This is a genomic window from Micromonospora andamanensis (assembly GCF_016863495.1).
Taxonomy (GTDB): Bacteria; Actinomycetota; Actinomycetes; order Mycobacteriales; family Micromonosporaceae; genus Micromonospora; species Micromonospora andamanensis.
This window is the reverse complement of the sequence record NZ_BOOZ01000029.1, coordinates 1-57,063: the sequence shown is the minus strand read 5'-3', so window position 1 is coordinate 57,063 and position 57,063 is coordinate 1. Positions and strand designations below refer to the sequence as shown.

Here is a 57,063-nt window from a genome sequence, read left to right as displayed (position 1 = left end):
GTAGCAGATGGCGTAGGTCGCGCCAAGGTAGCCGGTGCCCAGGAAGGTCACCCGCGGCCGGGACGCGCCCGAGGGGGGCGTGACCGCCGCGATGGCGGGCACCGGCTGGGTGTTCGGGTACGGGATGGTCACGCCTGTCTTCTCCGCTCGCACTGGCGCCGCGTGGTTGCGTCGCGTTCCGCTGCGGCGCCAGGGCAGGGCGCCGGAGAGGTGGTTCGTCTGCTGGGTCCCATCATCGCCGAGCGGCATCGGGGCTTCGTCATAGCCCAGCCTACGCGCCGGTAACATCACCTGAACTGTGGTCGTTATCCTTCAGTCTGCGCGGTGGGCGTCCAGGTGACGCTACAGACTGCGCATGATAGCGGTGAAGGGGAGGGGCCGACATGGCCGCAGAGCAGTCGTTTGACGCGTACCGCCTGCCCGAGGAGCACGAGGCGATCCGGGAAGCGGTCCGCGAGGTCTGTGCGGCCAAGGTGGCTCCGCACGCCGCCGAGGCGGATGAGACAGGTGAGTTCCCGAAGGCGTCGTACGACGCACTTCGGGCTGCCGACTTCCACGCCCCGCACATCCCGGTCGAGTACGGCGGTGCCGGCGCGGACGCGCTGGCCACGGCGATCGTGATCGAGGAGGTTGCCCGGGCCTGCGCCTCGTCCTCGCTTATCCCGGCGGTGAACAAGCTGGGCACCATGCCGCTGCTGCTGGCCGGCTCCGACGAGCTCAAGAGCCGCTACCTGACACCTGTCGCCAGCGGCGAGGCGATGTTCTCGTACTGCCTGTCCGAGCCGGAGGCCGGCAGCGACGCGGCGGCGATGACCACCCGGGCGGTACGTGACGGCGATCACTGGGTGCTCAACGGCGTGAAGCGGTGGATCACCAACGCCGGTGTCTCGGAGTTCTACACCGTCTTCGCGACGACCGACCCCACCGCCCGCTCCCGGGGCATCTCCGCCTTCGTGGTCGAGAAGTCCGATCCGGGGGTCAGCTTCGGTGCCCCCGAGAAGAAGCTGGGCATCAAGGGTTCACCGACCCGCGAGGTCTACCTGGACAACGTGCGGATCCCGGCGGAGCGGATGATCGGTGCCGAGGGCACCGGCTTCGCCACCGCGATGAAGACCCTGGATCACACTCGGGTCACCATCGCCGCACAGGCCGTCGGCATCGCGCAGGGCGCGCTCGACTACGCCAAGGGGTACGTCGCCGAGCGCAAGCAGTTCGGCAAGGCGGTCGCTGAGTTCCAGGGCGTGCAGTTCATGCTCGCCGACATGGGGATGAAGCTCGAGGCGGCCCGGCAGTTGACGTACGCGGCGGCCGGTCGGTCCGAGCGCGGCGACGCCGACCTGACCTACTTCGGCGCGGCGGCCAAGTGCTTCGCCTCGGACGCCGCGATGGAGATCACCACCGACGCGGTGCAGCTGCTCGGTGGGTACGGCTACACCCGCGACTACCCGGTCGAGCGGATGATGCGCGACGCCAAGATCACTCAGATCTACGAGGGCACCAACCAGGTGCAGCGCATCGTGATGGCCCGCCAACTGCTCAAGGGCTGACCGCCCGCACGGACGCCCACCGTCACCTCCGCCTGACGGCCGTCGGGCGGAGGTGACGATCGGTGGTACCGGGGTCAGTTGGTGGCGTCGTCGCGTCGGGGCAGGTTGCCCGGTGGCGCCGACCAGGGCGACCCCCCGCCGGTACGCCGGGGCAGCGGCTCGGTGGGCGTCGGATCCGGATCCGGATAGCCCAGGCTCAGCGGTGCGGTGTCACCTTCCGACGACGGGGCCGGTGACCAGTCGGTCAAAGTCGGGTCCGACGTCGACGCGTCAGGCATCCCCGCCGGCTGCGGCACCGGGGCCGGCCAGCGTCGCCAGCGTTGCCCGCTGAACGTCGCGATCAGCAGCAGCACGCCGATCAGGAAGAGCGTTCCGTTCTCCACCGGCAGCCCCAGCGGCAGCGGGTCACCGAGGAAGCCCCAGTCGGACGGGATCCGTTCGCGTACCCGGAACGGCGCGATGAACAGCCCGACGTACGGGGTGACCAGCAGCAGCCCGGCCACCAGCGGACCGAGCGGCGAGATGCGCAGCGTGCCGAGCAGACCCAGCACGATGCCACCGACAGCGAGGTATACGGCCGGCTCGATGAGGTTGGCCGTGTTGGACGTGCCGATCTCCACCCACCGGTTGACGGTGTCGGCCGACCCGTCCTGACCGAGGGTGACCAGCACCCACGTGACCGGCACCACCACCAGCCCTGCGAGGAAGCTCCACAGATGTCGCATCCGCGCACCGTACCGTTTCCGACATGACCGAGCACCCCGCCACTACCCTGCCGGGCAAACCGACCTCGTACTCCCGGGTAACCCTCAGTCGGATCATGACCGCCGTCGACGTGAACCTGTACGGGACAGTGCACGGTGGGGTGCTCATGAAGTTCGTCGACGACGTGGCTGGAGCGGCGGCGGCGCGGCACAGCGGCGGTACCGCGGTGACCGCCGCGATCGACGAGATCGTCTTCTCCGAGGCGGTCCGGGTGGGCGACCTGGTGCACGCGTACGCCCAGGTGAACTGGACCGGGCAGACCTCGATGGAGGTCGGCGTACGGGTGATGGCCGAGCGCTGGGACTCGGCCGACGAGTTGCCGGTGCGGGTGGCCACCGCGTACCTCGTCTTCGTCGGGGTCGAGGTGGGCGGCGCACCCCGGCCGGTGCGTCCGGTCCTGCCGGAGACGCCGGAGGACGAGCGACGCTGGCGTGAGGCCGAGATCCGCCGCGCGCACCGACTGGCCCGCCGTCGCGCGATCCAGGCGGCCCGCAGCGAAGCCTGAGGGGCACATCCGGTGTCGGTCGCGCGCCTCCATGCGTCACGCCCACACCCCCCGGCTGCGGGGGATGTGGAGTGGGCACATGCGTCTGCCGGGCTCGGGTGCGGAGAATGGCGCTTCGAGGTAGGGCAAGATGGCGCCACGGCCCACCGCACAGCGTCGTGCCGGGCCAGGGGAGGAGTGGACCAGTGACGGACGTGCTGTGGACGCCACCGGCGGACGTGCTCCAGCGGTCGCGGATCGGCGCTTACCTGCGTTGGCTCGCCGAGCACCGGGGGTTGACGTTCGCCGACTACGACGCCCTGTGGCAATGGTCGGTCACCGACCTGGACGCCTTCTGGCGGTCGATCTGGGACCACTTCGGCGTCGTCGCGCACACCCCGCCGACCGCCACCCTGGCCGATCGGGGCATGCCGGGCGCCAGGTGGTTCCCCGGCGCCACCCTCAACTACGCCGAGAACGTGCTGCGGATGCCGGGCCGGGCCGACGATGAGCCGGTGGTCGTGGCACACGGGCAGACCCGCGAGCCGGTCACCCTCACCGCCGGTCAGTTGCGCGAGCAGGTCCGGCGGGTCGCCGCCGGGCTGCGCCGGCTCGGCGTCACCACCGGCGACCGGGTGGCCGCGTACGCGCCCAACATCCCCGAGACGTACGTGCTGATGCTCGCCACCGCCAGCCTCGGTGCCGTCTTCTCCTCCTGCGCGCCGGAGTTCGGCACCCGCAGTGTCACCGACCGCTGGCAGCAGATCGAGCCGAAGATCCTGGTCGCCGTCGACGGCTACCGCTACGGCGACAAGCCGGTGGACCGGCGCGCCGAGGTGGCCGCGATCCGGGCCGCGCTGCCCTCGCTGCGGCACACCGTGTCGATCCCCTACCTCGACCCCGGGGACTCGCCGGCGGACGGGGCACTGGCCTGGGCGGAGCTGGCCGCCGAGACCGACGAACCGCTGGCCTTCACTCCGGTGCCGTTCGACCACCCGCTGTACGTGCTCTACTCCTCCGGCACCACCGGGCTGCCCAAACCCATAGTGCACGGGCACGGCGGCATCCTGCTGGAACACCTGAAGATGCTCGCCCTGCACCACGACCTCGGTCCGGCCGACCGGTTCTTCTGGTTCACCACCACCGGCTGGATGATGTGGAACTTCCTGGTCTCCGGACCGGCGGTGGGCGCGACGATCGTGCTGTTCGACGGCAACCCCGGCCACCCCGACCTGAGCGCGATGTGGCGGCTCGCCGAGCAGACCGGCACCACGTACTTCGGCACCTCAGCGCCGTTCCTGCTGGCCTGCCGCAAGGCCGGCCTGGTCCCGCGCGAGATCGCCGACCTCGCCGCGCTGCGCGGCCTCGGTTCCACCGGCGCGCCACTGCCCGCCGAGGGCTTCACCTGGGTGTACGACACGGTCGGCAGCGACCTTCAGCTCCAGTCGCTGTCCGGCGGCACCGACGTCTGCACCGGCTTCGTCGGCGGTGTCCCGCTGCTGCCGGTGCACGCCGGTGAGATCACCTGCCGGGCGCTGGGCGCCAAGGTGGAGGCCCGCTCACCGGACGGCACCCCGGTGATCGGCGAGCTGGGCGAGCTGGTGATCACCGAGCCGATGCCGAGCATGCCCGTGGGTTTCTGGAACGACCCGGACGGGGCCCGGTACCGGGAGGCGTACTTCGACGTCTATCCCGGGGTGTGGCGGCACGGGGACTGGATCACCATCAACTCGCGGGGCGGATGCGTCATCACCGGCCGCTCCGACGCCACCCTCAACCGGGGCGGGGTCAGGCTCGGCACCGCCGAGTTCTACTCCGTCGTGGAAGGGCTTGACGAGGTCGTCGACTCGGTGGTGGTACATCTGGAGGACGACGAGGGCGGCGCCGGCGAGCTGCTGCTGTTCGTGGTGCTCGCCGACGGGCTCTCCCTCGACGACGAACTGCGGAAGAAGATCTGCCGCGAGCTGCGTACCGCGTTGTCCCCCCGGCACGTCCCCGACGAGATCCACCAGGTCCGCGCGGTTCCACGCACCCTGTCGGCGAAGAAGCTGGAGGTGCCGGTAAAAAAGATCCTCACCGGCACCCCCGTCGACCAGGCCGCCGCCAAGGGCGCCCTCGCCAACCCCGATTCCCTTGCCGCCTTCGCGACCCTGGCCCAACACCGCGCCCCGAGCCACCCCGCCCCTTGACTCAGGGGCTTGTGACGTATCTGTTGGGTGGTTCGGTGCGTCGTTGATGGCGAACGCCGTGGTCCTGGGTGGGCGGTCTCCAGGGGCCCTGCGTCACTGAGCGTGTCTCGCCGCCCACCGACCCCACACCCCCTCGCATCCTTTGCTCTGCTTCAACCCACGCAACAGTCACTCTCCGCAGTACCGCGCGCCCGCCGGCCTCGCGCGCCCGCCACGTTGGCCCAGCTCAGCCGGTTGTGCGTCGGTTGAAGCAGAGCAAAGCGTCGAGGTGGGTTGGTCTGCCCGCGCCAGCGTGGCGACTGTGGGTGATTATTGCTGAGGGTGATGGTTCGGCCCGTAGCTCGGTGGTGCCCGGGCCGGCCGCCGGCTCCTCCTCGATCAGATCGGCCGCGGGGCGGTTCAGCCGAGGGTGCGGGTGACCCGTTCCGTCGATTGCCGGTCGGCCAGGCGGTCCGGGTCCGGGTGGGCGCAGAGCACCATTGTGGCGCCCGCGCTGAGCGGGGCCAGTAGCCAGTCGAGCGGGTCCGGGTGCCTGTCGACGTCCACCAGGAGCCGGTCGGCCGGGGAGATACCGAGTTCGAGGGCGCGGGCGGCGGCCCGAGTACGTAGCGCGCTGTGGTCGGGCCCGCCCGGCGGGTACGCCGTGAAGTGGTCGCCGTGCGCGCGTACCTCGGTGACGTAGTCCGCGAAGCCTGCCGGCACCTCCCGCAGCGGGAGCGCGAACGGGTGCAGCGCCAGTGCGTAGCGGTCATTCGCCGGCCAGGCGTCGGCCTCGACGAGGCGGTCGGCGGCGGCGAAGAGCACGTCCACCTCGCCCGGCTGCTCGGCGTACCGGACCGTCAACCCGGCCGACCAGCAGCCGAGCAGCACGGCAGCGCTCTGCCAGTGCGGCGGCAGGAGCACCGCGGCGGTGTCGCCCGACCCGAGGGCCAGTTCGTCGACGAGCAGGTTGGCCGTCTTGGCCACCCAGTTCGCCAACGTCGCGCCGGAAAGTTCGGTGCGTTCGCCGGTCGCGTCGTCATACCAGGTCAGCAGCGGGCGGTTCGGGTCGCTCGCGATCGCGTCGGCGAAGACCCGGGCAATGTTGTCGGCCATCGGCGCGAACGATACGCGCCCGGTGGCCGTACTCGATGGCAGCGACAAGTCGGCGTACCGTCGGGTCGCAGTCAGCGTCCGTGCCCGGCTCCGGCGTAGGCTTGCCGGAGTGTTGTTCCCCACAGTCCCGCCACCACAAGGAGTCGCCCCGTGACCGCCGGTCGCCCGCCCCGCGTGCTCATCGACGCCACGAGTGTTCCCGCCGATCGCGGCGGCGTCGGTAGATACGTCGACGGCCTGCTCGGCGCCCTCGGCAAGGTGTGCGGATCGGCGGTGGACCTGGTGGTGGTCAGCCTCCGCACGGATCTGGAGCGCTACCGCCGGATGCTGCCCGGCGCGGAGATCATTCCAGCGCCGGCCGCTGTCGCGCACCGGCCGGCCCGGCTCGCCTGGGAGCAGACCGGCCTGCCCCTGCTCGCCCAGCAGGTCGGCGCCGAGGTGCTGCACTCACCCTTCTACACCTGCCCACTGCGTGCCGGCTGCCCGGTCACCGTCACGGTGCACGACGCGACGTTCTTCACCGAGCCGGAGCACTACGACAAGTCCCGCCGCACGTTCTTCCGCAGCGCCATCAAGACCTCGCTGCGGCGCGCGGACCGGGTGATCGTGCCCAGCAAGGCCACCCGCGACGAGCTGATCCGGCTGCTGGACGCCGATCCGACCCGGATCGACGTGGCCTACCACGGCGTGGACCACGACGCCTTCCACGCACCGGGCGACGAGGAGAAGGCCCGGGTGCGTGCCCGGCTGGGGCTCGGCGGCAGCCGTTACGTCGCGTTCCTCGGGGCCAAGGAGCCACGCAAGAACGTGCCGAACCTGATCCGTGGCTGGGCCCGGGCGGTCACCGACCGGCAGGATCCGCCCGCGCTGGTGGTGGCCGGTGGGCAGGGGCACGACGAGGACATCGACCGTGCGGTGGCCGAGGTTCCCTCACACCTGCGGTTGCTGCGCCCCGGCTACCTGCGCTACGGCGACCTGCCCGGCTTCCTCGGCGGCGCACTGGTGGCGGCGTACCCCTCCTACGGCGAGGGGTTCGGGTTGCCCATCCTGGAGGCGATGGCGTGCGCCGCCCCGGTGCTCACCACTCCCCGGCTTTCGCTGCCCGAGGTCGGTGGCGACGCGGTGGCGTACACCAGCGAGGATCCGGACCAGATCGCCGCCGACCTGGCCGCGTTGCTCGACGACGAGCCGCGCCGGCTGTCACTGGCCAAGGCCGGGTTCGACCGGGCGAAGGAATTCACCTGGGGGTCCAGCGCCGAGGTGCACATCGCGGCGTGGACCAGGGCGCGGGCCTGAGGCTGGCAACCGAGGCGCCCGGTCCAGGTGGTTCGGGCATGATGTCCTGGTGATCTATGTCGTCATTCCGGCCGGTGGCAGCGGCACAAGGCTGTGGCCGCTGTCCCGCGCCGGCCACCCCAAGTTCCTCCACCCGTTCACCGGTACGTCCGCGTCGCTGCTCCAGGCGACGGTCGAGCGGCTGGGCCCGCTGACCACCCCCGAACGCACGATGGTCGTCACCGGCGCCGCGCACGCCGCGGCCGTGGCCCGCCAGCTGACCGGCCTGCCGGAGGAGAACATCCTGGTCGAACCGTCGCCACGGGACTCCTGCGCCGCCATCGCGCTGGCCGCGGCGGTGATCGCCGTACGCGACCCGGACGCCGTGATGGGTTCGTTCGCCGCCGACCACCTGATCGGTGACCCGCAACGGTGGGTGGACACCGTCCGGGAGGCGGTCCGGGGCGCGGAGCAGGGGCTGCTGATGACGGTCGGGATCACCCCGACCCGGCCGGAGACCGGCTACGGGTACCTGCGCACCGGCGAACCCGTCGCTGGTGGTCCGATGCGCCCGGTGGTCGAGTTCAAGGAGAAGCCGAGTGCCGAGGTGGCCGAGACGTATGTGCGGTCGGGCCACTACCTGTGGAACGCCGGCATGTTCGTCTGGCGGGTGTCGGCATTCCTCGCCGAGCTGGCCCGCCAACAGCCCGACCTGCACGCCGGGGTCACCGCCATCGCGAGGGCGTGGGGCTCGGACGAACAGGACGACGTGCTCGGTTCGGTCTGGCCGACACTGACGAAGATCTCTGTGGACTACGCGGTGATGGAGGGCGCGGCCGCGGCCGGCCGGGTGGCGACCGTACCCGGTGACTTCCGGTGGAACGACGTGGGCGACTTCCACACCCTCGGCGAGGTGCTGCCGGCGGATGCCGACGGCAACGTGGTGCTCGCGGGTGACGTCAAGACCGAGGTACTGCTGCACGACAGCAGCGGCATGGTGGTGGCACCGCAGGCCGGTCGGCTGGTGGCCGCCGTCGGCGTACGTGACCTGATCGTGGTCGACACCGTGGACGCGTTGCTGGTCTGCCCGCGCGACCGCGCCCAGGACGTCAAGTCGATCGTGGACGAGCTCAAGAGGCGGGGTGAGGACAAGCTCGTCTGAAGGCTGCCAGGCCCGGCGTGACGAGCCGGGCCGTGCCGCCGGCCAGCGGCTGCGGCAGGTGCTGCGGAGGGAACCAGCCGAGCGCCTCGGACTCGGCGCTCACCCGTTCGGTCGCTCCGGCCGGGGCGAAGACGGCGAAACGTACGTCGTGGTGCAGTGACCCGCCCTGGCAGGCCACCGGGTGCACGTCCACGTCGATAGGCGTCGGATCGATCCGCAGGTCGCTGATGCCGGACTCCTCGGTGGCCTCCCGCAACGCCGCGCCGGCAAGCGTCCGGTCGCCGGGCTCGCAGTGCCCGCCCAACTGCACCCACTTGCGGAACTTTCCGTGCAGGCAGAGCAGCACCTGGGTGCCGGTCGCGTCGAATACCAACGCGCTGGCGGTGACGTGACCGGCCCGGTGTTCCCGGCTCATCGCGATCGGCCCGGCGCCGAGCAGTCTGAGGGTGCTGTCGCTGGCCTCCGCCGCGTCCGGACCTGTCGGCGTCCAGTCGGTGAGCACCGCCACCGCGTCGGCGTGCAGCGCCGTCCAGTCGTCCGCGTCGCCGCGCGGGGATTCGTTCACCAGTTCGGGCGTCGACAACTGCCGCTCCTTCCGTCCGGGCCAGCGTACGGGTGCTGGTGGGACGCTGGTGCGGTGTGGCGGAGCCGGGCGGACGGGCCGGAACCGGCCCAGCGAGATCGGGCGGCACCACCTGCGGAATGTGAGCCGCAGACCCTCGTATGGCACCGCCCGCTCGCGGGCACCCAGCGGGGCGGACACGTTCGACGTGGGTCGCCCCCTGTGGCACGGGAAGCATGGCGGATTCACCTGACGGGCGTCGAGGTCTTTCAGCTGAGGCTTAACTGCCTGAGGCTGACGTGGCCGGGTAGAGTTCGAAGGTCGCCGGGTGACCCCCCAGCCGGGCGACGGGAGTCTGCCCATGCTGAAGATTCATTTCTCCGGCGAGGACATCCTCCGGACCCGGGTGGCTCCGGCGGCTGATCCGGTCTGGGAAGTGGTGCTGAGCCTGCATCTGCTGCCCGGGCGCAGCCGTGACCCGCTGCTGGCCGGTTGGCGCCGCGAGGTTTCCCGCGGGCTGCGCCGCGAGGTGGACGCCGAAGCGCTGCGGCTGCTCTCCACGTTGAGCCCGCCCCGCGGCTACTTTCCGGACTTCCTCACCCCGTACGAGAGCGTGCACGGTTTCGAGGCGGGGATGGAGGCGGTACGGCGTACCCCGGTGCCGTTGCTGCACCGCGATCTGACGCTGCTCGCCAACAGCAACCGGGGCCTGCCCGCCGGTGTCGCCGCCATCGCCCGCGGCGAGCCGGAAGCCCTGACCCATCTGACGCAGACGATGGGCCGCTACCGGGAGCTCGCTCTCGGTCCCTACTGGTCCCGGGTGCAGGGCGCGGTGGAGGCGGATCGTGCCCGGCGCGCCCGAGCCATGCTCGACGGCGGCATCGAGGGGCTGCTGACCACGCTGCGGCCGGGCCTGCGCTGGGAGTCGGGCGTACTGGAGATCCCCACCTACCCACGGAGCCGGGAACTGCACCTGGGCGGACGAGGGCTGCTGCTGGTGCCCTCGTTCTTCTGCGCGAACACGCCCGTCGCGCTGCTCGACCCGGAACTACCGCCGGTGCTCGTCTACCCGGTCGACAAGCTGGGTGGGTTGACCGGGGACGTGCCCGGTGCGGGCGACACCGGCCGCGAGGCGCTGGCCGCGCTGCTCGGCCGCACCCGCGCGGCGGTCCTCGCCGCCAGCGACGACGGCTGCACCACTGGCGAGCTGGCGCGCCGGTTGCGCATCTCGGCGGCGGCGGCCAGCCAGCACACCACAGTGCTGCGGAACGCTGGCCTGTTGGTCAGCCACCGTGACCGCAACACGGTCCTGCACACCCTCACCCCCCTCGGCCGCGCCGTGCTGAACCCCTGAGGTTCCAGCCGCGAGGGGCGAGTCAGAAGGCGAGGGTGGCGGCGGCGGTGGTGCCACCGGGCGGAGGGAGGAGCTGGGTGGGGACGCCCTCTGCCGCGAGGGCGGTGCGCAGACGTTGCACGTCGGTGCCGAAGCGGACCAGCTGGAACGGGCCCACCGGCGTGGGTGGCGAGCAGAGCACCAGGCCTGTCGCGTGGGCCGGCCAACCCGGCACGATGGCGACAAGTGCCGTGCGTACGCCATCGTCGGTGACCTGGGTGAAGACCGTGCCGGGCGCGATCACGTCGGCGATCGAGGCGATTGCCCGGTCGACGGCGGCCGGGTCGGATGCGGCGTCGCCCGGGTGGTCCGGCAGGGTGGCGGCGGTGGCCAGGCCGGCCGCGGTCGCCTCGGCGGTGCCGAGCGAGAACAGGTCCATCGAGGCGTCCCGGACCAGGACCCGCGCACCCTCGCCGTCGCCCGACAGCGGTGCCGTCAGGTAGCCACGGATCACCGCGACCGGCATCTGGTCACACTTGCCCTTGATCAGCTCGCCTGCCGCGGCCAGCTCGTCGATCACCGCCATCTGGGTCAGCACCAGCTCGTTGCCGTACGGGTCGACCTCGCCCCGGTGGTCCCGGATGGCGTCCATCCCGGCGACGCCGAGGGCCACGTCGGTCAACCCGTTCCGCCATGGGCGACCCATCGTGTCGCTGACCACGACAGCCACGTCCACGTCGTACCGATCGCGCAGACCGGCGCGGAGCGCGCGGGCCGACGCGTCCGGGTCCTCCGGCAGCAACACCAGCCGGGTCTTGTCGACATTCGAGGCGTCGATGCCGGCGGCGGCCATCACGAAGCCGTGGCGGGTCTGCACGATCCGGGTCGCGCCACGCGAGGCCACCACCCGTACCGTCTCCGCCGCCAGCACCTCGTCCCGGACGGCCTGCCGATCCGGGCCGTCGGCGGGCACGTCGACAAGTCGCCCCTCGGCCTTCGAGATGATCTTGCTGGTGACCACCAGCACGTCCCCGTCACGCAGCCAGGGTGCCGCGCTCCCGATCAGGACCGCCAGGTCGTCGCCCTCGGTCACGTGCCCGATGCCGGGTACCGGCAGGATCTCCAGTCTCACGTCAACTCCACCGCGGCGCGGACCATGGCCGCCGTCGCCGCCTCGTCGGTCATCAGCAACGGCACCGCGCGGACCGTCACGTCCGGCACCACTGTCGCGGCGTCCTCCTCGGCCACCAGCCAGCCGTCGAGCAGACCACCTGTGGCCCGGCTGCCGTACATCCCGCCGACCCCGCCGGCGGTGCACGCCACGCCGACGACCGCCAGGCAACTGTCGGCCATGCCGCGAACCGGCGCGCCGCCGATGATCGGCGACACGCCCACCACCGGGGCGGGACCGCCGGTCACCGCCTCGCGCAGACCCGGTACGGCCAGGATCGGTGCGATGCTGACCACCGGGTTGCTCGGTGCCACGAGCACCACGTCGGCCCCGGCGATCGCCTCCGTCACGCCGGGCGCCGGCTTCGCCGACTCCGCCCCGACGAAGACGAACCTGTGGGTCCGGATCCGCGCCCGGTACCGCACCCACCACTCCTGGAAGTGGATCGCCCGCTGGCCACCGTCCGGGGGAGCGGAACCGCCTGGTCCGCCGGTCGCGTCGCTGCCCACCGGGGAGCCCGCAGGCTCGCCGTCCCCGCTGACGACCACGTGCGTCTCCAGGCGGTCGTCGGTCGCCGGCAGCAGGCGTACGCCGGGCTGCCAGCGGGTCGCCAGCGCCTCGGTGACCTGGTGCAGCGGATAGCCGGCGTCGAGCATCGTGGTGCGGACCAGGTGGGTGGCGATGTCCCGGTCACCCAGCCCGAACCAGCTCGGCTCGGCGCCGTACGCGGCCAGCTCGTCCTTGACCGTCCAGCTCTCGTCGACGCGCCCCCAGCCCCGCTGCGGGTCGGCGCCGCCGCCGAGGGTGTACAGAACGCTGTCCAGGTCCGGGCAGACCCGGAGCCCGTGCAGCCGTAGGTCATCGCCGACGTTGACCACAGCGGTCACCTCGGCGCCCACCTCACGGGCGTACGCCCGCACCCCCAGCAGGAACCGGGCACCGCCGATTCCGCCGGTCAGAACCACGATGCGCATCAGCCCATCCTCGCCTACGTGACGCCTGCGGCAGCCAGGTGCCCCGGGAGACTAGGCTCACGTCGGCATCTGTCCGCTTTCGCCCCAGGGAGAGTTCGTGACCAGCCCCGCCGAGCCCCCGCCCACCGACCCGACCCCGGCCCGACAGGTGACCGGGCCGCTGCGTGAACTCGTCGCCCTGGTGCTCCTGGGCGCGAACGCCGTCTTCCTCTTCGTGGGGTTGATCCGGCTGTTGACGCCGCAGGGTGCCTACAGCACGGTGACCGGCCGCGCCGCCAACTCGTTCTTCGCCTTCATCGGCATCGAGGCGGTCGTGCTGCCGGTGCTGGCGGTACTGCTGGCCACGCATCTGGCCCCGACCGTCGGGCGGGCGAAACTGATCACGCAGGTGGCGCTCGTCGAGTACGCGGTGAGCGCCGTGCTCGGTGGTCTGACCCTGTTGATCTGGGTGGTCGGCCGGCTGGCCGAGGCGCAGCTCTTCGACGCGATGACCGGCCTGCTCACCCGGGTCGCCTGGGTGGCGTTGTTCGCGGCGGCCGGGTACGTGGTGTGGAGCGTGTGGCAGCGGCTCTACCACGTTCCCCGGCCCAAGCCGGAGCCCGGTCTGTACGGTACGCCGCAGCAGGGCTGGCCGCAGCAGGGCGGCCCGGGTCAGTTCGGTGGCCAGCCCGGCCATCAGGGTGGCGGCTGGGTGCCGCCGGGCCAGTCACCCGGCCAGTCGGGCGGCTGGTCGGGGGCCGACCGGTCCGCCGGCTACCCGGCCGGCTATCCCGGCACCGGTCACCCTGGGCCGGGGCAGCCGTACCAGTCCGGTGCCGGCCAGCCCGGCGGCTACCCGGCGGGCGGCGCGACTCAGGGCGGTCAGGGTTACCAGGGCGGTCAGGGCCAGCAGGGTCACCAGGGCGGTCAGGGCCAGTCGGGCTGGCCGGTCGCCGGGCAGACGCCCTCCGCCGGCGGGCCGCCCGAGTCCCCGCACACCTGGCCGCCGCACGGTCAGCCGGCGGTGCCACCACAGGCGGCGGCACCGTCCTCGCCGGCCGCGCCGCCGTTCGGACAGCCGGCCTCGGCCGATCCGACCCAGAGCATCCCACGCCAGGGCGACCCGGTCGGTGCCGCCGAGCCGACTCAGGCGATCCCCCGGTCCGGCGACGGTGACGCCGACCCGTCGGACTCCCGGTCGGGTGACGCGGAGGCCGACCGCACCCAGCGGATCGACCCGGGGGACCAGCCACGCTGAGCGGGCGTCGCCAGGACACGTGCGGTTGCCCACGGGCGGGGGCCGGACCGGACCGCAGCGCATAGGCTGAGCGGATGGTTGATCAGAGCGAGCGTGGGCCGGGTGACGGCGGCGTACGGCGGGCACTGCGCCGCGCCGCCACCGGGCGGGCGCTCGACGTCGACGAGGCGTCGACCCTGCTGACCGCCCGGGGCGCGGCCCTGGACGAACTGCTCGGCATCGCCGCTGCGATCCGCGACGCGGGTCTGCGGGACGCCGGCCGGCCCGGCGTGGTGACGTACTCGAAGAAGGTCTTCATTCCGCTCACCCGGCTCTGTCGGGACCGCTGCCACTACTGCACGTTCGCCACCGTGCCGCACCGGCTGCCGGCGGCCTTCCTCGACCGCGACGAGGTGCTGGCCATCGCCCGGGCCGGTGCGGCACAGGGCTGCAAGGAAGCCCTGTTCACCCTCGGCGACCGGCCGGAGGAGCGTTGGCCGGCGGCCCGCCAGTGGCTTGACGAACGCGGCTACGGCTCCACCCTGGACTACCTGCGGGCCTGCGCGGTGGCGGTGCTGGAGGAGACCGGCCTGCTGCCGCACCTGAACCCGGGCGTGCTCTCCTGGGCGGAGCTGCAACGGCTCAAGCCGGTGGCACCGAGCATGGGCATGATGCTGGAGACCACGGCCACCCGGTTGTGGTCCGAGCCCGGCGGTCCGCACTACGGCTCACCGGACAAGGAACCGGCGGTGCGGCTGCGGGTGCTCGACGACGCCGGACGGGTAGGCGTTCCGTTCACCACGGGCATCCTGATCGGTATCGGCGAGACGCTCGCCGAGCGGGTCGACGCGATCTTCGCGATCCGGCGTACCCAGCGCGAGTACGGCCACCTCCAGGAGGTGATCGTGCAGAACTTCCGGGCCAAGCCGGACACGGCGATGCGGGGGATGCCCGACGCCGAGCTGCATGACCTCGCGGCAACCGTGGCGGTGGCCCGGGTGCTGCTGGGCCCGAAGGCCCGCATCCAGGCCCCACCGAACCTGATCGCCGGCGAGTACGACCTGCTGCTGCGGGCCGGCATCGACGACTGGGGTGGTGTCTCACCGGTGACCCCGGACCACGTCAACCCGGAGCGTCCCTGGCCGCAGCTCGACGAACTGGCGGCCCGCACCGCGGCGGCCGGCTTCACCCTGCGGGAGCGGTTGACCGTCTACCCGGAGTACGTCCAGGCCGGCGACCCGTGGCTGGACGCTCGGCTGCTGCCGCACGTGACAGCGCTCGCCGACCCGGCGACCGGGCTTGCGGTCGAGGCGGCCCGCCCGGTGGGCCGGCCGTGGCAGGAGCCCGACGAGACCTTCGGCGGGCGGACCGACCTGCACGCCACGATCGACACGGCGGGGCGTACGGACGACCGGCGGGGCGACTTCGACAGCGTCTACGGCGACTGGGCGGAGGTCGCCGCGAAGGCGGCTGTGCCTCCGGCGCGGGCGGGCGTCGAGGACGGTCCGGCACCGGAGGCGGGGTCCGCTGCCAGGGCCGGCCGGCAGGTCACCGCCGGCTCCGGCGACGCCGACCTGCGGGCCGGGTTGCGGTTGGCCGCCGAGAATCCGGCGGCGCTGCTGGAGCCCCGGCACACCGAGGTCGCGCTGGCGCTCTTCGGCGCGGACGGACCGGCCCTCGACGAGTTGTGCCGCACCGCCGACGAGCTGCGCCGCACCGCCGTTGGTGACGACGTGACCTACGTGGTCAATCGCAACATCAACTTTTCCAACGTCTGTTACGTGGGCTGCCGGTTCTGCGCCTTCGCCCAGCGGGAACGGGACGCCGACGCGTACCGGCTCTCGGTGGAGCAGGTCGCGGACCGGGCGCAGGAGGCGTGGGACGCCGGTGCCGGCGAGGTCTGCCTCCAGGGTGGCATCGACCCGAAGCTGCCGGTGACGATCTACGCCGACCTGGTCCGGGCGATCAAGGCCCGGGTGCCGGAGATGCACGTGCACGCCTTCTCGCCGATGGAGATCGTCACCGCCGCCGCAAAGGCCGGCGTGTCGGTGCGGGAGTGGCTGGCCGGACTGCGCGAGGCGGGACTGGACACCATCCCGGGCACCGCGGCGGAGATCCTCGACGATGAGGTGCGCTGGGTGCTCACCAAGGGCAAGTTGCCGACCGCCGCCTGGGTCGAGGTGGTCAGCACGGCCCACGAGCTGGGCATCCGGTCCAGCTCGACGATGATGTACGGCCACGTCGACCATCCCGCGCACTGGCTGGCGCACTTCCGGGTGCTGGCCGGGGTGCAGGACCGCACCGGCGGGTTCACCGAGTTCGTGGCGCTGCCGTTCGTGCACACGAACGCCCCGATCTACCTGGCCGGCATCGCCAGGCCCGGGCCGACGTGGCGGGAGAACCGGGTGGTGCACGCGATGGCGCGGGTGCTGTTGCACGGTCGGATCGACAACATCCAGTGCTCCTGGGTCAAGCTCGGCGACGCCGGCACCGCGGAGCTGCTGCGCAGCGGCTGCAACGATCTGGGCGGCACGCTGATGGAGGAGACGATCTCGCGGATGGCCGGTTCCGGCAACGGGTCGGCGCGTACCGAGGAGCAGTTGCGGGCGATCGCGGCGGCGGCGGGCCGGCCGGCGCGTAGGCGGACGACTGCGTACGGTCACATCACGGCCTAGCGTCGAACCTTCGCCCGCCGCCGGACGTACCTGTCGATGCCGGCGGCGGCACGGCGAGGACCGCCGCCGGCACCCCTCAACGGGGGGCCGGCGTGGTCTGTCGTGACCCCCGTCCGCCATCGCGGGCGCGTGCGCGCCGCCGCCGGAAAGGTTCGCCATGATCACTGAGAAGCGTAAGCGGCGTTTGCCGAAACTGACCCGCCGGCAGACGATCACCGCCGCGGCCAGCGCCACCCTCGGCGCCGCCGCGCTCGCGGTGCCGGGGCTGTCCCTGGCCGGTGACGGCGACAAGGGAGCGGCGGCCGGTCCCGACGAGACGATCGTCGTGCACCTGCGGGACGCACGGTCCGGCACCATGGACGTGTTCGTCGGTCAGTCCCGCATCGAGGTACGCGACCGTGGCCTGGCGGACCGGCTGCGTCGCGCCGCCGCCCGGCGCTGAGCCGTGCCGACCCGCCCCTGCGCCGTGCCGGCCGTTCGGCTCGCCATCGAACCGCCCGCCGCCCCCGTGCGTGCCGCCCGGCGCGTCGTGCCTCGCCGCCAACTCTGAGCGCTTCCGCCGCCCGCCGCAGTGCGCGGGTTCGGCGTTCCCGGCGGGCCCCGGTGCCCGGCCGGTCATCCCGATTGATTCTTTCGCCCAGTGAGGTGGGTCCGTCATGTCTTCACACCGCGAGGCACCGGAGATCGCCAAGGATCCGGTCGCCGATTCCTCCGACCTGTACGCGTTCGTCACTCCGGACCGCCCGGAAACGGTGACGCTCATCGCCAACTACGTGCCGCTGCAGTTGCCGTCCGGCGGCCCGAACTTCTTCGAGTTCGGCGACGACGTGCGGTACGAGATCCACATCGACAACGACGGCGACGGGCGGCCGGATGTCACCTACCGCTTCGAATTCACTACCGAGATCACGAACCCGAACAGTTTTCTCTACAACACCGGGCCTATCGACTCGCTCGACAGCGAGAACTGGAACCGCAGGCAGTTCTACAGCCTGACCCGGATCGTGCGGGGCAAGGAGGAGCGGCTGGCGCGAAAGCTGCCCTGTCCGCCGTGCAACGTCGGTCCACTGTCCACTCCCACGTACAACGAGCTGGTGCGCCAGGCCACCTTCAAGCTCTCCACAGGCGAGCGGGTCTTCGCCGGTCAGCGCGCGGACGGGTTCTTCGTGGACCTCGGCGCGATCTTCGACCTGGGTACGCTGCGACCGTTCCAGCAACTGCACGTGGCCGGGAAGAAGATCTTCCAGGAGGCGGGTGAGCCGGTGAACGCCACGGACCGGTTGAACGTGCACAGCCTGGCGTTGCAGGTGCCGCTGGAGCGGGTGCGCCGCCGCGCCGACCGCTACCACTGGCAGGAGCCCGCCTCGGTCATCGGGGTGTGGACCTCGGCGTCCCGCCGGCAGGTGCGGGTGCTCGGCGACCGGGTGGCGGCCGACACCAACGCCGGACCGTTCACGCAGGTGTCCAGGCTGGGCAACCCGTTGTTCAACGAGGTCATCGTGCCGATGGCACAGAAGGACCTGTGGAACACCCTGCCGCCGTCGGAGGACAAGCGGTTCGCCCAGTTCGTCGAGCGGCCCGAACTGGCGGCCCTGCTTCCGGTGCTGTACCCGGACGTCTTCCCGAACCTGGACAAGCTGAACAGGTCGAAGAAGGCCCGCACGGACCTGGTCGCCATTCTGCTGACCGGCATCCCGGAGGGGCTGATCGACGGCTTCACCAACAGCACCGGCGACCTCCAGGCCGACATGCTGCGGCTGAACACCGCGATCCCGCCGGCCCGCCGGCCGAACCGGTTCGGCGTGCTCGGCGGCGACCTCGCCGGCTTCCCGAACGGCAGGCGGGTGACCGACGACGTGGTGACCATCGCGCTGCGCGCCATCGCGGGCCTGACCGTGCCGCTCGTGGACCGGAAGTTCCAGCCGGACGAGGCGGCGGGGGCGGTGACGCCGGGACTCAGCGCGGCCGACGTGACAGCGCCGTTCCTGCGTAACTTCCCGTTCCTCGGTACGCCCTACGACGGGTTCAACAATCCATCGGCGCAGTCCTGACGCTGGAGGTGGGAGAGAGATGACCGGACACGAGCACTCGCACACGTACGGCCCCTCGGGAACCGGGACCGTCGTCCTCGACCTGGGCGGCGACACCGGTGCCCTGATCATCTACACCGGACGACAACTGCTCGGGCGGGAGATCGAGGTGAGCCGGGCCGACCGGGACGGCGAGCCGCGTACGCACTCCGCCGTGCGCGAGCGTCGGGTCCAGGACGGCACGTTCCACAGTGCGGTCTATCCGGACCTTCCGGCAGGCGTCTATACCGTTTGGTGGGACAGCGACACGCCCGTCGGATCGGTCACCGTGGCGGGTGGCGTGGTCGCCGAGTTCGCGTTGCCGACCAGCGTATCCACAACAACCGACTGACCGCCGCACCCTCCTGCCGACCGCGTCCCGTCCACAATGTGGACGGGACGCGGTCGTCGTTCACCCGCTCGGCGGGCGGCGTTGGCGAAGTCGGGATAACCTTGCGGATCAAGATCAACGGATCTTGGTGAACGGCTTCTCCGGCGTCGGCGCGAAGCTCGATCACTCCCGTGGCGCCTGGCGCGCCACAGGAGAAAACTCGGGCAACTCGCCGGGGAGGGCGTTACTCGGCCGGGGTCTGAATCGATAGGGCAGGGCGAGACCGGGTGGTACGGACGGCCGTCCGGGCGCGTGTCGGGAGGGCGACTCCATTATCAAGTTTGGCTTGACGGCGCACGCATTACACGCGTGTAATTTGAATGGGGTTGTTCGCACGGAACGCACGATAACGGGACCGGACGGACAAAAGCACGCCTTTCGCGTGGGGGGTTGCAGCGGCGACGACGCCGGTGCGCGACAAGGAGGCAACTGAATGGACGGCCAGCTCGAGGCGGCCGACCTGCTCGGAAACGCGCCGGAGTGGCAGGAGCGGGCCCTGTGCTCGCAGACCGACCCGGAGGCGTTCTTTCCCGAGAAGGGCGGCTCGACCCGCGAGGCGAAGCGCATCTGCTCGCGGTGCGAGGTCAAGACGGAATGCCTCGAATACGCTCTCGGCCACGACGAGCGGTTCGGGATCTGGGGTGGGCTCTCCGAACGGGAGCGGCGCAAGCTCAAGCGCCGGGTGGCCTGATCCGACGCGGGAGGGGACGGTTGGGGGCCGTCCCACCCGGATCGGCCGGGCCCTGCCCGGTGAGGGCTGAGCCTGCCGCGATCAGGCCAGCTCGTCCGGGTCGACGCCGAGCAGGTTCGCCACCTGCTCGATGATGACGTCGTGGACCAGGTCGGCGAGATCCTCCCGGTCCATGGCCCGGAACTCCAGCGGTCGCCGGTACAGCACGATCCGGGGCGGCACCTCCTGGCGACCGGGTCGCCCGGGCAGCAGCCGGGCCAGCGGCACCTCGCCGTCCTCCAGCACGTCGGAGTCGTAGACGTTCAGGTCGGGTGGGACGTCCTCGACGGCGAACTCGACCCCGGCCAGCTCCTTGGCGAACCGGCGCTCCAGCGTCTCGACGGTGTCCAGTACCAGGTCGTCGAAGATCTCCGCCTTGGTTCGCGCCAACGGCACGGTAGCCGGCACCAGCCGCCCACGCAGGCCGCGCCCGTGTCGGTCGCGGTGCGTCCGCCGGCCGGTGCCGGGGCGGCGGTTCTCCGGGCTCGTCATGAGCCACAGACTAGCTCCCGGCCCGTCCCGAGCCGGGTCAGCGCCGACCACCTGGCGCGTTGTGGCGCCGGACGAGAAATGTGATCACCAAGACGGGCGTGTCGTAACGCGAACCGGTGCGCCGGAGCCGGTAATGGAGATACCCTGCGCCGGTGAGGTCACCACGGCGCTGCTCCCGCAACGGCTGCCCCCGGCAAGCGGTCGCCACGCTGACCTATGTCTACAACGAGTCGACAGCCGTTGTGGGTCCGCTGGCCGCCTTCGCCGAGCCGCACACGTACGACCTCTGTGAACCGCACGCCCGTAGCCTGACCGCCCCGCGCGGCTGGGAGGTGGTCCGGCACGAGGGCGAGTTCGAGCCGCCGCCGCCCACCACGGACGACCTGGTTGCCCTGGCCGAGGCGGTCCGCGAGGCCGCCCGCCCCGCCCCCCGCCCACCCCAGGACGACCAGAACCACCCCACCGCACCCCCCGCCGGCTCTCCCACCTCCCGCCGCGGCCACCTCCGCGTAATCCCCCCCACCCACTAACCCCCCGGCGCCCTCCTCGCGCGCCCTCCTGCCGTGCGTTGATCATGAGGTTAGCGGCGTTCTCGATCTCTGAACTGCCGCTAACCTCATGATCAACGCGGTTGGTGAGTGGGTGGGGGTTAGAGGCGGGACCAGGCTTCGGTGAGGACGGACCGTAGGATCTGCTCCATCTCGTTGAACTGGTGCTGTCCGGCGATCAGTGGTGGGGCGAGCTGCACGACCGGGTCGCCCCGGTCGTCGGCGCGGCAGTAGAGGCCGGCGTCGAAGAGGGCGCCGGAGAGGAAGCCCCGTAGCAGTCGCTCCGACTCCGCCTCGTTGAACGTTTCCCGAGTGGTCTTGTCCTTGACCAGCTCGATGCCGTAGAAGTAGCCGTCGCCTCGTACGTCGCCGACGATCGGCAGGTCGTGCAGCTTCTCCAGGGTGGCGCGGAACGCCGCCTCGTTGGCGCGTACGTGCCCGACCAGATCCTCGCGGGCGAAGACCTCCAGGTTGGCCAGGGCCACCGCACAGGAGACCGGGTGCCCGCCGAAGGTCACCCCGTGGGCGAACATGCCGGTCTCGGTCAGGAACGGCTCCATCAACCGGTCACTGGCGATCATCGCGCCGAGCGGGGCGTAGCCGGAGGTGATGCCCTTGGCGGTGGTGATGATGTCGGGCTGGTAGCCGTATCGCAGGGCACCGAAGTATTCACCGAGCCGACCCCACGAGCAGATCACCTCGTCGCTGACCAGCAGCACGTCGTACGCGTCGCAGATTTCCCGGACCCGCTCGAAGTAGCCGGGCGGGGGCGGGAAGCAGCCGCCCGAGTTCTGCACCGGTTCGAGGAAGACCGCCGCCACGGTGTCCGGCCCCTCCCGCTCGATGGCCCGCCCGATCTCCTCGGCGGCCCACCTGCCGAACGCCACCGGGTCCTCGCCGTGCTCCGGCGCACGGTAGAAGTTCGTGTTCGGCACCTTGATGCCCCCTGGCACCAGCGGCTCGAAGTCGGTCTTGATGCCGGGCAGCCCGGTGATCGACAGCGCGCCCATGGAGGTCCCGTGGTACGCGATGTACCGGCTGACCACCTTGTGTTTGGTCGGCTTACCGACTCGCTTGAAGTACGCGCGGGCCAGCTTCCAGGCTGTCTCGACCGCCTCGGAGCCGCCGGTGGTGAAGAAGACCCGGTTCAGGTCGCCGGGGGTGAGTGCGGCGATCTTCTCGGCCAGTTCCACCGCCTTCGGGTGGGCGTACGACCAGAGCGGGAAGTAGGCAAGCTCGCCGGCCTGCTTCGCGGCGGCCTCGGCGAGCTCGGTGCGCCCGTGGCCGGCGTTGACCACGAACAGCCCGGCCAGCCCGTCCAGGTAGCGGCGGCCCTGAGCATCCCAGACGTACGTGCCCTCGCCGCGCACGATCATCGGCACCTCTGTCGTGGAGTAGCTCGCCATCCGGGTGAAGTGCATCCAGAGGTGGTCGGTGGCGTTGGCCATGTCAGCCCCATCGGGTCTCGGGCCGGTCAGGGGTCACCGGCCGCTCGTGCCACGGTTATCCCACAGCCTCACGCCTAAAGGCAAGTGCTATCGGTTGGAGATCGGCACTTGCGCAACGGATTTGATGTTCCTGGACGGCTTTAGGCAACGGAATCCGCACTATCTCCCGGCCGGCCCGCTGCGCCCGACCGAACCCAGGCGGCCGTCGCTGGCCCAGCCGGGAGGGTGCCGGCGCGCTCGGGTGCGGCGCTCGGGTCGGGTAGCTCCTGCGCGCCCTTTGCTCTGCTTCACCGGACGCACAGGATTCCGGCGGGAATCGTTGCGTGGGTTGAAGCAGAGCAAAGGGCGCGAGGTGAAGTTGGGTGGGGCGGGGTGAGGTGGCGGGGGAGAAGGCGGACCCGTGTCAGTTGGATGGCGTCGACCGCGATCGGTGCCGTTTCCAGGGCGTCTCGGGGGCATCTGGAGCGCGTCTCGGATGCGCGAAACAGTCCTGACCGCAACACGCCGGCGGCGAGCGGACACAGCCACCCCTGGTGACTAGCGTGCGCCGAAGTGTGACGTGAGCCGGGAGGGCGCGATGGGCAACGGGACAGCGGGCAACGAGGCGCTGCGGGTGGCGATGGCGGACAAGGGTGAGACTGTCGAGTCCCTGGCCGGGAAGGTGGGCGTCGACCCGAAGACGACAGCGCGCTGGCTGGCGGACGGGCGGATTCCGCACCCGAGGACCAGGATCGCGGTGGCCAACCTGCTCGGGCGCAAGGCCGCCGAACTCTGGCCGGAGCCGTTCCGCCGCCGGGATCTGCCCTGGTTCCGGGAGTGGGCGGAACTGGAGCAGGACGCCCGGTCCATCCGGTCGTACCAACCGCTGCTCGTGCCGGGCCTGCTCCAGACCGAGGCGTACGCCCGGGCGGTGCTGGCCACCGGCGGCCTGCTGTCGCCGACGGAGGTCGACGAGATCGTGGCGGCGCGGCTGACCCGGCAGCGGGTGCTGGAGCGGGAGGTTCCGCTCCAGTTCATCGCGGTGCTCGACGAGATGGTGCTGCGCCGGCCGGTCGGCCACGATCCGGGCGTGATGGCCGGGCAGTTGGCCCACCTGGCCGCGCTCGGCGAGCGGGAGTGCGTGCAGGTCCGGGTGATTCCGGCGGAGAACCCGTGGCACACCGGCCTGGCCGGGCCGTTCGTACTGGCTCGGATGCCGGACGGCGCGGAGGTGGCCTATCTGGACAATCAACTGCGCGGTCAGGTGGTGACCGACAGTGCTGATCTTGCTATCCTGGGCGCGAGGTGGGAGAGCGTCACAGGTGAGGCGCTACCCCGTCGACGGTCCATCGACCTGATCAGGGAAGTGGCGACGACATGGAGTTGACCCGCGCCCGCTGGCGCACCGCCACCCGCAGCAGCAACAACGGCGGCGACTGTGTCGAGGTGGCCGACAATCTGCCCGGCCGGGTGCTGGTCCGCGACAGCAAGGACCGCACCGGCGGCACCCTGGCCTTCACCCCGACCGCTTGGCGTGCCTTCGTCGCCGCCGCACGCGGTACGGACTGAGCCTCTCTCTTCCTCGGGGTGTGTGGGCTGATCGAGGCACGACTGGCGGTACGCCTGCTCGCCCTCGGGCCGCCGCTACTGGTGGCCTCGCCCGGCTATGCCGCCGCGGGATGCGGCATGTCGCGGCCTCACGCCCCCCGGATGGAGCGGGATGCGGCATGTCGAGTGGATCAAGCGGCTCGGGTGGGTCAAGCGGCGTGAGCGGATCAAGCAGCCGGCGAGCCGGGTGGGTCAGGCGGTGCCCCAGCTGTAGGTCTGCTTGCGTAGCTTGAGGTAGACGAACGCCTCGGTCGACAGCACCCCGTCGACCGCGCGCAGTCGTTGCAGGATCTCCAGCAGGTGTTCGTCGTTGCGGCAGACCACCTCGGCCAGCAGGTCGAACGAGCCGGCGGTGATCACGACGTAGTCGACCTCGTCCAACTCGGCGAGGCGGTCGGCGACGCTCTCCAGGTCGCCGTCGGTGCGTAGCCCGATCATCGCCTGCCGGGGGAAGCCCAGTTGGAGCGGGTCGGTCACCGCGACGATCTGCATCACTCCGGCGTCGAGCAGGCGCTGCACGCGTTGGCGTACCGCCGCTTCGGAGAGTCCCACCGCCTTGCCGATTGTGGCGTACGGGCGGCGGCCGTCCTCCTGCAACTGCTCGATGATCTGCTTCGCCACGTCGTCGAGCAGGGCGTGGCTGGCGCCCTCGCGCACGCTGACCCGGCGTCCACCGTTGCCGCCGTCCTGCTGCCGGTTCGTCATCGACCGCTCCCCATGTCGCTCACCGGGGTGAGCCTAGCGTCATCGGTCACTCTGGCGTAATTCGTCGTGAGGGGCTATCCCGGCAACGGAATCCCTTGTGAGTGAGGTTCTCTCATGTCAGGATCAGTCGTCTATCGCCACTGACCCTCCAGCCCTCAGCCGGCGCGCCCGCCCCCGTTCCGCCGCCGACGATCACCCATAGGAGTCGTCACATGCGTAGTGCCTACCGACCCCTCACCCGGCGTGGTCTGCTCACCGGCACTCTCGGCTCGGCCGCGCTGCTCGCGGCGGGCGGCACCCTGGCCGGCTGCGGCACCCCTGCCGCTCAGCAGACCGAGGAGGGATGCGTCAGCGAGGATCTGTCCGGCACGGAGAAGACGCTCGCCTTCTCCAACTGGCCGCAGTACATGGACGTGGACGAGGACGACGAGTCGAAGCGTCCCAGCCTGGACGGGTTCGTCAGCAGGACCGGCATCCAGGTGACCTACACCGAGGACGTCAACGACAACAACGAGTTCTTCGGCAAGGTGCAGAACCAGCTCGCCGCCTGTCAGAGCACCGGGCGCGACATCATGGTGCTCACCGACTGGATGGCCGCCCGGATGATCCGGCTCGGCTGGATCCAGAAGCTCGACAAGGCGAAGCTGCCGAACGTCGAGGCCAACCTCCTGCCGTCGCTGCGTAGCCGCCCCTTCGACGCCGAGAACCAGCTCGCCGTGCCATGGCAGTCCGGCCTCGCCGGACTGGCCTACAACGGCCGGGTCACCGGGGAGATCCGTACCGTCGACGAACTGCTCACCCGCCCCGACCTCAAGGGCAAGGTGACAGCGCTCAGCGAGATGCGCGACACCATGGGCCTGCTGTTGATGTCCAACGGCCACAATCCGGCGGATTTCACCGCCGCCCAGTTCGACGACGCGCTCGCCAAGCTGAAGCGGGCCGTCGATTCCGGGCAGATCCGCCGCTTCACCGGCAACGACTACGCCCCGGACCTGGCCAAGGGCGACATCGCCGCGTGCGTCGGCTGGTCCGGCGACATCATCCAGCTCGGCTTCGAGGACGAACGGATCAGGTTCGTGGTGCCCGACTCCGGCGTGATGCTCTGGTCGGACAACATGCTGGTGCCCAACCAGGCCAGCCACAAGGCCAACGCCGAAGAGCTGATCAACTACTACTACGACCCGGCGGTCGCCGCCCAGCTCGCCGCGTACGTCAACTACATCTGCCCGGTGCAGGGGGCGCAGGCGGAGATGGAGAAGATCGATCCGGAGCTGGCCGCGAACCCGCTGATCTTCCCGGACGAGGCCATGCTCGCCAGGTCCCGGGTCTTCATGGCCCTGGACGAACAGCAGGAACGCGAGTACGAAACCAAGTTCCAGCAGGTTATCGGAGCGTGAGATGGCGCGGGAGACTCCGGCCGGCGACCTGAGGCTGGCCAACCTCACCAAGACCTTCGGCGCCTTCACCGCGGTCGACGACCTGAGCCTGACCGTTCCGCAGGGCTCGTTCTTCGCCCTGCTGGGCGCGTCCGGCTGCGGCAAGACCACCACGCTGCGGATGGTGGCCGGGCTGGAGGAACCGACGAGCGGGCAGGTGCTGCTCGGTGACCGGGACATCGCCCGACTGCGACCGTACAAACGACCTGTCAACACGGTGTTCCAGAGTTACGCCCTCTTCCCCCACCTGGACATCTTCGAGAACGTCGCCTTCGGGCTGCGGCGGCGCGGCATCCGCTCGGTCGACGGCCAGGTGCGGCAGATGCTGTCCCTGGTGCAGCTCGACGGGTACGAGCGACGCCGTCCGGCCCAGCTCTCTGGCGGCCAGCAGCAGCGCGTCGCGTTGGCCCGGGCACTCATCAACCACCCGCAGGTGCTGCTGCTCGACGAGCCGCTCGGTGCACTCGACCTCAAGCTGCGCCGCCAGATGCAGATCGAACTCAAGCGGATTCAGACCGAGGTCGGCATCACCTTCGTGCACGTCACCCACGACCAGGAGGAAGCCATGACCATGGCGGACACGGTCGCGGTGATGAACGCCGGCCGGATCGACCAACTCGGCGCACCGGCCGAGATCTACGAGTTCCCGGCGACCGCCTTCGTGGCCAACTTTCTCGGCCAGTCCAACCTGATCGCCTGTGACGTCTCCGGCGGCAGCGGGGACGACCTGCTGGTCACCGCGCACGGCGCGCGCTTCTCGGTGCCGGCCGGCCGGTCCCGCACCGACAATGGCCCGGTCTTCCTGGGCGTACGCCCGGAGAAGCTGCACCTGGTCGGGGCGGCCGTGCAGGTGCCCGGCGGCAGCCAGCACCTCGAAGGCGTCGTCACCGACGCCTCCTACGTCGGGGTGAGCACGCAGTACCTGCTGCGCACGGGCTGGGGCACCGAGCTGAGCGTGTTCGTCGCCAACAGCGGGGCCCAGCAGCGCTTCGCGGTCGGCGAGCGGGCCGTGGCGTACTGGGATCCGCAGCACGCCTTCCTGCTCGGCCGGGATGCCGACGAGCCCGACCGGACCACCCCGGTCCTGGACGAGCCGGTAGGTGCGTCCTCATGAGCCGGCGACGTGAGGTGCTCCGGTGAGCGCGAGGAGTGAGCCGGTTCTGCGAGCCCCGCAGTCGCGAACGAAGGCGGTGCTCCGGTGAGCGCGAGGAGTGAGCCGGTTCTGCGAGCCCCGCAGTCGCGAACGAAGGTGCTCCGGTGAGCGCGCTGGCTCACGTACCCATCGGCTCCGGGCAGTCGGCGTCGCCGCCGCCGGCTGCCCGATCGGGGCGGTACCGGCTCCTGCCGTATCTGCTGCTGCTGCCGGGGGCGGCCTGGCTGGTCCTGTTCTTCGCCGTGCCGTTGGTGCAGCTCGCCGCCGCCAGCCTCTACGACCCCACCGGGTCGATCTCCACCGGGTACGTGCTGACCTGGGCTTTCGACAACTACCCGACGGCGTTGCGGGCGTACTGGCCACAGTTCGCGCGATCCTTCCTGTACGCCGGCATCGCGCTGGTGCTGGCGCTGCTGATGGGCTACCCGCTGGCGTACGCGATAGCGCAGAAGGCCGGCCGGTGGAAGAACCTGCTGCTGGTCTGCGTGATCGCACCGATGTTCACAAGCTTCCTGGTGCGTACGTTGGCCTGGAAGACGATCCTGTCGGACAACGGCTGGCTGGTCGGGCTGCTGCGTGACGTACACCTGCTCGGCCCCGACGGTCGGCTGCTGGCCACCCCGATCGCTGTGGTGCTCGGCCTCACGTACAACTTCCTGCCGTTCCTGGTGCTCCCGCTGTACGCGAGCCTGGAACGGCTGGACTACCGGCTGCTGGAGGCGTCGAGCGACCTGTACGCGAGCCCGCTGAAGACGTTCCGGCGGGTCACCCTGCCGCTGTCGATGCCCGGCCTGATCGCCGGCACCCTGCTCTTCTTCATCCCGGCGACAGGCGACTACATAAACGCGGAACTGCTCGGCACCCCGAACGAGTACATGATCGGCAACGTCATCGACTCGGCGTTCCTGGTCCGGCTCGACTACCCGCAGGGTGCCGCGCTGTCGTTCCTGCTGATGTCGACGATCCTCGCGGTGGTCTTCGTCTACCTGCGTCGCGCCGGCACTGAGGAGGTCCTGTGAGCCGCCTCGCCCGTTGGTTCGCCGAGCACTGGGTGATGGGCGTGGCACTTCTGGTGCTCGGCTACCTGTTCCTGCCGATCGCCGTGGTCGCCGCGCTGTCGTTCAACCGCCCCTCCAGCCGGCTGTCGTACGACTTCAACGAGTTCACCCTCGACAACTGGCGCAACCCCTGCGCCACCTCCGACATGTGCGACGCGGTGCTGCGCAGTGTGCAGATCGGGTTCCTCGCCACAGTGGCGGCCACAGTGCTCGGCACGCTCATGGCGTTCGCCCTGGCCCGGCACCGGTTCCGGGGCCGGTCCGGGCTGAACGTGCTGATCTTCCTGCCGATGGCGACGCCGGAGCTGGTGATGGGTACCTCGCTGCTCGCCCTCTTCGTGTCGGGCGGGGTGCCCCTCGGCTTCTGGACCATCGTCATCGCCCACGTCATGTTCTGCGTGTCGTTCGTGGTGGTGACGGTGAAGGCCCGGCTGAGCGGGATGGACCGGCGGCTGGAGGAAGCCGCGATGGACCTGTACGCCAGTGAATGGCAGACGTTCCGGCGGATCACCCTGCCGCTGGTGCTGCCCGGCATCGTGGCCGCCGCCCTGCTGGCGTTCTCGCTCAGCTTCGACGACTTCATCATCACGAACTTCAACTCGGGCACCACAGTCACGTTCCCGATGTACGTCTGGGGTGCCGCCCAGCGGGGCATCCCACCGCAGGTAAACGTCATCGGCACAGCCATGTTCGGAGTCGCGCTGCTGCTGGTGCTGGCCACCTCGCTGCGCGGCCGGCGGGCCCGCCGGGCGACGATCGTGCCCGCTCCCGCCCAGGGAAACGGCCGGCCATGAGCCGGGCCCTGGCCGACGCGGTGCGGCTGCCGTACTGGCTGGACCGGCCGGATCGGCCCGATCCGCTGCCGCCGCTGATCGGCGCGACGGGTGCCGACATGCTGGTGATCGGCGGTGGCTACAGCGGGTTGTGGGCGGCGCTGCTGGCCCGGCGGGCCGACCCGGGGCGGGACGTGCTGTTGGTCGAGGCGGGCACCTGCGGTTGGGCCGCCTCCGGACGCAACGGCGGATTCTGCGCCGCCTCGCTGACCCACGGGCTGGCCAACGGGGCCCGCCGGTTCCCCGACGAGCTGGGCGAGCTGGAACGGCTCGGTCAGGAGAACCTCGACGCGATCGAGGCGACGGTGGCCGCGCACGGCATCGACTGCGACTTCGAGCGCACCGGCGAACTGGCCGTCGCCGTCGAGCCGTACCAGCTCGCCGGGCTGGCCGAGGAGGTCGACCTGGCCCGCCGGTACGGGCACCAGGTGAGCCTGCTCGACGCCGACGAGGTACGCGCCGAGGTGAACTCGCCGACGTACCTCGGCGGGTTGTGGGACCGGGACCGGGTGGCCATGCTCGATCCCGCCCGGCTGGCCTGGGGACTGCGTCGGGCCTGCCTGGCGGCGGGCGTACGGATCCACGAGCACACCCGGGTCGCCGGGCTGCGCCGGGACGGGGGCGCGTTGTTCGCGCGTACCGTCGGGGCCGAAGGGGCGCCCGGGGCGGTGCGGGCCGGGCGGGTGGTGCTGGCCACCAATGCCTTTCCGCCGCTGCTGCGCCGGCTGCGGGCCTGGATCGTGCCGGTGTACGACTACGCGCTGATGACCGAGCCGCTGAGCGCCGAGCAGCGGAACGCCGTCGGTTGGCGCAACCGGCAGGGGTTGGCGGACAGCGGCAACCAGTTCCACTACTACCGGATCACCGGCGACAACCGGATCCTGTTCGGCGGCTACGACGCCGTCTACCACTACGGCAACCGGGTGGCCCCGGCGCTGGAGCAGCGGGACGCCACCTTCACCGCCCTCGCCGATCATTTCTTCACCACCTTCCCGCAGCTCGACGGCGTGCGGTTCAGTCACCGCTGGGGTGGGGTGATCGACACCTGCACCCGGTTCTGCCAGTTCTTCGGCACCGCGTACGACGGTCGGCTCGCCTACGCGGCCGGCTACACCGGGCTCGGTGTCGGCGCGACCCGGTTCGGTGCCCGGGTGATGCTCGACCTGCTCGACGGCGCGGACACCCCGCTGACCCGGCTCAACCTGGTCCGTGACCGGCCGCTGCCGTTCCCGCCCGAACCGGCCCGCGCGGTCGGCATCGGGCTGACCCGGTGGTCCCTGGCCCGCGCCGACACGCGGCAGGGGCGGCGCAACCTGTGGCTCCGTACGCTCGATCGGTTTGGTCTGGGGTTCGACTCGTGATGCGTATCCTGCTCGTCGGTGCTGGTGGCGTCGGCTCCGCGGTGGTCGCCATCGCGGCCCGGCGCGCGTTCTTCGAGGTGATGGTGGTCGCCGACCACGATCCCGGCCGCGCCGCGCGGGCCGTCGCCGGCCACGACTCCCGCTTCGTCGCGGCGTCCGTCGACGCCGCCGCCGCGGACGCGGTCGCCGCGCTGTGCCGGGAACACCGGATCACCCACGTGCTCAACGCGGTCGACCCGCGCTTCGTCATGCCGATCTTCGACGGGGCGTACGCGGCCGGCGCCGACTACCTCGACATGGCGATGTCGCTGTCCCGACCGCATCCGGCCCGGCCCTGGCAGGAGACCGGCGTCAAGCTCGGCGACGAGCAGTTCGCGGTGGCCGACAGGTGGGTGACGGCCGGCCGGCTGGCGCTGTGCGGCATCGGCGTCGAACCGGGCCTGTCCGACGTCTTCGCCAGGTACGCCGCCGACGAGCTGTTCGCCGAGATCGACGAGATCGGGGTACGCGACGGGGCCAACCTGACAGTGGACGGCTACGACTTCGCCCCGTCCTTCTCCATCTGGACCACGATCGAGGAGTGCCTCAACCCGCCGGTGATCTGGGAGGCCGGGCGGGGCTGGTTCACCACCGAGCCGTTCAGCGAGCCGGAGGTGTTCCACTTCCCGGCCGGCATCGGGCCGGTGGAGTGCGTGAACGTCGAGCACGAGGAGGTGCTGCTGATCCCGCGCTGGGTGCCGGCTCGACGGGTCACCTTCAAGTACGGGCTCGGTGACGAGTTCATCGAGGTGCTGAAGACGCTGCACCGGCTCGGCCTGTCCCGGACGTCCCCGGTGCGGGTGGGCGGCGTGTCGGTGTCGCCCCGGGACGTGGTGGCCGCGTGCCTGCCCGACCCGGCCACCCTCGGCGAGCGAATGCGTGGCAGGACCTGCGCCGGCACCTGGGTACGGGGCACCGGGGTCGACGGCCGACCCCGCGAGGTCTACCTCTACCACGTGGTCGACAACGAATGGTCGATGCAGGAGTACGGTCACCAGGCGGTGGTCTGGCAGACCGCAGTCAACCCGGTCGTGGCACTGGAACTACTGGCCGGCGGCGCGTGGTCCGGTGTCGGCGTCCTCGGCCCGGAGGCGTTCCCCCCAAAACCCTTCCTCGACCTGCTGACCGCCTACGGCTCCCCCTGGGCCCTAGAGGACCGCTGACCTGTCGCTGCCCAACCTTCTCCGCGCGTCGGCTGCTCCGTCCGGGCTCGTCCTTTCGCAGGAGCGACGCTACCGATCGCGATGACAGTCAGCAGCCATTTGTGCCGACGGCATGACGATCGACGCCGAGTCGCCGACGTGATGGTGACCTGACCAACGCATTCGGTAAGGGTGATCGACGTGCCAGTGGATAGCGCGGTGAGTACCGCCGACGAGACTCATGTATGTGACAACTCCGATTGCCCTCCCGGGCCAGCCGCAGCCTGCCCCGCCGCCGAACTGGTTCAGCCGGCTCAGCCCTGGCCACCGGGTAACCATGATCCTGGGTGGAGTGTTCATGTCGTTCGTGCTGCTGTGCTGCGCGGGCGGCACCTTCGTGGGCGCCCTCGTCGCCGAGCCGGAACCGCTGCGCACCGGCACGGCCGCCGAGGAGTCCGCCCCGGCCATCGTCGCCGAAGTGGCACCCGCGCCGGACACGTCCACTTCCGACGGTGCGGAGCCGGTGCCGGCCACTTCCGGTGCACAAGTACCGGATGCCACAGGCACGCCGGCGCCGACGTCCAGCGGTGCGTCGGCGGTGAGCGAACTCGCTGAACCAAGCGACATCACCACGAGCCCTACCCCCGTTGTGCAGACGCGCAGCGTGGTCGAGAAGAAAACCATCCGGCACGGCACCCGCACCGTGCAGGACTCGTCGCTGGCCGAGGGAAAGCGGGTGGTCCGGACCCGAGGCGTGGACGGCATACGCACCCTGACCTATCAGGTGACAGTGGTGGACGGGGTTCAGACGGACAAGGAGCTGGTCAACTCGGTCGTGACGAAAAAGCCGGTCACCGAAGTCGTCGCTGAGGGCACCAAACCGGTTTCCCGATGCGACCCCAACTACACCCCCTGCGTGCCGATCGCCAGCGATGTCGACTGTGCCGGCGGCAGCGGCAACGGACCCGCGTACGTGACTGGTCCGGTCAAGGTCATCGGCACGGACATCTACGACCTCGACCGCGACAACGACGGCTGGGGCTGCGACTAACCCCACCCCGGACCCTCCCCGCCCCCTCCCCGCCCTCTCTGCGCGCCGATCATGCAGTTGTGGTTGTCGTTACATCACGTATAGCCCTTTTGGGGTGTGCCACAACTGCATGATCGGCGAGACCGATCGCTGGGGCTAGCAGAGACAGGTGGTGGGGTGGGGGTTTTCCACAGGACCTCTGGCTGTCCACAGGGGGCAGAAACCGGTTCGGTGTTGGAGCACAGTGCGGTGCTGTGGCGGACGTGTTTCGATACTCCGAGTTACTGGCGTCGGGTTGGAGCCGTGGGCGGGTCAGGTGCCGGGTTGAGGCGGGCGCGCTCGCTCGGTTGAGCCGAGGGGTGTACGGGCCGATGACCGACCCCGGACCGAATGAGCGGCTCGCTGCGGTTTTGACCGGCTGCCGAAGGGTTGCGCCCTGGGCTACCACAGCGGCGCGTCATTGCACGGGTTCGGCGACGCCCGCTCCGACGATCTGCACGTAATCGTGCCCGCCGGTCTGGTGGTGCCGCGATTGCGGGGGGTCGTGACGCACGAGTCCATCGTGCCGGTCCGGGATCCGATGTGGATCGGTGACGTTCCGTGTGCGCCCGCCTCCCGGTGCGCGATCGACCTTGCGCGGACGTTACGGCGGATGGACGCCCTGCCGGTGTTGGATCTGTGCCTACGGGTCGGTGCCTGCACCCTTGACGGGCTGCGAGGTGAACTCGTCGCCCACCGAGCCCTGCGTGGTGTTCGGCAGGCGCGGCGCCTGGTCGATCTGGCCGACCCCCGCCCCGAGTGCCGCCAGGAGAGTCAGCTGAGACTGCTTCTCGTGGATGCCGGCCTGCCGGTTCCCGAGCCCCAGTGCTGGGTGCACGACCGGGACGGTCTGGGGATATATCGACTGGACCTGGCCTACCGCGAGTACCGGGTCGGTATCGAGTACGACGGACTTTCCCACCTCGACCCTGATCGTCTCCGGCATGATCGGGCGCGGATGAACTGGCTGGCCGCCGAGGGCTGGCGGATGCGGCATTTCACTGCCCATGACCTCTACCGTCGCCCCACCCACATCACCGCCACCATCCGCTCCCTCCTCACCCCCTGACCCCCGCCCAACCCCACTGGCCCTTCGCGCCGTGGGCCTTTGCCCCGCCCACGTCGCCTGACCTTCGTCGATCATGCAGTTGTGGCACCTGCCATAAGTGGCTGATACGTACATGTCGGGTGCCATAACTGCATGATCGCGGATCTGTGGGGCGGCGGGTGGGGGTTGGGGGTGGTTACGTGGAGTATTGGTGGGGCGGGCGCTTACGGAACCCTTAACTTGTGCCTGAGAACGTATGGCCGACAGCGAGAACTACGGGGAGCGGAAGCGTGCGGGTGCTGGTGGCGGACGACGAGCGGTTGTTGGCGGACACCGTCGCCGAGGGGCTGCGTCGCCTCTCGATGGCTGTGGACGTCTGCTACGACGGTGACGGAGCGTTGGAGCGGGTCGGGGTGAACCGGTACGACGTCGCGGTGCTGGATCGCGACATGCCGGGACAAACCGGGGACGAGGTGTGTCGCAGCCTCGCCGCGTCCGGCTCCGGTACCCGGGTGCTGCTGCTCACCGCCGCCGCCGGGATCCGGGACCGGGTGGAGGGTCTGGGGCTGGGCGCCGACGACTACCTGACCAAACCGTTCGCCTTCGCCGAACTGGTCGCCCGGGTCCAGGCGCTGGGTAGGCGATCCGCCCCGGCCGTCCCGCCGGTGCTGGCGGCGCACGGCGTGGTCCTGGACGTGGCTCGGCACTCGGTCACCCGGGACGGCCGGTCGGTCAGCCTGAGCCCGAAGGAGTTCGCGGTGCTGCACGTACTGCTGCGGGCCGAAGGCCGGGTGGTGAGCGCCGAGGAACTGTTGGAGCAGGCGTGGGACGAGTTCGCCGACCCGTTCACGAACGTGGTCCGGGTCACCGTGATGACGCTGCGGAAGAAGCTCGGTGAGCCGCAGGTCATCCACACCGTGCCCCGGGCCGGGTACCGCATCGGCGGTGCCGGATGACCCCGCGCCGGCGAGTCGTGCTGGTCGGCGTACTCGCCCTGCTCGTCGGGTACGCCCTGCCCGGACTGACCAAGTCGGTGATCGGCGAGCTGTGGGTGGGTGCCAGCGGGCTGTGCCGGACCGGGCTGCCCGGTGTGGGATTCGTGTGTCAACCGGCGCGGGACTTCGCGGTCCTGGCCGTCCCGCTCACCGGGCTGGGCATCCTCGTGCTCTCGATCGCCGGGATCTGGGCCGCAGCGCTGTGGTGCCTGCGCCCGGTGCGGGATCTGGCCGGGCCTATCGCGCAGGTCGGGCCACAGAATCTCGGTCACCGGCTCCGGCCACGCGGCAACGACGAGTTGGCCCGACTGGCCCGGTCCATCGACGCGATGATGGAACGCATCGCCGCAGGCTACGAGGGACAGCGGCGGTTCGCCGCGAACGCCTCCCACGAACTGCGTACGCCGTTGGCGGTGCAGCGCACGCTCATCGAGGTCGGCATGGCCCGGTCGCTCACCGGTGAACAACTGGAACTGCTGACCGGGCAACTGCTGGAGACAAACGAACGCAACGAGCGGCTCATCGAGGGGCTGCTCGCGCTCAGCGAGAGCGACCAGGGGCTGCGTTCGCGTACGCCCCAGCGCCTCGACCAGCTCGTCACCGGGGTGCTGGCCGCGTACCAGGACCGGATCATCGAGGCCGGGGTGACGGTGCAGAGCCACCTGGAGCCCCGGATGGTGATGGGCGAACGGGTGCTGCTGGAACGGCTGGTGACGAACCTCGTGGAGAACGCGATCAAGTACAACCGGCCGGGCGGCACCCTCACCGTCACGGTCGGACACAACCCGGCTCTGACAGTTGTCAACACGGGCCAGGTGGTACCGGCGGAGGCGGTGGCCGGGCTCTTCGAGCCGTTCCGGCGCCTGGCCCGGGACCGGACGAACCAGAGCGGTGGCGCCGGCCTCGGTCTGGCCATCGCCCGCTCGATCACCCAGGCGCACAACGGCCTGATCTCCGCTCGACCGGCTGAGTACGGCGGACTGCGGGTGGACGTCCAGCTACCCACCGCACCCTGACCCGGCCGCCCGGCCGGCATCGAACAACAGCCCACAGATCGGGGCCGCACACCGCGGCAGCCCGACCTTCGGCGTGCCCGCGAAACAGCCGACCCGGCCTGCCGGGAGCCAACTGGCCAGCGTGCACCGCGACGGAGAGGAGAGAGCATGACCACCCGGGAACAGGTCGCGGTCGATACGGCCGTCGGTAGGCCCGCCCCCGGCGGCGGCACCGACCCGGGCTCGGCCGGCCCCGACTCGGGCTCGGCCGGCACCAGGCTGGCCTGGGCTGATGTCGCCAAGGGCGGCTGCATCCTGCTGGTCCTGCTCTGGCACGTGATCGTCAAGGACTACCTCCAGATCGACTGGCGGCTCGACGTACCGGTGCCGGGTGCCTGGGGAGTCTTCGGCGAACTGCTGCTACCGATGCGGATGCCGTTGTTCTTCACCATCTCCGGCATGTTCGCGGCGACCGCCGTGCAGCGGCCCTGGCGGTCGGTCGCCCGGCCCCGCGCCGCCCGCTTCCTCTACCTGTACGGCGTCTGGCTGGTGATCCACACTGTCGTGCTGGCCCTCGCCCCGAACTTCCCGACCGACCGGGCGCGCGACCTCGGTGAACTGCTGGTACAGCTGACCGTCACCCCGTCCAACCTCTGGTACCTGTACGCACTGGCGCTGTACTTCGTGCTGGCCAAGGCGCTGCGAAGGGTCCACCCGGCGGTGCTGCTGGTCGCCGCCGGCACGTTGAGCGCGGTCGCCGCGGCGGGACTTGTCGACACTCCGGGCAACCGGGCCGGTCTGTACCAGAACCTGGTGTTCTTCCTGGCCGGGCTGCACCTGCGCGGGTACGTCAGGCAGTGGGCCGACGCGGTCACCGGCCGCCGGCTGCTGCTGGCCGCAGGGGCGTACGCCGCCGCGCAGGTCGCCGTGGCCGCGACCGGCACCGCCCGACTGCCCGGCGTGGCGCCGCTGGTCTCCATCCTCGCGGTCCTGCTCGGCATCGCCGTGGCGGTCCGACTGGTCCGGTGGCCTGCGGTCGGCGAGCCGCTCGCCGCCCTCGGCCGCCAGACATTGCCGATCTACGTCATCCACATGCCGGTGCTGGCGTTGCTGCATCTTCTGGTCGCCGATCCGATCGCCGGCCTGGACGACTCCGCCCGGTTGGCGCTTGCCCCGGGTTTCCCGTTCTCGCTCACCGCCGCCGTGCTGGCGCTCAGCCTCGGCCTGCACCGGCTGCTGCTGGCGGCCCGCGCGACGTGGCTGTTCGACCTGCCCGGCGGCGGCCTCCACCTACCCGACCGGGCCGCCACCGCTGCGCGCCAGGCACCCAGCCCACCCGCGCCGGCGGCACCTCACTGATCGACCACAGAGGAGAGGACATGTCTCACACCGATCCGTCCGGAGCCGTCCCGGCTTCGATAGACGTGCCGGAGGCGGCCCGCTGGCTCGCCGGCCGGGTGCTGCGTACCCCGGTGCTGCGGGCCCCCGCCATCGACCGGCTGGCCGGTGCCCGGGTGCTGCTGAAGGCGGAGAACCTACAGGCTGGGGGCTCGTACAAGATGCGCGGCGGGCTGTTCGCGGTGGGCCGGCTGGCCGCGGCCGGGCACACCGGGGTGGTCGCGCAGAGCACCGGCAACCACGCGGTGGCTGTGGCGCTCGCGGCCCGGCGGTTCGAGTTGGCCGCCACGGTGGTGCTCCCGGTCGACGCGGCACCGACAAAGGTGGCCCGGGCACGTGCGGCGGGAGCGCGGGTGGTGCTCGCCGGCACGACTGTCGAGGAACGGTTGGCGGTGGCCCGCCGGGTGAGCGACGAAACCGGTCACCCGATCGTGGACGCGTACGACCATCCGGACGTCATCGCCGGGCAGGGCAGCGCCAGCCTCGAACTGATCGAGGAGGCCGAGCGGGCCGGTACCCCGCTGGACGCCCTCGTGCTGCCGGTGGGCGGTGGTGGTGGCGTGGCCGGTGCCTGCCTGGCCGCGACCGGCCGGCCGATCGAGGTGTACGGCGTGGAGCCGCACGGCTGCGACTCGCTGGCCCGCAGCCTGGCCGCCGGCCGCCCGGTTCCGGTCACACCGGCACCGACGATCGCCGACGGACTGCGTCCGTCCTGTGTGGGTGAGCTGCCCTTCGCCGTCCTGCGCACCCGTCTGCGCGGCGTGGTGCGGGTGGACGACGACGAGATCGCCGAGGCGTTCCGGCTGCTCCTGCTGGAGCTGAAGGTACTGGCCGAACCGTCGGGCGCGGCCGGTCTGGCCGGCGCGCTACGGCTCGCCGCCGACGGGGGACTGCGGTCTCCGGCTGCCGCTGACGGCGCGCTGCGGTCGCCGGCAATCGACTGGGGACTGCGGTCGCCAGTTGGCGAGCAACTGCTGGCGACGGCTGCCGGCGGGCCCCGGAAACGCACGGTCGGCGTGGTGCTGACCGGCGGAAACGTGGAGGCGGAACTGGTCGCCCGGTTGGCGGCGTCCGCCCGACTTGAGGAAGAGGTAGTAGCGGCATGAGTGCACCAGTGCGGATCGGAATTCTGTTCGGCGGGCCGTCGGCGGAGCACGACGTCTCCTGCTCCTCCGCGCTCGGGGTGGCGCGCGCGCTGGCCGGCGGCGGGTACCGCATCGTCGCCATCGGGGTCACCCGGAGTGGTGAGAAGCGGCTGGTTCCGGACGCGGCGCTGGCCGGGTTCCTCGCCGGAACGGCAGCCGAGCGGGCCATCGACGACAGGTTGACGGTGATCGGTCCGGCCGTGGAACTGCGGGCCGGGCCCCGCCCGGGTACGGCCGTGGTGACCGCGATGGACGCGCCCGGCGCGGTGCACGCCGAACTGGACGTGGTCTTCCCGGTGCTGCACGGCCCGTTCGGTGAGGACGGGGTGGTGCAGGGACTGCTCGAATCCCTGGGCGTGCCGTACGTCGGGTGCGGCATCCTCGCCTCCGCCGTCGGGATGGACAAGGTGGCGATGAAGCGGGCGTTGCGGGCCGAGGGCGTGCCGATCACCCCACACGTCTCCTTCGACGCGACCACCTACCGCACCACCGAGGATCCGGAGAAGCTGGTGCTGGGGCTGCGCCGCCCGCTGTTCGTCAAGCCGGCCCGGATGGGTTCCTCGATCGGGATCTCCCGGGTGGCCGAGGGCGACGATCTGGGTGCGGCGGTCGAGGAGGCGCTGCGACACGACACGGTGGTCGTGGTGGAGCAGGGGGTCAACGGCCGGGAACTGGAGTGCGGGGTGCTCGGCGGTACCCGCCCGGACGCTTCAACTGTCGGTGAGGTGCGGGTCAGCGGCGGCTGGTTCGACTACCGCCAGAAGTACTTCGGCGACACCGATCCGATGGTCGTCCCGGCCCCGCTGCCGGGGGAGGTGACCGAGCGGATCCGGGAGCTGTCGGTGCGGGCGTTCGCCGCGATCGGGGGCTGGGGTCTGGCCCGGGTCGACTTCCTCTACGACGAGGTGGCCGGCGAGTTGTACGTCAACGAGCTGAACACCATGCCCGGTTTCACCGCCCACTCCATGTACCCGAAGGTGTGGGCGGCGGCCGGCGTCGACTACCGGGAGATCCTGGACCGCCTCGTCGCACTCGCCTTCGCCCGGCACGCGGAGCGGCCCGGCGGGGCAGGTGTGCGGTGATCCTGCTCTGCGATCCACGGGTCGCGGCGGTGCCCGGTGCCGACGACGGTGCGCCGCTTGTCGACCTGCGCGAGATCCCCGAGCTGCGGCTGGACCAGCGGGCGGCCGACCCGGCCGGCGCGTACGCCCGGTTGCGCCGGCCGGTGGTGGACCGGCTGCTGGCGGCGCAGCGCGCGTTGCCCGACGGGTTGCGACTGCTTGTCGTCGAGGGGTACCGGCCCTACCAGGCGCAGCTGGACATCTTCACCGGCTACCGGGAGGAGCTGCGGCGGACCCACCCGGACTGGTCGCCGGAGCGGCTGTACCGGGAGACCACCAAGTTCGTCTCGCCGGTCGAGGTGGCGCCGCACAGCACCGGTGGTGCGGTGGACCTGACACTGTGCACCGTGGACGGCGTCGAGCTGGACATGGGCACCCCGGTGGACGCCACCCCGGAGGCGAGTGGCAACGCCTGCTTCACCGCAGCGTCGTCGATAGGTGCCGAGGCCCGCCGGCGTCGGCAGATCATGGCGGGGGCGCTGCGGGGCGCCGGCCTGGTGAACTACCCGACCGAGTGGTGGCACTGGTCGTACGGTGACCGCTACTGGGCGCTGTTGACCGGCGCGCCGAACACCCGTTACGGGCCGGTATGACCGGTTCTGTCGCCAGTTCACTCGAAGGCTTGTTTTCGATAAGTGTCACGCGGATGAACTGGAAAGCGCTCCCAGGCCGTACCAGCCCCCGAAACACAAGGGTGTGAGGACGGGAGGAACAGGTGAAGCTGCAGCGGAAGCACGTGCTGGCGGCGGGGGTGGCGGTGGTCGCCGCGGCGACGGTGGCGGTGGGCACCGGACTGGGGTTCGCTGACAGCGCACCGACCCGACAGAGCGTCTGCTCGGGATCGATCACGTTCTCGGCCGAGGGGGGCGCGCCGGCCGCCACCAGCAACCAGTTTCCGGTAGGCACCCGGCTGCGGGTGACGAACCTCGACAACGACAGGACGGCCGAGGTGACGGTTGTCGGCCCGTCGGGCAGCTGCGTGCTGCTCAACACCGCAGCCATGGAACTCGTCCGCGAACCGGGCAAGAACGTGATCCGGCGCAACGTGGTCGAGCGGATCGGCGACGCCGCCGCGCAACCGGGCGCGGGTCAGCCGGACGCGCCAGGCGACCGGCCCGGCTCGGCCTCACCGCCGGCGGCCCGCCCGGTCACCGGCTCGGCCTGCCAGGGTGCGATCACCTTCTTCGACGAGGCCGCCGGGCCGGCCGCGACAAGCGACCGCTTCCCGGTCGGTACCCGGCTGCGGGTGACGAACCTGGACAACGACAAGACGACGACCGTCACCATCACCGGTCCCTCGGGCAGTTGCGTGCTGCTGAACTCCGCAGCGATGGAGCAGATCCGGGAGCCGGGCAAGAACCTGGTGCGCAACAACACAGTCGAGCTGCTGCGCTGAGGTGAGCGACCGGAGTGAGGCCGGGTGGCTGCCGCGCGGTGCGGACGCGGCAACCACCCGGCCGGTCGGTCACCCGAAGGCGGCGTCGAGGATGTCCAGGCCGCGGGCGAGGTCGTCGTCGGAGATGACAAGCGGTGGCAGAAAGCGCAGCACATTGCCGTACGTGCCGCAGGTGAGGGTGAGCAGGCCGGCGGCGTGGCAGGCCGCCGAGACCGCTGCCGTGGCGCTCGGGTCGGGGGTCAGGGTGCCCGGCGTGACGATCTCCACGGCGAGCATCGCGCCGCGTCCGCGTACCTCGGCGATGCGCGGGTCGCGGGCGGCGACGGCGCGCAGCCGATCACCAAGCACCGTCCCGATCCGTCGGGCCGCGCCGGCCAGGTCCAGCTCCCGCATCGTCTCGATGGCGGCCAGGGCGGCGGCGCAGGCGATCGGATTGCCGCCGTAGGTGCCGCCGAGCCCGCCGACGTGCACCGCGTCCATCAGCTCCGCCCGCCCGGTGACCGCGGCCAGCGGCAGCCCACCGGCCATGCCCTTGGCCAGGGTCACCAGGTCCGGTTCGACGCCCTCGTGCTGGCAGGCGAACCAGTCGCCGGTGCGGCAGAACCCGGTCTGGATCTCGTCGGCGACGAAGACCGCCCCGGCCGCCGTCGCCCACGTGCGCAGCGCCGGCAGAAAACCCTTCGCCGGTACGACGAAACCGCCCTCGCCCTGGATCGGCTCGATCAGCAACGCGGCGACGTTCTCCGCCCCGACCTGCTTCTCGATGGTCTCGATGGCGCGGGCCGCCGCCGTGGCGCCGTCCAGACCACCGTCGCGCAACGGGTACGACATCGGCACCCGGTAGACCTCGCCGGCGAACGGCCCGAACCGGTGCTTGTACGGCATGTTCTTGGCGGTCAGTGCCAACGTCAGGTTGGTCCGCCCGTGGTACGCGTGGTCGAACACCACGACCGCCGACCGTCCGGTGGCGTGCCGGGCGACCTTCACCGCGTTCTCCACCGCCTCGGCACCCGAGTTGAACAGCGCCGAACGCTTCTCGAACCCACCCGGGGTCAGCGCGTTGAGCTGCTCGCAGACCGCCACGTACGACTCGTACGGCGCGACCATGAAACAGGTGTGGGTGAACCGTTCGACCTGCGCCCGCACGGCCTCGACCACCCGGGGAGCGGAGTTGCCGACGTTCGTGACAGCGATGCCGGCGGCGAAGTCGATCCACCGGCGGCCGTCGACGTCGGTGAGCGTGCCACCCGACGCGGAGTCCACATAGGAGTTGATGACGCTGCCGACGCCCCGGGCGACGGCGGAGCTGCGCCGCTTCTGCAACTCGTCCGAGGAGGTCATGGGGTCAGCCCTCGATGTTGTGCATGACGTGCTTGATCCGGGTGTAGTCCTCCAGGCTGTAGACGGAGAGGTCCTTGCCGTGCCCGGAGTGCTTGAAGCCGCCGTGCGGCATCTCGGAGATGAACGGGATGTGGGTGTTCACCCAGACGCAGCCGAAGTCGAGCCGTCGGGTCATCCGCATCGCCCGGCCGTGGTCGCGGGTCCAGACCGAGGCGGACAGGCCGTAGTCGACGCCGTTGGCCCAGCGGACCGCCTCGTCCTCGTCGGAGAACCGCTGCACGGTGATGACCGGCCCGAACACCTCGTCCTGGATGATCTCGTCGTCCTGCCGTACCCCGGAGACGACAGTCGGCGCGTAGAAGTAGCCGCGCTCGCCCACCTGCGTGCCCCCGGTCCGCACGGTCGCGTGGTCGGGCAGCCGGTCCAGGAAGCCACGTACCCGGGCCAGCTGGTTGGCGTTGTTCAGCGGGCCGTAGAGAACGTCCGCGTCGTCAGGTGCGCCGGTCCTCGTGTTGCGGGCCTGCTCGGTGAGGGCGGCCACGAAGTCGTCGTGGACGTCGGGTCCGGTGAGCACCCGGGTGGCCGCGGTGCAGTCCTGGCCGGCGTTGAAGTAGCCGCCGACCGCGATGGCCTCGGCCGCCGCGGCGATGTCCGCGTCGTCGAAGATCACCACCGGCGCCTTGCCGCCCAGCTCCAGGTGGGTCCGCTTGAGGTCGGGCGCGGCGGCTGCGGCGACCTCCATGCCGGCCCGGGTCGAGCCGGTGATGGAGACCAGTTGCGGGGTGGGGTGCGCGACCAGGGCTCGGCCGGTGTCCCGATCTCCGCAGACCACGTTGAACACGCCCGGCGGCAGGTGCTCGGCGGCGATCTCGGCGAGCAGCAACGTCGACACCGGGGTGGTGTCCGACGGCTTGAGGACCACCGTGTTGCCGGCCGCCAGCGCGGGAGCGATCTTCCAGACGGCCATCATCAGCGGGTAGTTCCAGGGCGTCACCTGGGCGCAGACCCCGATCGGCTCGCGCCGCACGTACGAGGTGTGCCCGGCCAGGTACTCGCCGGCCGAGCGGCCCTCCAGCAGGCGGGCGGCCCCGGCGAAGAAGCGGAACTCGTCCACCGCCGGCGGCAGTTCCTCGTCGGCGGTGAGCTGGCGTGGCTTGCCGGTGTTGCGTACCTCCGCGTCGACCAGGTCGGCGGCCCGGGCCTCGACCGCGTCGGCGAGCTTGAGCAGCGCCCGCTGCCGCTCGGCCGGAGTGCTGTCCCGCCAGCTGTCGAAGGCGGTGGCGGCGGCCCGCATCGCCGCGTCCACGTCGGCGGTGCCGGAGACCGGCGTCTGGGCGAAGACCTCACCCGTGCACGGGTCGATCAGGTCGGCGTAGCCGCCGTCGACCGGCTCGACGTACTCGCCGTTGACGAAGTTGCGCAGCCTCTGCTTGTCACTCATGACTGGATCACTCCGAGGGGTCCGGGGTCTCGCTGCGGCGGTTATCGCAATCTTGCTGCCATCTTCGCTACTGAATTCGCGGCAGACAAGGGTTAAGGCGACTGTTTCCGTAGACGAGGCGGTCGTTTAGGCTGCGCACGTGGAGCCCACAGCGTTCTTCGTCGCCGGTCGGTCCGCCCACGGTGCCGACGAGGTGACGGTGCACCACCCCTACGACTGTCGCCCGGTCGGGCGTACCACAGTCGCCACCGCCGACCAGGTCGAGGCGGCAGTGGCGGCGGCGGCCGAGGTGGCCGCGACCGCCGCCGCGCTGCCCGCGTACGTCCGCGCGGCGGCCCTGGACCACGTCTCTCGCCGCCTCGCCGAACGGGCCGAGGAGGTCGCTCAGCTGATCACCGCCGAGAACGGCAAGCCGGTCAAGTGGTCGCGGGCCGAGGTGAGCCGGGCCAGCTCGACATTCCGGTGGGCGGCCGAGGAGGCCCGTCGGTTCTCCGGTGAGCTGCAACGGCTCGACACCGACCCGGCCGCCACCGGACGCATCGCGCTGGTCCGCCGGGTGCCGAAGGGGCCGGTGCTCGGCATCACGCCGTTCAACTTCCCGCTGAACCTGGTGGCGCACAAGGTCGCCCCGGCGATCGCGGTAGGTGCGCCGATCATCGTCAAGCCGGCACCTGCCACCCCGCTGTCCGCGCTGCTGCTGGGGGAGATCCTGGCCGAGACGGAGCTGCCGGAGGGCATGTTCTCGATCCTGCCGCTGCCCAACGAACGCGCCGCCGAGCTGGTCACCGACCCCCGGCTGCCGATCGTCTCGTTCACCGGCTCCGGACCGGTGGGCGCGGCGATCCGCCGCTCCGTTCCCGACAAGCACGTGACCCTGGAACTGGGCGGCAACGCGGCGGTGCTGATCTGCCAGGACTGGGCCGAGGACGAGGACCTGACGGTCGCGGCGCACCGGATCGCCACCTTCGCCAACTACCAGGCCGGCCAGTCCTGCATCGCCGTGCAGCGGGTCTACGTGCACGAATGGCTCTACGACGGCTTCCTGCCCCGGCTGGTCGCGGCGGTGCGCGAGCTGCGTACCGGAGACCCGACCGACCCGCTCACCGATGTCGGCCCGCTGGTGTCCGAGGCCGCGGCCCGTCGGGTGGAGGCGTGGGTGGACGAGGCGGTGACGGCCGGCGCCACCATCGAGACCGGCGGCCGGCGGGACGGCGCGACCTACCCGCCCACAGTCCTCAGTGGAGTGCCCCGGGACGCGAAGGTCCACGCGGAGGAGGTCTTCGGTCCGGTGCTCGTGGTGGACCGGGTGGTCGACGACGACGCCGGCTTCGCGGCGGTGAACGACTCGGTGTACGGGTTGCAGGCCGGCGTCTTCACCCGCCGCCTCGACGTCGCGTTCGCCGCGGCGCGCACCCTCCAGGTCGGCGGAGTGATCGTCGGTGACGTGCCCTCCTACCGCGCCGACCAGATGCCGTACGGCGGCATGAAGGGCAGCGGGGTGGGTCGGGAGGGAGTGCGCAGCGCCATGGACGACTACACCGAGCCCCGCGTCACGGTCCTGACCGGTGTGCGGCTCTGACCGTCAACGTCACCAGCCGCCGTCGTCGCGTACCCGGGCCGGGGCGCGGCCGAGCAGCAGGGTGGTGAGCGCGGTGTCGATGTCGCCCCCGAGGAACCACTCACCCGCCTGGTCCAGCGCGAAGATCCGGCCCCGCTCGTCGACCGCGATGATGCTCTGGCCGCCCTCGGTGCCGAGCGGGAACAGCCGGGCGCCGATCACCGCCGCGAAGTCGCCGAGCAGGTCGGCGGTCTGGGCGAGCTGACGCGGGTGGATGTCGAACCGTGAGATCCACACCTGCTCGCCGGGGCCACGCCGCAGGCTGAGCAGGCGCGGGAACGCGGTTAGCGTGGCGACCGCGGCGGGGAACGAAGCGTGCGCGTACGTCCTGCCACCAACCGCACCCACGCCGTGAACCGTCGCCGTCGCCACCGCTGCGTCGCTGGCCTGGGGTCGCCAGCCGGCGGCGACAAGCGCCTGCGCCACCTCCGGGGGAAACCGGCCGGGGACCGGATCGGGAGCTGGTTCCGGAAACCAGGGCTCGGTGTGGGCCCGTTCGGCGCGGGGCAGGACGCTGAACTCGACAAGCATGGTCAGGCACGAGTCACAGGGCCGGTCGGCCGGTCCACCGTGTCGATCGCCCGGGTCGCGGACCTGGGACACCTCGATGCGGGCGGAACTGAGCAGGTCCCGGGCATCGCCCAGGCTCATGGTGGCGATGCCCTCGGCGGTGCGGCGGCGGTCGTACTCGTGCAGGACATCGGAGACCACCACGACCTCCGCGTGCCGCTCTCCGCCCCGGACCAGCCGGCCGGCTGGCAGCACGTCGAGGTACGCGCGGACCAGTGGGTGATGGTTGAGCACCACGTCGCCCTTGGCGCCCTGGGCGGTGAAGATCCGCCCCTCGACGGTGAGTCGCGCGGTGGTGGTCGGTACGGGCAGCCGGTGGATCTCCCGCAGCAGCTGACCGGCCGGGTCCACGGTGCGCTGGGTCGGCGGGACAGCGACCCGGCTGCGGCGGTAGAGGCGTGCCACCACGTCCGGCGGCACCCTCGGCCAGGTGCTCACCTCACCGGTCCGCTTGTCGACCACTGTCGAGGGCAGATCACCGGGAGGTGCACTGACATGTGTGGACGGGGTGGAGATGATGACGTAGCCGAGGTCGAACTCGGCGACCACCGGCCGGCACTCGCGCCCCAGGCGCAGCGAATCGCGACGTGCCCACACCGCTGCGAGCTGCTCGGCCTGGTTGCGGTCAATCACACCCGGAACCTATCGGACTACGTCGTTTCGTGGCGCTGCGTGCGGCCGACCCTACCGAACGTGAGGCGAGCGGTAGTTCTGCCGCGCCGAACGGCGCGGGTGCTGCCCACTGCGGGCCTCGACAGGGCGCAATAGGCTCGCGGAATGGCAGCACCGGAGAAGAAGGACGGTGACTCAAGGCTCTGGGCCTGGCCGGTGGGAATCCTGCTCGGCGTGGTGATCGGTGTGGCGGCACTGGACGGCGTCGCCGGCATCGGCATCGGGGTGGCCTTCGGTATCGCGTTCGCCCTGGCGCTCGGCGCGATGGGCGGCGGGGACGACGCGGACGGCCCCGACGAGTCCGGCACCGACGGGAAGGGTCCGGACCGCCGGGGGTGACCGCCGAGCGCCCCCGTGACGTGGTGCGGCACACATGCGGGGTGCTCGATGACCAGCCGAGGTCGGGCCCCGGTAGTAGCCTGACCGGCGTTCCCCCGTCGGGGGAGGAACGGTGGTTGATCATGTCGGTACGTCGGCACACGGCGCGGCTCGCGACGGTCTGCGTGTTCCTGGGCGCCCTGGTGGTGCTCGGTGGCGCGCCCGCGCACGCCGACGAGGACCGGGTGCGGGTGCGTTCGGCTGGCAGCTTCACCGCGGGCCGTTCCGCCGAAGGGGTGACCGTGGAGGTGCGCAAGCGCACCGACGGGTGCGTGCGGGTACGCACCGCACTGGGACTCAGCCTGCCCGACGTCCGGGCCGACCAGGTGGCGGTGCAGGCCAACGTGGGAGGTCGCTGGGTGCCGGTGGGCGTCTCCGGCGAAGCGGGACTTGTCACCACCACACCGGTGGCCCCGGCCAGAGACGAGCTCTGCAAGGGCAAGGGTGTGGCGGTGCGGTACCGGGTCGCCTTCGCCGCGGCTGCCCCCGGTGGTCGACTGGTGCTGACGGGCGAGGCGACCACGGCGCGGGGCGCCGTGCTGGGCCGGGCAGCCGCGTCGTCGCGGGTGGTGGGCGGGCGGGTCCCGGTGTCGCCCTCCCCGTCACCCACGCCCTCGCCGTCGCCGAGCGAGCAGGTGGTCGAGGAACCGTCAGTCGAGGCGACGCCGACAGTGGCGCTGGCCGCCGAGGCGACTGACGACCTTGCCCAGACCGCGGGCGAGTCCTCCGGCGGATCGCCGGTGATGTACTTCGGCATCGCCATGGTGGCCGCCGGTGCGCTGCTCATCGGGCTGCTGATCCACCGTTCCCGCAGGGATCGCAAGGACCGGGGACGACCGGCCGACGGATTCGAGATCCCGCCGCCGCGAAACCCGGGCGGCACCACCTACCGTTCCGGCGGCGGTCAGGGTGCCGCGCCGCTGGTGCCCGTCCCGGGCGCCGTACCGGTCCCGCCGGGTCTGGGCACCGTGCCGCCGCCCGTGCCGGGGGCCGTGCCGCCGCCCGTCCCGGGGGCGGTGCCGCCGGTGGCGCCCGGTCAGGCGTACGGGTCGAGTCGGCCCGGCACGCCCCGGGTCTACGGCGGTGCCCCGGCACCCCGCCCGAGCGGCGGTCTGTACGGTGCCCGGCCGGCCGACCCGGGCGACGCGACCCGGCCGGCCGACCAGGTTGAACCGACCCGCCCGGCCCCGCCCGGCACGGCCGCCCGCGCGGCGGTGCCACCGGCCCGTACCGTTCCGCCCACCTCCGCCCCGCCGGCCCCGCCGACGCCCGGACTGGCCGCGCCGACCCCGGGTTTTCCGCCCGCGCCGATCCCGGGACCGGCCGTGCCGACCGCCGGCCCGCCGGCAGTTCCGCCCGCCGTGCCGCCGGCCGAGCCCGGCCAGGGCAGGGTGTCCGGGCGCCCGGACGGTTCACCGGGGGCCGGCAAGGGGGACGAACCGGAGTACGGGCGCGGGCTCGGCGGCTGAGCCGGGGTGGGCGCCGCCGCTCCGATACGCTCAGGTTCGTTGACGACCCGCAGGCGAGGAGTGGAATCGGTGTCTGATCTGTCCCGGATCGTGAAGGCGTACGACGTCCGTGGGACGGTGCCGGACCAGTGGGACGAGCGTGTCGCCGGTGCTCTCGGCGTCGCCTTCGCCCAGATGCTCGACGCCGCTGGCGAGCCGGGGCAGGCGGTGCTGATCGGGCACGACATGCGGGCCTCCGGGCCCGGGTTGGCCGCCGCCTTCGCCACCGGCGTACGCGCCGAGGGGCGCCCGGTCATCGAGATCGGGCTCGCCTCGACCGACATGGTCTACTACGCCTCCGGTTCGCTCGGCTTGCCCGGCGCGATGTTCACCGCCAGCCACAACCCGGCGCAGTACAACGGCATCAAGCTGTGTCACGCAGGTGCTCGCCCAGTCGGGCAGGACAGTGGGCTGGCCGAGGTCCGCGACCGGGCTCAGGCCCTGCTCGACAAGGACGAGCCGCTCGGCGAGCCGACCGCACCGACGCAGCGGCGGGACCTGCTGCCCGACTACGCGGCACACCTGCGCACGCTTGTGGACCTCGCTGGCATCCGGCCGTTGACAGTGGTGGTGGACGCGGGCAACGGGATGGGTGGGCACACCGTGCCGAGTGTGCTCGGCGACGCCGCCCTGCCGGCCCTGCCGCTGCGGATCGTGCCGTTGTACTTCGAGTTGGACGGCACGTTCCCCAACCACGAGGCCAACCCGCTGGACCCGGCGAACCTGGTCGACCTGCAACGGGCGGTGGTGGCGCACGGCGCGGACATCGGGCTGGCCTTCGACGGAGACGCCGACCGTTGCTTCGTGGTGGACGAGCGCGGTGAGCCGGTCTCCCCGTCGGCGATCACCGCGTTGGTGGCGGCCCGGGAACTGGCCAAGCACCCCGGCTCGACGGTGATCCACAACCTGATCACGTCAAGCGCGGTGCCCGAGATCATTCGGGAGCACGGCGGCGAGCCGGTGGTGGCCCGGGTGGGCCACTCGTTCATCAAGGCCGAGATGGCACGGACCAACGCGGTCTTCGGTGGGGAGCACTCGGCGCACTACTACTTCCGGGACTTCTGGTTCGCCGACACCGGGATGCTGGCGGCGATGCACACCCTGGCAGCGCTCGGTGAGCAGCCGCTGCCGCTGTCCACGCTTGCCGCCGAGTACGAGCGGTACGTCGCCTCGGGTGAGATCAACTCCACCGTGGCGGACCAGGCGGCCAAGGTCGCCGAGGTGCGTGCCGCGTACCCGGACGCCGAGGCCGACGAGATGGACGGGCTCACCCTGCGCTTTCCTGACGGGGCGTGGTTCAACCTGCGCGCCTCGAACACCGAGCCGCTGCTGCGGCTCAACGTCGAGGCACCGACGGGCGAGCGGATGACAGCGCTCCGCGACGAGGTGCTCGACCGGGTTCGCCGATAAGATCGCTCGCGCCGGTCGGCACCCCCGACCGGTGAAGCCGCACACGTGGAAGGAGCCGCGCAGTGGCCCTCGACCCGCAGTTGCTGGAAATCCTCGCCTGCCCGGACACACACCATGCCCCGCTGACCTACGACGCGCAGGCCCAGACGCTCACCTGCACCGAGTGTCGCCGGATCTTCGAGGTCCGCGACGACGTGCCGGTGCTGCTGCTGGACGAGGCGCGCGGCCCGGCGGAGGGATCGTGATCGACGGAACGGCCGGCGTCAGTGGCCACCGCAACGCCGACGAGCGGCTCCTCGACGACCCGCAGGCACTCGCCGAGCGGGACCCGGGCGGCATGCTGCGGCACACCGCCTCGGCGGGCGCACAGGTGCGCGAGTCGGCGGCCCTGGCCGCCGAGGCGAACCTGTCCGTACTCGCCGACGACGGACGTCCCCGGGCGGTCGTGATCGCCGGCATCGGCACCGCCGGGCGGACCGGTGACGTGCTGGCCACCGTCGCCGGGCCGCGCTGCCCGGTGCCGGTCATCGCGCACCGCCTCGCCGGAGTGCCCGGCTGGGTCGGCGCGGCAGACGTGGTGATCGCCGTGAGCGCCTCCGGTCGCAGCCCCGAGGCGTTGGGTGCCGCCGAGGCCGCCCACCGGCGGGGCGCCCGGCTGGTCGCGGTGGGCCCGGCGGACTCGCAACTGCACTCGGTCGCCGAGCGGGCCCGCGCCCCGTTCATCCCGGTGCCCCGGCGGGCACCCGCGCGGGCCAGCCTGTGGGGGCTTACCGTGCCGGTCCTGCTCGCCGCCCGGGCCCTCGGCCTGGTCAAGGTCAACGAGGCGGATCTGGCGGAGACGGCGGCCCGGCTGGACGCCGACGCGGACCGCAGCCGCCCGACCGCGGAGTCCTTCGTCAATCCGGCGAAATCCCTCGCCCTCGGGCTGGCCGGGTCGATCCCGATCGTCTGGGGCTCGTCTCCGCTGGCGGCGGTCGCCGCGCGTCGCTTCGGCGACACCCTGTCGGCGAACGCCAGGTACCCCGTGGTCACCGGTGCGCTCGGCGAGGCGGGCCGGGGTCGGGTCGGGCTGCTCGACGGGGTCTTCGGGGGCCTGGCCGAGGGGGAGCGGGACATCTTCGCCGATCCCGACGAGTCGGACGGTGAGGGCACCCGACTCCGGTTGGTGCTGCTGCGCGACGGTGGCCTGAACGCCGAGGACGACGCCGACGAGCCCCTCGCCGTCGAGGAGCGGCGCGCGGACGCGGTGCAGACCCTCGCCGAGCGGCGGGGCGTCAGGTGCGACGTGGTCACCGCCGAGGGCGGCTCGGCGCTGGAGCGGCTCGCCTCCCTGGTGGCGGTGCCGGACTTCGCGTCGATCTACCTCGCGTTGGCGCACGGCCTGGACCCGATGGCGGTGCCGGCGATCACCGAGATGAAGGAACTGGCCAACCAGTGAGCACCCAGGGTGGCATCAAGGCGATCATCGCCGCGCTGCTCGCCAACATCGGTATCGCCGTGACGAAGTTCGTGGCCTACCTGCTGACGAGTTCGTCGTCGATGCTCGCCGAGTCCATCCACTCGGTCGCCGACGCGGGCAACCAGGCACTGCTGCTGCTCGGCGGCAAGCGGGCCCGGCGCGCCGCCACCCCGCAACACCCCTTCGGCTACGGCCGGGAACGCTACGTCTACGCGTTCATCGTCTCGATCGTGCTGTTCAGCCTGGGTGGCCTGTTCGCGCTCTACGAGGCGTGGCACAAGTGGTCCGACCCGCACGGCATCAGCAACTGGCAGTGGGTGCCGGTGACCGTGCTGCTCGCGGCGATCGTGATGGAGTCCTTCTCCTTCCGTACCGCCATCAAGGAGTCGAACCTGGTCCGGGGCCGCGAGTCCTGGACCAGGTTCATCCGCCGGTCGAAGGCGCCGGAGCTGCCGGTGGTGCTGCTGGAGGACTTCGGCGCGCTCGTCGGTCTGGTCTTCGCCCTGTTCGGGGTGGGCATGACCCTGGCCACCGGCAACGGCAGGTGGGACGCGGCCGGCACCGCGATGATCGGTGTGCTGCTGGTGACCATCGCGGTCGTGCTGGCTGTGGAGACCAAGAGCCTGCTGCTGGGCGAGGGGGCCGAGCCGGCCGACGTGTCGGCCATCGAGCAGGCGGTCACCGCCGGCCCCGAGGTGGAGCGGATCATCCACATGAAGACCCTCTACCTCGGCCCGGAGGAGCTGATGGTGGCGGCGAAGATCGCCGTGTCCCGGTGCGAGAGCGCCGAGGAGGTCGCCCGGGGCATCGACGCGGTGGAAAAGCGGATCCGCGCGGCCGTACCGGTCGCTCGGGTGATCTACCTCGAACCGGACATCTACCAGGTCACCGCCGGGTCCTCCAGCATGGCCGGGCACGCTGGGAGCTGACCTGTGGAACCGCTGTACGGGCCGATCAAGGACTACGCCTGGGGTTCCCGCTCGGCGATCGCCGAACTCCAGGGGCGGCCGGTGCCGAGCGCGGTGCCCGAGGCGGAGCTGTGGCTCGGGGCGCATCCGTGCGCGCCAGCCGCCGTCGAACGCGACGGCGCGCGGATCGCGCTCACCGACGTGCTCGCCGCCGAGCCTGTCGACTGGCTCGGCCGGCCGGTGGTCGACCGGTTCGGAACCCGCCTGCCGTTCCTGCTCAAGGTGCTGGCGGCGGCGGCTCCGCTGAGCCTTCAGGCGCATCCCGACGCCGAGCAGGCGCGAGCCGGTCACGCAGCCGAGCAGGCCCGGCCCGGGGGACACCGCAACTACGTCGACCCGTTCCACAAGCCAGAGCTGCTGGTGGCGCTCGGGCCGATGGAGGCGCTGTGCGGGTTCCGGGATCCCGCTGTCTCGGCGCGGGCGTTCGCGGCGCTGGGCGTACCGCAGCTGCGGCCGGTGCTCGACGCGTTGGCCGGCGGGCCGGCGGGGCTGGCCGAAGCCGTACGCCTGTTGCTGGAGTGGCCGACGGCGGAGCGTGCGGGCCTGGTGGCGGCGGCCCGGGCGGCGGGCGGCCCGGACGCGGACCTGGTGGCGCTGCTGGCCGAGGTCTACCCGGCCGATCCCGGAGTGCTCGTGGCACTGCTGCTCAACCGGGCGCGGCTGGCTCCCGGTGAGGCGATCTGGATGCCGGCCGGGAACCTGCACGCCTACCTGCGCGGTACCGGCGTGGAGGTGATGGCCGCCAGCGACAACGTGTTGCGGGGCGGGTTGACCCCGAAGCACGTGGACGTGGCCGAACTGCTGCGGGTGCTCCGTTTCGAGGTGCTCGACCAGCCGGTGGTCGGGCCCCGAAAGGTCGCCGACGGAGTGGTGACCTGGCCGGTGCCGGTCGATGACTTCGCGTTGCACCGGGTGACGGTGGGCGACGGGCGGCGCGAGGTGACACTGGGCGTCCCCGGCCCCCGGGTGGTGCTCTGCACGGCCGGTCGGATCACGGTGACCGACGGGGTGGGGCCGGTGATTCTCGGCCCGGGTCGGGCCGCGGTCGGGCCGGCGGTTGGCGGTTCACTGACGGTCACCGGCGAGGGTGAGACGTACATCGCCTCGACCGGACTGGTCTGAGCCTGCCGGACGCCCGGCGTCAGGATCACCGCAACCAATAAGTCCGACATTCCCGGAATAGCTTGACTCTGCGCTTGCTTAGTGTGACTCTATGAGTGCGCAGCGTTATCGCGACGATGGTCCGAGAACGCGCGGGGGAACCAAACCGGGGGGATGCACGGGGCGGACGGAGTTGGACGGCACACGTCCACACCGGCCGCCCCGTGCGCTGTCCGTAACCACCCCGGCCGCCGGTACCGAGCGCGCGTAAGGTGGGTGGTTGCGCAGCACCATCGTCCGACAGGAGCTTTCATGACCAGCACCCTCCCGGCGTCCGCCAGTGGTACGTCGTCCGAGGTCCGGCCGCGTACTGTCGCCGAGGGCGACTACAAGGTGGCGGATCTGTCGCTCGCCGAGTTCGGTCGCAAGGAGATCCGCCTCGCCGAGCACGAGATGCCCGGCCTGATGGCGATCCGCCGTGAGTTCGCCGACGCGCAGCCCCTCGCGGGTGCGCGGATCACCGGGTCGCTGCACATGACGATTCAGACCGCCGTGCTGATCGAGACCTTGGTCGCGCTCGGCGCGCAGGTCCGCTGGGCGTCGTGCAACATCTTCTCCACCCAGGACCACGCCGCCGCCGCGGTCGTCGTCGGCCCCGAGGGCACCGTCGACGCTCCTGCCGGAGTCCCGGTGTACGCGTGGAAGGGCGAGACCCTCCCGGAGTACTGGTGGTGCACCGAGCAGGTGCTCGACTGGCCCGAGGGGGACGGCCCGAACATGATCCTGGACGACGGTGGCGACGCCACGCTGCTCGTCCACAAGGGCGCCGAGTTCGAGAAGGCCGGGGCGGTGCCGCCCGTCGAGTCCGCCGACTCCGAGGAGTACGCGGTCATCCTCGACCTGCTGCACCGCTCGCTGGCCGCCAACGGGCAGCGGTGGACCCGGATCGCCGCCGGCATCAAGGGCGTCACCGAGGAGACCACCACAGGCGTGCACCGGCTCTACGACATGCACCGCGCCGGCACGCTGCTCTTCCCGGCCATCAACGTCAACGACTCGGTGACCAAGAGCAAGTTCGACAACAAGTACGGCTGCCGTCACTCGCTCATCGACGGCATCAACCGGGCCACCGACGTGCTGATCGGCGGCAAGATGGCAGTCGTGCTCGGCTACGGCGACGTCGGCAAGGGCTGCGCCGAGTCGCTGCGTGGCCAGGGTGCCCGGGTCGTGGTGACCGAGGTCGACCCGATCTGCGCGCTCCAGGCGGCGATGGACGGCTACCAGGTCGCCACCCTGGAGGACGTGGTCGAGCAGGCCGACATCTTCATCACCGCCACCGGCTGTTTCGACGTCATCACCAACGAGCACATGGCCCGGATGAAGCACCAGGCCATCGTCGGCAACATCGGCCACTTCGACAACGAGATCGACATGGCCGGCCTGGCGAAGCGCTCGGACGTCACCCGGGAGAACATCAAGCCGCAGGTCGACGTGTGGCGCTTCGACGACGGTCACGCCATCATCGTGCTCTCCGAGGGCCGCCTGCTGAACCTGGGCAACGCCACCGGCCACCCGAGCTTCGTGATGTCGAACTCGTTCGCCAACCAGACGATCGCCCAGATCGAGCTGTTCACGAAGACCGACGAGTACCCGATCGGCGTGTACGTGCTGCCCAAGCACCTCGACGAGAAGGTCGCCCGGCTGCACCTGGACGCGCTCGGTGCCCGGCTGACCACGCTCACCAAGGAGCAGGCCGCCTACCTCGGCGTCACCGTGGACGGCCCGTTCAAGCCGGACCACTACCGCTACTGAGCATCGACGCCACCTCCGGGGCCGACCGCGACGGCCGACCCCGGAGGTGGCCCTGCGGGTCCGCCGTGCGGCCGGAGGGCGGTGCGGCCCTGTGGCCGGGCCGGTCAGCGGGGGCGTTGCCGGGTGGGGCGGACCCAGGTCCAGACACACCAGACCAGCCAGGCCACGGAGACCAGCGCCGCGAGGGTGTGCAGCCGCAACGCGCTGAGCAGCAGCACCACCGCGAGCACTGCCAGCCACGGCAGGAAAGCCCTCATCCTGACCTCCCAGGTGGTTCGTCATCCGGTGCCGCCCGGAACTGCGGCCACAGCGCCTCGGTGAGTGCGCGTTCCCCGGCCAGGACACGGCGGGCCCGCCGGTGCCGCTCGGCGATGACCGCGGCCAGGTAGGCCGCATCCGACTGTCCGGTCGGTGGCGGCGGGCTGGTCACCACGGCGACCTGCCGCCACAGCAGCCGGGCCAGTTCGCCGCGCGCCGGCTGGCTGAACCCGGCGGCCCGGGCCAGGTACTGCCGCACGGCGAGTGCCAGCTCCGCGTCCAGCCGGCTCAGGTCCAGGGAGTACGCCCAACCGGCCAACGCCGGCACCGTCGCCGGCACCGGACGCCACCTCGTCGCGGGCCGGGTGTGCACGACCAGGGTGCCCGCTGCCAGGTCCCCCAGTCGCCGGCCACGGGCGTCGCTGAGCATCACGGTCAGCCCGACCGCCCAGGACAGCAGCGGCAGCACCAGACCCGGCCACTCCACAGCGACTCCGACCAGCGCCCGGGTCAACGACTGCCGGAACCCGACGGGGGCTCCGTCGGCGCTCACCACCCGCAGCCCGACCGCTGCCTTGCCCGGCGTGCGGCCGTCGTTGAACCGCTCGCAGAGCACGGGATAGCCGACAAGCAGCAGGACGAGCCCGACGGTGAGCAGCGCCCGTTCCATCGCCGCGTCGAGCAACCCGTACGGCAGTGCGGCCAGGAGCAGCCCGGCCAGCGCGGCGAGCAGCAGCCCGGCCGCCAGTTGGACAAGCACGTCGAGCAGGAGTGCGAGCACCCGGGAGCCGATTCGCGCGGCCCGCACGTCCAGCTCGACGGCCTCGCCGCTGACCAGCCCGGCGTCACCCCAGCCCGGGGCGGTCCACGCTCGCGCCGCTGTGCTCACCCCGACAGTGAACACTATGATCGCGCGGTCGGAGGTGGCTGGTGGATGTCGACGCGTACGTCGCGGAGCACGGCGGGCAGTGGCGTCGGCTGAATCAGCTCTGTGCTCAGCGGCGGCTCGACCCGGCCGAGGTCGACGAGCTGGTCGCGCTCTACCAACGGGCCACCACCCAGCTGTCGGTGCTACGGAGCCGCTCGCCGGACCCGGCGCTGGTGAGTGAGCTGTCCCAGGTGGTGCTCCGGGCGCGGGCACGGCTGACCGCTCGGCCCCACCCCACCTGGGCGGCGGTGCGGCGGTTCCTGCTGGCCGGCCTGCCCGGCGCGATCTGGCGGGCCGCGCCGTGGTGGTGTGCGGTGGCGACCGCCTTCACCCTGCTCACCTTCACCCTGATGTGGTTCGTGGCGGACAACCCGGAGACGGCGGCGGCGTTCATCGGTGACGACGAGGCCGCCGAACTCGTCGAGTCCGGTTTCGCCGGGTACTACACGGAGTTCTCCGCGCCGACCTTCGCCTTCCACCTGTGGACGCACAATGCCTGGCTGGCGGCGAAGTGCCTGGCGGCGGGCGTGCTGATCGTCCCGGTCGGCTACCTGCTCTGGCAGAACGCGGTGAACATCGGCGTGGTCGGCGGGGTGATGGTCTCCTACGGCCGTGCGGACGTCTTCTTCGGCCTGATCACTCCGCACGGCCTGCTGGAGTTGACCGGGGTGTTCGTCGCGGCCGGGGTGGGGCTGCGCATCGGGTGGGCGTGGATCGCACCGCCGGAGCAGCTGACCCGAGGGCAGGCGGTGGCCCGGGCGGGCCGCGACGGCGTCCTGGTCGCCGTCGGCCTGGTCGCCCTCTTCGCCGTCGCCGCCCTGATCGAAGCCTTCGTAACCCCCGCCCCCCTGCCGACCCCCCTACGCATCGCCATCGGCGCCACCACCTGGCTGGCCTTCCTCGCCTACGTCCTCCTCCTCGGCTCCCGCACCACCAGCCCGCCCTCCAGCCCCGTTGATCATGAAGTTGTTACCCGCGACACGCCCTTGGGG

The 57,063-nt window shown here is 71.4% G+C and carries 55 protein-coding genes (1 of these 55 only partly in view); 41 read left to right on the top strand and 14 right to left on the bottom strand.

Annotation, left to right across the window (positions count from 1 at the left end):
- Positions 1-132 carry the 5' end (the start) of a UDP-glucose dehydrogenase family protein gene (locus Van01_RS22920; RefSeq protein ID WP_204011285.1) on the bottom strand. 1,296 nt of this gene lie to the left of the window's left edge, so 132 of the gene's 1,428 nt are visible here — the first part of the coding sequence; it begins with the start codon at positions 130-132; the stop codon falls past the left edge of the window.
- Positions 133-383: 251 nt separating this feature from the next.
- Here Van01_RS22920 and Van01_RS22915 point away from each other — a divergent pair, with 251 nt between their 5' ends.
- Entirely contained in the window at positions 384-1,547 is a 1,164-nt protein-coding gene (locus tag Van01_RS22915) for an acyl-CoA dehydrogenase family protein (protein ID WP_204011267.1), read from the top strand.
- A gap of 74 nt (positions 1,548-1,621) precedes the next feature.
- Here the strand turns inward: Van01_RS22915 and Van01_RS22910 are convergent, their stop codons facing one another.
- Complete coding sequence (locus Van01_RS22910; RefSeq protein ID WP_204011255.1) at positions 1,622-2,272, bottom strand: hypothetical protein; 651 nt, start codon at positions 2,270-2,272, stop codon at positions 1,622-1,624.
- Between the two features lie 23 nt (positions 2,273-2,295).
- Between Van01_RS22910 and Van01_RS22905 the strand changes: the two genes are divergently transcribed.
- Together Van01_RS22905 and Van01_RS22900 are read left to right on the top strand one after the other, a co-directional pair.
- Entirely contained in the window at positions 2,296-2,817 is a 522-nt protein-coding gene (locus Van01_RS22905; RefSeq protein ID WP_204011253.1) for an acyl-CoA thioesterase, read from the top strand.
- 185 nt (positions 2,818-3,002) lie between these two features.
- Positions 3,003-4,985 carry an acetoacetate--CoA ligase gene (locus Van01_RS22900; RefSeq protein WP_204011251.1) on the top strand — a complete coding sequence of 661 codons (1,983 nt, stop codon included), beginning with the start codon at positions 3,003-3,005 and terminating at the stop codon, positions 4,983-4,985.
- A gap of 399 nt (positions 4,986-5,384) precedes the next feature.
- On the opposite strand, the gene Van01_RS22895 is transcribed toward Van01_RS22900, so the two are convergent.
- Positions 5,385-6,080 carry a TIGR03089 family protein gene (locus Van01_RS22895; RefSeq protein WP_204011249.1) on the bottom strand — a complete coding sequence of 232 codons (696 nt, stop codon included), beginning with the start codon at positions 6,078-6,080 and terminating at the stop codon, positions 5,385-5,387.
- 150 nt (positions 6,081-6,230) lie between these two features.
- On the opposite strand from Van01_RS22895, the gene Van01_RS22890 reads away from it, so the two are divergent.
- On the top strand, positions 6,231-7,376 hold the full coding sequence (locus tag Van01_RS22890) for a glycosyltransferase family 4 protein (protein ID WP_204011246.1): 1,146 nt from the start codon (positions 6,231-6,233) through the stop codon (positions 7,374-7,376).
- Between the two features lie 49 nt (positions 7,377-7,425).
- Positions 7,426-8,517, top strand: coding sequence for a mannose-1-phosphate guanylyltransferase (locus Van01_RS22885; protein WP_204011243.1), 1,092 nt, complete (start codon positions 7,426-7,428; stop codon positions 8,515-8,517).
- Here the strand turns inward: Van01_RS22885 and Van01_RS33225 are convergent.
- Positions 8,486-9,100, bottom strand: coding sequence for an NUDIX hydrolase (locus tag Van01_RS33225; RefSeq protein WP_373306283.1), 615 nt, complete (start codon positions 9,098-9,100; stop codon positions 8,486-8,488). The two genes, Van01_RS22885 and Van01_RS33225, sit on opposite strands and share 32 nt — an antisense overlap.
- Before the next feature lie 340 nt (positions 9,101-9,440).
- Between Van01_RS33225 and Van01_RS22875 the strand changes: the two genes are divergently transcribed.
- Entirely contained in the window at positions 9,441-10,433 is a 993-nt protein-coding gene (locus tag Van01_RS22875; RefSeq protein ID WP_204011241.1) for an ArsR/SmtB family transcription factor, read from the top strand.
- Between the two features lie 22 nt (positions 10,434-10,455).
- Here Van01_RS22875 and Van01_RS22870 read toward each other — a convergent pair whose 3' ends face one another.
- Both Van01_RS22870 and Van01_RS22865 read right to left on the bottom strand, forming a co-directional pair.
- Complete coding sequence (locus tag Van01_RS22870; protein WP_204011240.1) at positions 10,456-11,544, bottom strand: coenzyme F420-0:L-glutamate ligase; 1,089 nt, start codon at positions 11,542-11,544, stop codon at positions 10,456-10,458.
- Positions 11,541-12,557 (bottom strand): 2-phospho-L-lactate transferase CofD family protein, encoded by a 1,017-nt coding sequence (locus Van01_RS22865; protein ID WP_204011239.1) that lies wholly within the window; start codon positions 12,555-12,557, stop codon positions 11,541-11,543. Before Van01_RS22865 ends, Van01_RS22870 begins: the two co-directional genes overlap by 4 nt.
- 97 nt (positions 12,558-12,654) lie before the next feature.
- Here Van01_RS22865 and Van01_RS22860 point away from each other — a divergent pair, with 97 nt between their 5' ends.
- The 6 genes from Van01_RS22860 (at position 12,655) to Van01_RS22835 (ending at position 19,599) form a co-directional block, all read left to right on the top strand.
- Positions 12,655-13,794: a hypothetical protein gene (locus Van01_RS22860; RefSeq protein ID WP_204011238.1), complete on the top strand. Its 1,140-nt coding sequence runs from the start codon at positions 12,655-12,657 to the stop codon at positions 13,792-13,794.
- A 74-nt stretch (positions 13,795-13,868) separates the two neighbouring features.
- On the top strand, positions 13,869-16,448 hold the full coding sequence (locus Van01_RS22855; RefSeq protein ID WP_204011237.1) for a bifunctional FO biosynthesis protein CofGH: 2,580 nt from the start codon (positions 13,869-13,871) through the stop codon (positions 16,446-16,448).
- Positions 16,449-16,605: 157 nt separating this feature from the next.
- Positions 16,606-16,890 carry a hypothetical protein gene (locus tag Van01_RS22850; RefSeq protein ID WP_204011225.1) on the top strand — a complete coding sequence of 95 codons (285 nt, stop codon included), beginning with the start codon at positions 16,606-16,608 and terminating at the stop codon, positions 16,888-16,890.
- 214 nt (positions 16,891-17,104) lie between these two features.
- The gene (locus Van01_RS22845) at positions 17,105-18,499 is read left to right on the top strand and encodes a DUF4331 domain-containing protein (protein ID WP_204011222.1); all 1,395 of its coding nucleotides are present in this window, start codon (positions 17,105-17,107) and stop codon (positions 18,497-18,499) included.
- Positions 18,500-18,518: 19 nt separating this feature from the next.
- Positions 18,519-18,869, top strand: a complete 351-nt coding sequence (locus Van01_RS22840; protein WP_204011219.1) for a phospholipase — start codon at positions 18,519-18,521, stop codon at positions 18,867-18,869.
- A gap of 472 nt (positions 18,870-19,341) precedes the next feature.
- Positions 19,342-19,599: a WhiB family transcriptional regulator gene (locus Van01_RS22835; RefSeq protein WP_092380743.1), complete on the top strand. Its 258-nt coding sequence runs from the start codon at positions 19,342-19,344 to the stop codon at positions 19,597-19,599.
- A gap of 81 nt (positions 19,600-19,680) precedes the next feature.
- Here the strand turns inward: Van01_RS22835 and Van01_RS22830 are convergent, their stop codons facing one another.
- On the bottom strand, positions 19,681-20,130 hold the full coding sequence (locus Van01_RS22830) for a metallopeptidase family protein (RefSeq protein WP_099847483.1): 450 nt from the start codon (positions 20,128-20,130) through the stop codon (positions 19,681-19,683).
- Between the two features lie 152 nt (positions 20,131-20,282).
- Between Van01_RS22830 and Van01_RS22825 the strand changes: the two genes are divergently transcribed.
- Positions 20,283-20,660: a DUF3499 domain-containing protein gene (locus Van01_RS22825; protein ID WP_204011217.1), complete on the top strand. Its 378-nt coding sequence runs from the start codon at positions 20,283-20,285 to the stop codon at positions 20,658-20,660.
- 119 nt (positions 20,661-20,779) lie between these two features.
- On the opposite strand, the gene Van01_RS22820 is transcribed toward Van01_RS22825, so the two are convergent.
- Positions 20,780-22,126, bottom strand: a complete 1,347-nt coding sequence (locus Van01_RS22820; RefSeq protein WP_204011215.1) for an aspartate aminotransferase family protein — start codon at positions 22,124-22,126, stop codon at positions 20,780-20,782.
- Between the two features lie 577 nt (positions 22,127-22,703).
- On the opposite strand from Van01_RS22820, the gene Van01_RS22815 reads away from it, so the two are divergent.
- Both Van01_RS22815 and Van01_RS22810 read left to right on the top strand, forming a co-directional pair.
- Positions 22,704-23,492 (top strand): helix-turn-helix domain-containing protein, encoded by a 789-nt coding sequence (locus Van01_RS22815; RefSeq protein ID WP_204011213.1) that lies wholly within the window; start codon positions 22,704-22,706, stop codon positions 23,490-23,492.
- Complete coding sequence (locus tag Van01_RS22810; protein WP_204011211.1) at positions 23,483-23,674, top strand: DUF397 domain-containing protein; 192 nt, start codon at positions 23,483-23,485, stop codon at positions 23,672-23,674. The genes Van01_RS22815 and Van01_RS22810 overlap by 10 nt, the downstream gene beginning before the upstream one ends.
- Positions 23,675-23,905: 231 nt before the next feature.
- On the opposite strand, the gene Van01_RS22805 is transcribed toward Van01_RS22810, so the two are convergent.
- Entirely contained in the window at positions 23,906-24,418 is a 513-nt protein-coding gene (locus tag Van01_RS22805; RefSeq protein ID WP_099847478.1) for an Lrp/AsnC family transcriptional regulator, read from the bottom strand.
- A gap of 212 nt (positions 24,419-24,630) precedes the next feature.
- On the opposite strand from Van01_RS22805, the gene Van01_RS22800 reads away from it, so the two are divergent.
- From Van01_RS22800 to Van01_RS22735, 16 genes are all read left to right on the top strand, one after another.
- A complete protein-coding gene (locus Van01_RS22800) occupies positions 24,631-25,815 on the top strand; it encodes a polyamine ABC transporter substrate-binding protein (RefSeq protein ID WP_204011210.1) in 1,185 nt (394 codons plus the stop codon).
- A gap of 1 nt (position 25,816) precedes the next feature.
- Positions 25,817-26,968 carry an ABC transporter ATP-binding protein gene (locus Van01_RS22795; protein WP_204011208.1) on the top strand — a complete coding sequence of 384 codons (1,152 nt, stop codon included), beginning with the start codon at positions 25,817-25,819 and terminating at the stop codon, positions 26,966-26,968.
- Between the two features lie 143 nt (positions 26,969-27,111).
- Positions 27,112-28,026, top strand: a complete 915-nt coding sequence (locus Van01_RS22790) for an ABC transporter permease (RefSeq protein WP_204011206.1) — start codon at positions 27,112-27,114, stop codon at positions 28,024-28,026.
- Positions 28,023-28,859 carry an ABC transporter permease gene (locus Van01_RS22785; RefSeq protein WP_239099239.1) on the top strand — a complete coding sequence of 279 codons (837 nt, stop codon included), beginning with the start codon at positions 28,023-28,025 and terminating at the stop codon, positions 28,857-28,859. The genes Van01_RS22790 and Van01_RS22785 overlap by 4 nt, the downstream gene beginning before the upstream one ends.
- Positions 28,856-30,259: an NAD(P)/FAD-dependent oxidoreductase gene (locus tag Van01_RS22780; RefSeq protein WP_204011204.1), complete on the top strand. Its 1,404-nt coding sequence runs from the start codon at positions 28,856-28,858 to the stop codon at positions 30,257-30,259. Before Van01_RS22785 ends, Van01_RS22780 begins: the two co-directional genes overlap by 4 nt.
- Complete coding sequence (locus Van01_RS22775) at positions 30,259-31,461, top strand: saccharopine dehydrogenase family protein (RefSeq protein WP_204011203.1); 1,203 nt, start codon at positions 30,259-30,261, stop codon at positions 31,459-31,461. Before Van01_RS22780 ends, Van01_RS22775 begins: the two co-directional genes overlap by 1 nt.
- Positions 31,462-31,798: 337 nt before the next feature.
- Positions 31,799-32,491 carry a G5 domain-containing protein gene (locus Van01_RS22770; RefSeq protein ID WP_239099238.1) on the top strand — a complete coding sequence of 231 codons (693 nt, stop codon included), beginning with the start codon at positions 31,799-31,801 and terminating at the stop codon, positions 32,489-32,491.
- 233 nt (positions 32,492-32,724) lie between these two features.
- Positions 32,725-32,973 carry a type IV toxin-antitoxin system AbiEi family antitoxin domain-containing protein gene (locus Van01_RS33815; protein WP_373306282.1) on the top strand — a complete coding sequence of 83 codons (249 nt, stop codon included), beginning with the start codon at positions 32,725-32,727 and terminating at the stop codon, positions 32,971-32,973.
- Positions 32,974-32,975: 2 nt separating this feature from the next.
- Entirely contained in the window at positions 32,976-33,578 is a 603-nt protein-coding gene (locus Van01_RS33220) for an endonuclease domain-containing protein (protein WP_505745411.1), read from the top strand.
- A gap of 269 nt (positions 33,579-33,847) precedes the next feature.
- Entirely contained in the window at positions 33,848-34,513 is a 666-nt protein-coding gene (locus tag Van01_RS22760; RefSeq protein WP_204011198.1) for a response regulator transcription factor, read from the top strand.
- A complete protein-coding gene (locus Van01_RS22755; RefSeq protein ID WP_204011196.1) occupies positions 34,510-35,568 on the top strand; it encodes a sensor histidine kinase in 1,059 nt (352 codons plus the stop codon). The genes Van01_RS22760 and Van01_RS22755 overlap by 4 nt, the downstream gene beginning before the upstream one ends.
- 147 nt (positions 35,569-35,715) lie before the next feature.
- Positions 35,716-36,906 carry an acyltransferase family protein gene (locus tag Van01_RS33215; protein ID WP_239099236.1) on the top strand — a complete coding sequence of 397 codons (1,191 nt, stop codon included), beginning with the start codon at positions 35,716-35,718 and terminating at the stop codon, positions 36,904-36,906.
- A 20-nt stretch (positions 36,907-36,926) separates the two neighbouring features.
- A complete protein-coding gene (locus tag Van01_RS33210; RefSeq protein WP_239099235.1) occupies positions 36,927-38,051 on the top strand; it encodes a threonine ammonia-lyase in 1,125 nt (374 codons plus the stop codon).
- A complete protein-coding gene (locus Van01_RS22745; protein WP_204011194.1) occupies positions 38,048-39,172 on the top strand; it encodes a D-alanine--D-alanine ligase family protein in 1,125 nt (374 codons plus the stop codon). Before Van01_RS33210 ends, Van01_RS22745 begins: the two co-directional genes overlap by 4 nt.
- Entirely contained in the window at positions 39,169-39,804 is a 636-nt protein-coding gene (locus Van01_RS22740; protein WP_204011193.1) for a M15 family metallopeptidase, read from the top strand. Before Van01_RS22745 ends, Van01_RS22740 begins: the two co-directional genes overlap by 4 nt.
- A 122-nt stretch (positions 39,805-39,926) precedes the next feature.
- Positions 39,927-40,607: an RlpA-like double-psi beta-barrel domain-containing protein gene (locus Van01_RS22735; RefSeq protein WP_204011192.1), complete on the top strand. Its 681-nt coding sequence runs from the start codon at positions 39,927-39,929 to the stop codon at positions 40,605-40,607.
- A gap of 69 nt (positions 40,608-40,676) precedes the next feature.
- Here the strand turns inward: Van01_RS22735 and gabT are convergent, their stop codons facing one another.
- Entirely contained in the window at positions 40,677-41,948 is a 1,272-nt protein-coding gene (gene gabT / locus Van01_RS22730; RefSeq protein ID WP_204011190.1) for a 4-aminobutyrate--2-oxoglutarate transaminase, read from the bottom strand.
- A 4-nt stretch (positions 41,949-41,952) separates the two neighbouring features.
- Positions 41,953-43,389, bottom strand: coding sequence for a gamma-aminobutyraldehyde dehydrogenase (locus tag Van01_RS22725; protein WP_204011188.1), 1,437 nt, complete (start codon positions 43,387-43,389; stop codon positions 41,953-41,955).
- Positions 43,390-43,528: 139 nt separating this feature from the next.
- On the opposite strand from Van01_RS22725, the gene Van01_RS22720 reads away from it, so the two are divergent.
- Positions 43,529-44,968, top strand: a complete 1,440-nt coding sequence (locus tag Van01_RS22720) for an aldehyde dehydrogenase family protein (RefSeq protein ID WP_204011186.1) — start codon at positions 43,529-43,531, stop codon at positions 44,966-44,968.
- A gap of 9 nt (positions 44,969-44,977) precedes the next feature.
- Here Van01_RS22720 and Van01_RS22715 read toward each other — a convergent pair whose 3' ends face one another.
- A complete protein-coding gene (locus tag Van01_RS22715) occupies positions 44,978-46,210 on the bottom strand; it encodes an SUKH-3 domain-containing protein (RefSeq protein ID WP_204011184.1) in 1,233 nt (410 codons plus the stop codon).
- A gap of 144 nt (positions 46,211-46,354) precedes the next feature.
- Between Van01_RS22715 and Van01_RS22710 the strand changes: the two genes are divergently transcribed.
- The 8 genes from Van01_RS22710 to ahcY all read left to right on the top strand — a co-directional run bounded on the left by Van01_RS22710 (position 46,355) and on the right by ahcY (position 54,885).
- On the top strand, positions 46,355-46,588 hold the full coding sequence (locus Van01_RS22710) for a hypothetical protein (RefSeq protein ID WP_204011180.1): 234 nt from the start codon (positions 46,355-46,357) through the stop codon (positions 46,586-46,588).
- Positions 46,589-46,710: 122 nt separating this feature from the next.
- On the top strand, positions 46,711-48,096 hold the full coding sequence (locus tag Van01_RS22705) for a hypothetical protein (protein ID WP_204011177.1): 1,386 nt from the start codon (positions 46,711-46,713) through the stop codon (positions 48,094-48,096).
- 69 nt (positions 48,097-48,165) lie between these two features.
- Complete coding sequence (locus Van01_RS22700) at positions 48,166-49,545, top strand: phosphomannomutase/phosphoglucomutase (RefSeq protein WP_204011175.1); 1,380 nt, start codon at positions 48,166-48,168, stop codon at positions 49,543-49,545.
- Positions 49,546-49,607: 62 nt separating this feature from the next.
- Positions 49,608-49,790, top strand: coding sequence for a Trm112 family protein (locus Van01_RS22695; RefSeq protein WP_099847459.1), 183 nt, complete (start codon positions 49,608-49,610; stop codon positions 49,788-49,790).
- The gene (locus Van01_RS22690) at positions 49,787-50,983 is read left to right on the top strand and encodes an SIS domain-containing protein (RefSeq protein WP_099847458.1); all 1,197 of its coding nucleotides are present in this window, start codon (positions 49,787-49,789) and stop codon (positions 50,981-50,983) included. Before Van01_RS22695 ends, Van01_RS22690 begins: the two co-directional genes overlap by 4 nt.
- Complete coding sequence (locus tag Van01_RS22685) at positions 50,980-51,933, top strand: cation diffusion facilitator family transporter (protein WP_204011169.1); 954 nt, start codon at positions 50,980-50,982, stop codon at positions 51,931-51,933. Before Van01_RS22690 ends, Van01_RS22685 begins: the two co-directional genes overlap by 4 nt.
- Before the next feature lie 3 nt (positions 51,934-51,936).
- Positions 51,937-53,094 carry a mannose-6-phosphate isomerase, class I gene (manA, locus tag Van01_RS22680; protein ID WP_204011167.1) on the top strand — a complete coding sequence of 386 codons (1,158 nt, stop codon included), beginning with the start codon at positions 51,937-51,939 and terminating at the stop codon, positions 53,092-53,094.
- A gap of 291 nt (positions 53,095-53,385) precedes the next feature.
- Positions 53,386-54,885 (top strand): adenosylhomocysteinase, encoded by a 1,500-nt coding sequence (gene ahcY / locus Van01_RS22675; RefSeq protein ID WP_204011166.1) that lies wholly within the window; start codon positions 53,386-53,388, stop codon positions 54,883-54,885.
- A gap of 104 nt (positions 54,886-54,989) precedes the next feature.
- On the opposite strand, the gene Van01_RS22670 is transcribed toward ahcY, so the two are convergent.
- Together Van01_RS22670 and Van01_RS22665 are read right to left on the bottom strand one after the other, a co-directional pair.
- A complete protein-coding gene (locus Van01_RS22670) occupies positions 54,990-55,142 on the bottom strand; it encodes a hypothetical protein (RefSeq protein WP_204011165.1) in 153 nt (50 codons plus the stop codon).
- A complete protein-coding gene (locus Van01_RS22665; RefSeq protein ID WP_239099234.1) occupies positions 55,139-56,032 on the bottom strand; it encodes an RDD family protein in 894 nt (297 codons plus the stop codon). Before Van01_RS22665 ends, Van01_RS22670 begins: the two co-directional genes overlap by 4 nt.
- A 41-nt stretch (positions 56,033-56,073) precedes the next feature.
- Here Van01_RS22665 and Van01_RS22660 point away from each other — a divergent pair.
- The coding region (locus tag Van01_RS22660) for a stage II sporulation protein M (RefSeq protein WP_204011163.1) at positions 56,074-57,063 on the top strand (990 nt) is incomplete at its 3' end.

Coding starts and splice junctions, on each gene's coding strand:
- Van01_RS22915 (WP_204011267.1), top strand. CDS start 384: ATGGCCGCAGAGCAGTCGTTTGACGCGTACCGCCTGCCCGAGGAGCAC.
- Van01_RS22910 (WP_204011255.1), bottom strand. CDS start 2,272: ATGCGACATCTGTGGAGCTTCCTCGCAGGGCTGGTGGTGGTGCCGGTC.
- Van01_RS22905 (WP_204011253.1), top strand. CDS start 2,296: ATGACCGAGCACCCCGCCACTACCCTGCCGGGCAAACCGACCTCGTAC.
- Van01_RS22895 (WP_204011249.1), bottom strand. CDS start 6,080: ATGGCCGACAACATTGCCCGGGTCTTCGCCGACGCGATCGCGAGCGAC.
- Van01_RS22875 (WP_204011241.1), top strand. CDS start 9,441: ATGCTGAAGATTCATTTCTCCGGCGAGGACATCCTCCGGACCCGGGTG.
- Van01_RS22865 (WP_204011239.1), bottom strand. CDS start 12,557: ATGCGCATCGTGGTTCTGACCGGCGGAATCGGCGGTGCCCGGTTCCTG.
- Van01_RS22855 (WP_204011237.1), top strand. CDS start 13,869: ATGGTTGATCAGAGCGAGCGTGGGCCGGGTGACGGCGGCGTACGGCGG.
- Van01_RS22850 (WP_204011225.1), top strand. CDS start 16,606: ATGATCACTGAGAAGCGTAAGCGGCGTTTGCCGAAACTGACCCGCCGG.
- Van01_RS22845 (WP_204011222.1), top strand. CDS start 17,105: ATGTCTTCACACCGCGAGGCACCGGAGATCGCCAAGGATCCGGTCGCC.
- Van01_RS22840 (WP_204011219.1), top strand. CDS start 18,519: ATGACCGGACACGAGCACTCGCACACGTACGGCCCCTCGGGAACCGGG.
- Van01_RS22835 (WP_092380743.1), top strand. CDS start 19,342: ATGGACGGCCAGCTCGAGGCGGCCGACCTGCTCGGAAACGCGCCGGAG.
- Van01_RS22830 (WP_099847483.1), bottom strand. CDS start 20,130: ATGACGAGCCCGGAGAACCGCCGCCCCGGCACCGGCCGGCGGACGCAC.
- Van01_RS22820 (WP_204011215.1), bottom strand. CDS start 22,126: ATGGCCAACGCCACCGACCACCTCTGGATGCACTTCACCCGGATGGCG.
- Van01_RS22815 (WP_204011213.1), top strand. CDS start 22,704: ATGGGCAACGGGACAGCGGGCAACGAGGCGCTGCGGGTGGCGATGGCG.
- Van01_RS22810 (WP_204011211.1), top strand. CDS start 23,483: ATGGAGTTGACCCGCGCCCGCTGGCGCACCGCCACCCGCAGCAGCAAC.
- Van01_RS22805 (WP_099847478.1), bottom strand. CDS start 24,418: ATGACGAACCGGCAGCAGGACGGCGGCAACGGTGGACGCCGGGTCAGC.
- Van01_RS22800 (WP_204011210.1), top strand. CDS start 24,631: ATGCGTAGTGCCTACCGACCCCTCACCCGGCGTGGTCTGCTCACCGGC.
- Van01_RS22795 (WP_204011208.1), top strand. CDS start 25,817: ATGGCGCGGGAGACTCCGGCCGGCGACCTGAGGCTGGCCAACCTCACC.
- Van01_RS22780 (WP_204011204.1), top strand. CDS start 28,856: ATGAGCCGGGCCCTGGCCGACGCGGTGCGGCTGCCGTACTGGCTGGAC.
- Van01_RS22775 (WP_204011203.1), top strand. CDS start 30,259: ATGCGTATCCTGCTCGTCGGTGCTGGTGGCGTCGGCTCCGCGGTGGTC.
- Van01_RS22770 (WP_239099238.1), top strand. CDS start 31,799: ATGTCGTTCGTGCTGCTGTGCTGCGCGGGCGGCACCTTCGTGGGCGCC.
- Van01_RS22755 (WP_204011196.1), top strand. CDS start 34,510: ATGACCCCGCGCCGGCGAGTCGTGCTGGTCGGCGTACTCGCCCTGCTC.
- Van01_RS33215 (WP_239099236.1), top strand. CDS start 35,716: ATGACCACCCGGGAACAGGTCGCGGTCGATACGGCCGTCGGTAGGCCC.
- Van01_RS33210 (WP_239099235.1), top strand. CDS start 36,927: ATGTCTCACACCGATCCGTCCGGAGCCGTCCCGGCTTCGATAGACGTG.
- Van01_RS22745 (WP_204011194.1), top strand. CDS start 38,048: ATGAGTGCACCAGTGCGGATCGGAATTCTGTTCGGCGGGCCGTCGGCG.
- gabT (WP_204011190.1), bottom strand. CDS start 41,948: ATGACCTCCTCGGACGAGTTGCAGAAGCGGCGCAGCTCCGCCGTCGCC.
- Van01_RS22725 (WP_204011188.1), bottom strand. CDS start 43,389: ATGAGTGACAAGCAGAGGCTGCGCAACTTCGTCAACGGCGAGTACGTC.
- Van01_RS22710 (WP_204011180.1), top strand. CDS start 46,355: ATGGCAGCACCGGAGAAGAAGGACGGTGACTCAAGGCTCTGGGCCTGG.
- Van01_RS22705 (WP_204011177.1), top strand. CDS start 46,711: ATGTCGGTACGTCGGCACACGGCGCGGCTCGCGACGGTCTGCGTGTTC.
- ahcY (WP_204011166.1), top strand. CDS start 53,386: ATGACCAGCACCCTCCCGGCGTCCGCCAGTGGTACGTCGTCCGAGGTC.
- Van01_RS22670 (WP_204011165.1), bottom strand. CDS start 55,142: ATGAGGGCTTTCCTGCCGTGGCTGGCAGTGCTCGCGGTGGTGCTGCTG.